The organism is Roseobacter sinensis (genome assembly GCF_025755255.1).
In the GTDB taxonomy this organism is placed as follows: Bacteria; Pseudomonadota; Alphaproteobacteria; order Rhodobacterales; family Rhodobacteraceae; genus Roseobacter; species Roseobacter sinensis.
This window is the reverse complement of record NZ_JALIEB010000002.1, coordinates 427,917-475,217: the sequence shown is the minus strand read 5'-3', so window position 1 is coordinate 475,217 and position 47,301 is coordinate 427,917. Positions and strand designations below refer to the sequence as shown.

The 47,301-nt window shown below is 63.6% G+C and carries 45 protein-coding genes and 1 tRNA gene (1 of these 46 cut by a window edge); 22 read left to right on the top strand and 24 right to left on the bottom strand.

The features are described from left to right. Positions 1 to 593: 593 nt before the first annotated feature. Positions 594 to 2,393, top strand: coding sequence for a translation elongation factor 4 (gene lepA, locus MUB52_RS05220; protein WP_263843137.1), 1,800 nt, complete (start codon positions 594 to 596; stop codon positions 2,391 to 2,393). Positions 2,394 to 2,642: 249 nt separating this feature from the next. Here lepA and MUB52_RS05215 read toward each other — a convergent pair whose 3' ends face one another. From MUB52_RS05215 to MUB52_RS05205, 3 genes are all read right to left on the bottom strand, one after another. Further along, the gene (locus tag MUB52_RS05215) at positions 2,643 to 3,557 is read right to left on the bottom strand and encodes a hypothetical protein (protein WP_263843136.1); all 915 of its coding nucleotides are present in this window, start codon (positions 3,555 to 3,557) and stop codon (positions 2,643 to 2,645) included. Positions 3,558 to 3,642: 85 nt separating this feature from the next. Continuing rightward, positions 3,643 to 4,098 (bottom strand): hypothetical protein, encoded by a 456-nt coding sequence (locus MUB52_RS05210; RefSeq protein ID WP_263843135.1) that lies wholly within the window; start codon positions 4,096 to 4,098, stop codon positions 3,643 to 3,645. 114 nt (positions 4,099 to 4,212) lie between these two features. Next, positions 4,213 to 4,288, bottom strand: a tRNA-Thr gene (locus tag MUB52_RS05205). 779 nt (positions 4,289 to 5,067) lie between these two features. On the opposite strand from MUB52_RS05205, the gene MUB52_RS05200 reads away from it, so the two are divergent. Both MUB52_RS05200 and MUB52_RS05195 read left to right on the top strand, forming a co-directional pair. Further along, positions 5,068 to 5,391, top strand: a complete 324-nt coding sequence (locus tag MUB52_RS05200) for a TraR/DksA family transcriptional regulator (protein WP_263843134.1) — start codon at positions 5,068 to 5,070, stop codon at positions 5,389 to 5,391. Positions 5,392 to 5,404: 13 nt separating this feature from the next. Further along, positions 5,405 to 5,584: a hypothetical protein gene (locus tag MUB52_RS05195; RefSeq protein ID WP_263843133.1), complete on the top strand. Its 180-nt coding sequence runs from the start codon at positions 5,405 to 5,407 to the stop codon at positions 5,582 to 5,584. Between the two features lie 6 nt (positions 5,585 to 5,590). On the opposite strand, the gene MUB52_RS05190 is transcribed toward MUB52_RS05195, so the two are convergent. From MUB52_RS05190 to MUB52_RS05150, 9 genes are all read right to left on the bottom strand, one after another. Continuing rightward, a complete protein-coding gene (locus MUB52_RS05190; RefSeq protein WP_263843132.1) occupies positions 5,591 to 5,707 on the bottom strand; it encodes an entericidin A/B family lipoprotein in 117 nt (38 codons plus the stop codon). 118 nt (positions 5,708 to 5,825) lie between these two features. Further along, positions 5,826 to 5,945, bottom strand: a complete 120-nt coding sequence (locus MUB52_RS05185) for an entericidin A/B family lipoprotein (RefSeq protein WP_263843131.1) — start codon at positions 5,943 to 5,945, stop codon at positions 5,826 to 5,828. 62 nt (positions 5,946 to 6,007) lie between these two features. Next, positions 6,008 to 6,487 (bottom strand): class I SAM-dependent methyltransferase, encoded by a 480-nt coding sequence (locus MUB52_RS05180; RefSeq protein WP_263843130.1) that lies wholly within the window; start codon positions 6,485 to 6,487, stop codon positions 6,008 to 6,010. Next, positions 6,484 to 7,245, bottom strand: a complete 762-nt coding sequence (locus tag MUB52_RS05175; protein ID WP_263843129.1) for a polysaccharide deacetylase family protein — start codon at positions 7,243 to 7,245, stop codon at positions 6,484 to 6,486. Before MUB52_RS05175 ends, MUB52_RS05180 begins: the two co-directional genes overlap by 4 nt. Then, positions 7,235 to 8,380 carry a glycosyltransferase family protein gene (locus tag MUB52_RS05170; protein WP_263843128.1) on the bottom strand — a complete coding sequence of 382 codons (1,146 nt, stop codon included), beginning with the start codon at positions 8,378 to 8,380 and terminating at the stop codon, positions 7,235 to 7,237. Before MUB52_RS05170 ends, MUB52_RS05175 begins: the two co-directional genes overlap by 11 nt. Further along, entirely contained in the window at positions 8,377 to 8,961 is a 585-nt protein-coding gene (locus MUB52_RS05165; protein ID WP_263843127.1) for a histidine phosphatase family protein, read from the bottom strand. Before MUB52_RS05165 ends, MUB52_RS05170 begins: the two co-directional genes overlap by 4 nt. Then, a complete protein-coding gene (locus MUB52_RS05160; protein WP_263843126.1) occupies positions 8,958 to 10,031 on the bottom strand; it encodes a glycosyltransferase family 4 protein in 1,074 nt (357 codons plus the stop codon). Before MUB52_RS05160 ends, MUB52_RS05165 begins: the two co-directional genes overlap by 4 nt. Next, the gene (locus MUB52_RS05155) at positions 10,028 to 11,302 is read right to left on the bottom strand and encodes a glycosyltransferase family 4 protein (protein ID WP_263843125.1); all 1,275 of its coding nucleotides are present in this window, start codon (positions 11,300 to 11,302) and stop codon (positions 10,028 to 10,030) included. Before MUB52_RS05155 ends, MUB52_RS05160 begins: the two co-directional genes overlap by 4 nt. Next, positions 11,299 to 12,513 (bottom strand): glycosyltransferase family protein, encoded by a 1,215-nt coding sequence (locus MUB52_RS05150; protein ID WP_263843152.1) that lies wholly within the window; start codon positions 12,511 to 12,513, stop codon positions 11,299 to 11,301. The genes MUB52_RS05155 and MUB52_RS05150 overlap by 4 nt, the downstream gene beginning before the upstream one ends. Before the next feature lie 298 nt (positions 12,514 to 12,811). Between MUB52_RS05150 and MUB52_RS05145 the strand changes: the two genes are divergently transcribed. After that, the gene (locus MUB52_RS05145) at positions 12,812 to 15,169 is read left to right on the top strand and encodes a mechanosensitive ion channel family protein (protein WP_263843124.1); all 2,358 of its coding nucleotides are present in this window, start codon (positions 12,812 to 12,814) and stop codon (positions 15,167 to 15,169) included. A gap of 49 nt (positions 15,170 to 15,218) precedes the next feature. Here the strand turns inward: MUB52_RS05145 and MUB52_RS05140 are convergent, their stop codons facing one another. Both MUB52_RS05140 and MUB52_RS05135 read right to left on the bottom strand, forming a co-directional pair. Next, positions 15,219 to 15,821, bottom strand: a complete 603-nt coding sequence (locus MUB52_RS05140; RefSeq protein WP_263843123.1) for a hypothetical protein — start codon at positions 15,819 to 15,821, stop codon at positions 15,219 to 15,221. Between the two features lie 98 nt (positions 15,822 to 15,919). Beyond that, on the bottom strand, positions 15,920 to 16,750 hold the full coding sequence (locus tag MUB52_RS05135; RefSeq protein ID WP_263843122.1) for a LysR family transcriptional regulator: 831 nt from the start codon (positions 16,748 to 16,750) through the stop codon (positions 15,920 to 15,922). Positions 16,751 to 17,181: 431 nt separating this feature from the next. On the opposite strand from MUB52_RS05135, the gene MUB52_RS05130 reads away from it, so the two are divergent. Beyond that, a complete protein-coding gene (locus MUB52_RS05130; RefSeq protein WP_263843121.1) occupies positions 17,182 to 17,655 on the top strand; it encodes a GNAT family N-acetyltransferase in 474 nt (157 codons plus the stop codon). A gap of 23 nt (positions 17,656 to 17,678) precedes the next feature. On the opposite strand, the gene MUB52_RS05125 is transcribed toward MUB52_RS05130, so the two are convergent. From MUB52_RS05125 to MUB52_RS05110, 4 genes are read right to left on the bottom strand one after another with little or no spacing between them, the layout of a single operon-like run. Next, the gene (locus MUB52_RS05125) at positions 17,679 to 18,833 is read right to left on the bottom strand and encodes an ABC transporter permease (RefSeq protein WP_263843120.1); all 1,155 of its coding nucleotides are present in this window, start codon (positions 18,831 to 18,833) and stop codon (positions 17,679 to 17,681) included. Further along, positions 18,830 to 19,858 carry an ABC transporter permease gene (locus MUB52_RS05120; RefSeq protein WP_263843119.1) on the bottom strand — a complete coding sequence of 343 codons (1,029 nt, stop codon included), beginning with the start codon at positions 19,856 to 19,858 and terminating at the stop codon, positions 18,830 to 18,832. The genes MUB52_RS05125 and MUB52_RS05120 overlap by 4 nt, the downstream gene beginning before the upstream one ends. Next, positions 19,855 to 21,774, bottom strand: a complete 1,920-nt coding sequence (locus MUB52_RS05115; RefSeq protein WP_263843118.1) for an ABC transporter substrate-binding protein — start codon at positions 21,772 to 21,774, stop codon at positions 19,855 to 19,857. Before MUB52_RS05115 ends, MUB52_RS05120 begins: the two co-directional genes overlap by 4 nt. After that, positions 21,767 to 23,539: an ABC transporter ATP-binding protein gene (locus tag MUB52_RS05110; RefSeq protein WP_263843117.1), complete on the bottom strand. Its 1,773-nt coding sequence runs from the start codon at positions 23,537 to 23,539 to the stop codon at positions 21,767 to 21,769. The genes MUB52_RS05115 and MUB52_RS05110 overlap by 8 nt, the downstream gene beginning before the upstream one ends. A gap of 171 nt (positions 23,540 to 23,710) precedes the next feature. On the opposite strand from MUB52_RS05110, the gene MUB52_RS05105 reads away from it, so the two are divergent. Further along, positions 23,711 to 24,196: a class I SAM-dependent methyltransferase gene (locus tag MUB52_RS05105; RefSeq protein WP_263843116.1), complete on the top strand. Its 486-nt coding sequence runs from the start codon at positions 23,711 to 23,713 to the stop codon at positions 24,194 to 24,196. Between the two features lie 68 nt (positions 24,197 to 24,264). Continuing rightward, the gene (locus MUB52_RS05100; RefSeq protein ID WP_263843115.1) at positions 24,265 to 26,355 is read left to right on the top strand and encodes a 3-hydroxyacyl-CoA dehydrogenase NAD-binding domain-containing protein; all 2,091 of its coding nucleotides are present in this window, start codon (positions 24,265 to 24,267) and stop codon (positions 26,353 to 26,355) included. On the opposite strand, the gene rpe is transcribed toward MUB52_RS05100, so the two are convergent. After that, entirely contained in the window at positions 26,346 to 27,035 is a 690-nt protein-coding gene (rpe, locus tag MUB52_RS05095; RefSeq protein ID WP_263843114.1) for a ribulose-phosphate 3-epimerase, read from the bottom strand. The genes MUB52_RS05100 and rpe overlap by 10 nt on opposite strands. A gap of 140 nt (positions 27,036 to 27,175) precedes the next feature. Here rpe and MUB52_RS05090 point away from each other — a divergent pair, with 140 nt between their 5' ends. From MUB52_RS05090 to MUB52_RS05075, 4 genes are all read left to right on the top strand, one after another. Then, positions 27,176 to 28,195 carry an ABC transporter substrate-binding protein gene (locus MUB52_RS05090; RefSeq protein ID WP_263843113.1) on the top strand — a complete coding sequence of 340 codons (1,020 nt, stop codon included), beginning with the start codon at positions 27,176 to 27,178 and terminating at the stop codon, positions 28,193 to 28,195. Positions 28,196 to 28,200: 5 nt separating this feature from the next. Next, positions 28,201 to 28,968, top strand: a complete 768-nt coding sequence (locus MUB52_RS05085) for an ABC transporter ATP-binding protein (RefSeq protein WP_263843112.1) — start codon at positions 28,201 to 28,203, stop codon at positions 28,966 to 28,968. Further along, a complete protein-coding gene (locus tag MUB52_RS05080) occupies positions 28,946 to 29,755 on the top strand; it encodes an ABC transporter permease (RefSeq protein WP_263843111.1) in 810 nt (269 codons plus the stop codon). The genes MUB52_RS05085 and MUB52_RS05080 overlap by 23 nt, the downstream gene beginning before the upstream one ends. Positions 29,756 to 29,855: 100 nt before the next feature. Next, positions 29,856 to 30,392 (top strand): peroxiredoxin-like family protein, encoded by a 537-nt coding sequence (locus MUB52_RS05075; RefSeq protein ID WP_263843110.1) that lies wholly within the window; start codon positions 29,856 to 29,858, stop codon positions 30,390 to 30,392. Between the two features lie 121 nt (positions 30,393 to 30,513). On the opposite strand, the gene MUB52_RS05070 is transcribed toward MUB52_RS05075, so the two are convergent. Then, positions 30,514 to 31,386 carry a MurR/RpiR family transcriptional regulator gene (locus MUB52_RS05070; RefSeq protein ID WP_263843109.1) on the bottom strand — a complete coding sequence of 291 codons (873 nt, stop codon included), beginning with the start codon at positions 31,384 to 31,386 and terminating at the stop codon, positions 30,514 to 30,516. Between the two features lie 120 nt (positions 31,387 to 31,506). Here MUB52_RS05070 and MUB52_RS05065 point away from each other — a divergent pair, with 120 nt between their 5' ends. The 7 genes from MUB52_RS05065 to MUB52_RS05035 are packed head-to-tail and all read left to right on the top strand — an operon-like array spanning position 31,507 to position 39,184. After that, on the top strand, positions 31,507 to 32,271 hold the full coding sequence (locus tag MUB52_RS05065; RefSeq protein WP_263843108.1) for an N-formylglutamate amidohydrolase: 765 nt from the start codon (positions 31,507 to 31,509) through the stop codon (positions 32,269 to 32,271). Next, entirely contained in the window at positions 32,268 to 32,846 is a 579-nt protein-coding gene (locus MUB52_RS05060; protein WP_263843107.1) for a TRAP transporter small permease subunit, read from the top strand. Before MUB52_RS05065 ends, MUB52_RS05060 begins: the two co-directional genes overlap by 4 nt. Then, complete coding sequence (locus MUB52_RS05055) at positions 32,836 to 34,158, top strand: TRAP transporter large permease (protein WP_263843106.1); 1,323 nt, start codon at positions 32,836 to 32,838, stop codon at positions 34,156 to 34,158. Before MUB52_RS05060 ends, MUB52_RS05055 begins: the two co-directional genes overlap by 11 nt. A 46-nt stretch (positions 34,159 to 34,204) precedes the next feature. Next, entirely contained in the window at positions 34,205 to 35,239 is a 1,035-nt protein-coding gene (locus MUB52_RS05050; RefSeq protein ID WP_263843105.1) for a TRAP transporter substrate-binding protein, read from the top strand. Between the two features lie 53 nt (positions 35,240 to 35,292). Beyond that, positions 35,293 to 36,657, top strand: a complete 1,365-nt coding sequence (locus MUB52_RS05045; RefSeq protein WP_263843104.1) for a glutamine synthetase family protein — start codon at positions 35,293 to 35,295, stop codon at positions 36,655 to 36,657. A 3-nt stretch (positions 36,658 to 36,660) separates the two neighbouring features. After that, the gene (locus MUB52_RS05040) at positions 36,661 to 38,034 is read left to right on the top strand and encodes an aldehyde dehydrogenase family protein (RefSeq protein ID WP_263843103.1); all 1,374 of its coding nucleotides are present in this window, start codon (positions 36,661 to 36,663) and stop codon (positions 38,032 to 38,034) included. Between the two features lie 4 nt (positions 38,035 to 38,038). Continuing rightward, positions 38,039 to 39,184, top strand: a complete 1,146-nt coding sequence (locus tag MUB52_RS05035; RefSeq protein ID WP_263843102.1) for an iron-containing alcohol dehydrogenase — start codon at positions 38,039 to 38,041, stop codon at positions 39,182 to 39,184. 3 nt (positions 39,185 to 39,187) lie between these two features. Here the strand turns inward: MUB52_RS05035 and MUB52_RS05030 are convergent, their stop codons facing one another. After that, positions 39,188 to 39,937: a sulfite exporter TauE/SafE family protein gene (locus MUB52_RS05030; protein ID WP_263843101.1), complete on the bottom strand. Its 750-nt coding sequence runs from the start codon at positions 39,935 to 39,937 to the stop codon at positions 39,188 to 39,190. Between the two features lie 561 nt (positions 39,938 to 40,498). Here MUB52_RS05030 and MUB52_RS05025 point away from each other — a divergent pair. The 3 genes from MUB52_RS05025 (at position 40,499) to MUB52_RS05015 (ending at position 44,005) form a co-directional block, all read left to right on the top strand. After that, on the top strand, positions 40,499 to 41,884 hold the full coding sequence (locus tag MUB52_RS05025; RefSeq protein ID WP_263843100.1) for a cytochrome ubiquinol oxidase subunit I: 1,386 nt from the start codon (positions 40,499 to 40,501) through the stop codon (positions 41,882 to 41,884). Positions 41,885 to 41,886: 2 nt separating this feature from the next. Further along, on the top strand, positions 41,887 to 42,897 hold the full coding sequence (locus MUB52_RS05020) for a cytochrome d ubiquinol oxidase subunit II (RefSeq protein WP_263843099.1): 1,011 nt from the start codon (positions 41,887 to 41,889) through the stop codon (positions 42,895 to 42,897). 82 nt (positions 42,898 to 42,979) lie between these two features. Beyond that, complete coding sequence (locus MUB52_RS05015) at positions 42,980 to 44,005, top strand: aldose epimerase family protein (protein ID WP_263843098.1); 1,026 nt, start codon at positions 42,980 to 42,982, stop codon at positions 44,003 to 44,005. Positions 44,006 to 44,011: 6 nt separating this feature from the next. Here the strand turns inward: MUB52_RS05015 and gph are convergent, their stop codons facing one another. The 3 genes from gph to MUB52_RS05000 all read right to left on the bottom strand — a co-directional run bounded on the left by gph (position 44,012) and on the right by MUB52_RS05000 (position 46,819). After that, complete coding sequence (gph, locus tag MUB52_RS05010) at positions 44,012 to 44,668, bottom strand: phosphoglycolate phosphatase (RefSeq protein ID WP_263843097.1); 657 nt, start codon at positions 44,666 to 44,668, stop codon at positions 44,012 to 44,014. Between the two features lie 88 nt (positions 44,669 to 44,756). Further along, positions 44,757 to 45,458: a GntR family transcriptional regulator gene (locus MUB52_RS05005; RefSeq protein ID WP_263843096.1), complete on the bottom strand. Its 702-nt coding sequence runs from the start codon at positions 45,456 to 45,458 to the stop codon at positions 44,757 to 44,759. Then, a complete protein-coding gene (locus MUB52_RS05000) occupies positions 45,455 to 46,819 on the bottom strand; it encodes a formimidoylglutamate deiminase (RefSeq protein ID WP_263843095.1) in 1,365 nt (454 codons plus the stop codon). The genes MUB52_RS05005 and MUB52_RS05000 overlap by 4 nt, the downstream gene beginning before the upstream one ends. Positions 46,820 to 46,896: 77 nt before the next feature. Between MUB52_RS05000 and hutI the strand changes: the two genes are divergently transcribed. Further along, positions 46,897 to 47,301 carry the 5' end (the start) of an imidazolonepropionase gene (hutI, locus tag MUB52_RS04995; protein WP_263843094.1) on the top strand. The gene runs 789 nt beyond the window's last position, so 405 of the gene's 1,194 nt are visible here — the first part of the coding sequence; the start codon lies at positions 46,897 to 46,899; the stop codon falls past the right edge of the window.

Below are 47,301 nucleotides of genomic sequence, written 5' to 3'. Positions count from 1 at the left end.
ACCGATGTCCGAAGGTCTTCCTCTCCGCAATCGCTCTCGCAGCAACAGTCATCTATTGGTTATGAGTCCTGACCCTAGAACATGGCGCGTAAGCACTGTTTTCCCTGATTTTGTAGGGCCGGTCACGCATATTACTTTGAAGCCTTCAGCAATCTCCGTTTTCAGATTTCGCTCAAGGCTACGAGCTGCCCTGTCAACGTAAGTGACGGAAGGCATACCACCAGCGACAAAAACATCTTTAACTTTTGGCAAATCAGTCAATCCCTCACATAGAATGGTAGGTTTTATGGCAAAGGATGCCCCAACCGTGTCACTGTCCGCGTTCCTTGCGTGCCAAGCTTGGTACATTGCTTAAGTCATTGGACAATGTGTGATTCCGTTCTACAACTCAAGCGACAGTGCCGGAGCCGCCTTCGTAGCATCGAAGTGGCAATTGATCCTCAGAACGTCGGCTTACATTTGCTTGGAGGTGTCTAGCGGCGTCGAGGAGAGGGAACGGTGGCTGACGTGGAAGCTTCCAGTCTGTGTCGCTTCGGATGGAGCGCTGGATCGGCGATCTTGACCGCCCCGCAAAACCCCTACATATCCGCAGGATGACACCGCTATCACATATCCGCAATTTCTCCATCGTCGCGCATATCGACCACGGGAAATCGACGCTCGCTGACCGGCTCATTCAGTCCACCAACACGGTGGCGGAGCGGGATATGAAAGAGCAGATGCTCGACAGCATGGACATCGAGCGCGAGCGGGGCATCACCATCAAGGCGCAGACCGTGCGGATCAACTACACCGCGCGCAACGGCGAGGACTATGTGCTCAACCTCATCGACACGCCGGGGCATGTGGATTTCGCCTATGAGGTGAGCCGGTCGATGCGCGCGGTGGAGGGCTCGCTGCTGGTGGTGGACAGCACGCAAGGGGTCGAGGCGCAGACGCTGGCGAATGTGTATCACGCCATCGAGGCGGATCATGAGATCGTGCCGGTTCTGAACAAGATCGACCTGCCGGCGAGTGATTGCGACCGGGTGGCGGAGCAGATCGAGGATGTGATCGGGATCGACGCGACTGAGGCCATTCAGGTCTCGGCCAAGACCGGGCAGGGGATCACCGAGACGCTGGAGGCGATTGTCAACACGCTGCCGGCGCCCAAGGGGGAGGTGGACGCGCCTCTGAAGGCGATGCTGGTTGACTCTTGGTATGACAGCTATCTCGGCGTGATCGTGCTGGTGCGGATCATGGACGGGGTGCTGAAGAAGGGCGAGCGCATCCGGATGATGCAGACGGGTGCCAGCTATCACGTGGACCGGATCGGGGTGTTCCGGCCCGAGATGACGGTGATTGACGAGTTGGGGCCGGGGGAGATCGGGTTCCTGACCGCCTCGATCAAGCAGGTGCGGGACACGCGGGTGGGCGACACGATCACCCATGAGAAGAAGGGCACGGAGGTGGCGCTGCCGGGGTTCAAACCCTCGCAGCCGGTGGTTTTCTGCGGGCTCTTCCCGGTGGACAGTGCGGAGTTCGAGGACCTGCGCGATGCGATCGAGAAGCTGGCGCTGAATGATGCGTCGTTTTCCTACGAGATGGAGACGTCGGCCGCGCTGGGCTTTGGGTTCCGTTGCGGGTTCCTGGGCCTCCTGCATCTGGAGGTGATCCGCGACCGGATCGAGCGGGAATATGACATCGAGCTGATCACCACGGCGCCGTCGGTCATCTACCACATCCACCTCAAGGACGGGGAGATGATGGAGCTGCACAACCCCGCGGACATGCCGGACCTGACGCTGGTGAGCCATTTGGAGGAGCCGCGGATCAAGGCGACGATCCTAGTGCCGGACGACTATCTGGGCGATGTGCTGAAGCTGTGCCAGGACCGGCGGGGGATCCAGCTCGACCTGACCTATGCGGGGTCACGCGCTATGGTGGTCTACGATCTGCCGCTCAACGAGGTGGTGTTTGACTTCTACGACCGGCTGAAGTCGGTCACCAAGGGCTATGCGTCGTTCGATTACCAGATGATCGGCTACCGCGAGGACAAGCTGGTGAAAATGTCGATCCTTGTGAACGACGAACCGGTGGATGCCTTGAGCACGATGGTCCACCGCGACCGGGCGGAGACGCGGGGCCGCGCGATGGTGGAGAAGCTGAAAGACCTGATCCCGCGGCATATGTTCAAGATCCCGATCCAGGCGGCCATCGGCGGCAAGGTGATCGCCCGCGAGACGCTGTCCGCGATGCGTAAGGACGTGACGGCGAAGTGTTATGGCGGGGACGCAACCCGCAAACGCAAGCTGCTGGACAAGCAGAAGGCGGGGAAAAAGAAGATGCGCCAGTTCGGGAAGGTGGATATACCTCAGGAGGCGTTTATCTCCGCCCTGAAGATGGATGGGTGAGCTCCGGTCCGGGCTTGCCCGGCAATCGCTCCGGTGGAGCGATTGAGGCGCGAACGGGCGGAGCCCCGGCTAGACGTCCATCAGGGCTGAAATGAAAGACGGTGGGCGGAAGCGGTTCGCGCAGCGAATTGCGTGCCCACTCCCTCTGCACTCTGGGCATCACTTAGGCCAGTGCGGGAAAGCGGTTTTGCGCAGCAAAATTGCGGCCGCACCCCGGTGCAGTTTGAGTGATGATGGACTGTTGGTCCATCACTCAAACGCTTCGAGCAGTTCTTCGTCTATTGTGTAGGGCAGGTAGCCGTTGGAGAGATATCCTTGCACGATAAGTTCAGAATACCACTCCTTCGATTGATCTAATGGAGTCACGTCACCTTGTTCGTTTACCTGCATTAGATTACTTCCACTCATTTCGTCCTCTGCCATAGCAATGAACTTTTCGGGTAAGCCTGATGCCATCGCCCAACTGGAACTGTATTGCCTCCAAAGTGAACTGTCTTGGAGCATCGCGTTCTCGGCGACTGGACCCCAGTCGTAGTAGCCGACGTAGTCACCACTTCGAGTGCTGTAGATATCGACTACTTCGCCTTGGATCACTGGCGTTCCTTTGATTGGCTCAAAGCCATGATCAACTCTTGCCATGACCGAGAACGGGTCGTTGGTTTCCGCTAACAAGCTGGAGAACCGTAGTAGCTCTTCTTGCTCGTCGTCCGTAAGGAAGGTGTTGCCTACCAAAATATTTTCGAAGACAGCTGTCATTGCTTCGAAGCTCGGAGCACTGCTTTTGTTACTTGAAAGAAAGGTCTGTTGGAAGACGGTGATTGTTGCGCCATCAAATTGCAGCCTTGCCGTACGCTCTGTATCCATGAGCAGCGAGACTCTCCACCCAAGTCCCCACTTTATTGAGTTGCAGAATTCAGTCGGTGTTATGCTGCCCTGCCTTCCAGAAGAATGCATGTAGGTGCAGTCTCCATTGTCCGCCGGGTACGACAGCCTTATTAGTGGTTCGTTGTCTGCAGCTCGCCAAGCATATGTCGAGTCCAGCATTCTTTGAACTTCTGAAACGAGTGATTCTTTCCCGTCGAAGCTCTCGTCTTCGAGCTGCTTTTGAATGGTGTCAAGAGTACCTGCGGACAACCAGACATTGTGCGAGCCATCTTCTACCACCGTACTCCAGCACGAGATTGGCGAAGAAATTATGAAGCCTTCACACGCCGTAGATTGCAGCGCGCTCCCCAAGAAGCAAAGTAGACTAACTGATGCTAAGTGGGATTGGGGCCATTTTTTCAATAGTTGCTGGCAAATCACCGCGCGGGAAAGTAGCTTCCAAGACAAGATTGACGACCCTGTAATCTGAACATTTTTCTGTGCTTAACGCTTGGCATATAAGTGGTCGAACGTCTTGCAACAAAATAATTTTATGCTGGTCAGTCGAGCCGCTATCAATTTGAGTGAGACGGACTTTGAATGGAATAGGTAAAGACGTCGGGTCAACCGAATTCACTACTGATCCCCTAGCGTAAACTACGCTGGGTTGCTGACTATAATCAGCGGGTATTAGAAGCCGTGGCTCTGCTCGATCATTTATCTCGGCTGTAAGGTCTAAGCCTCGCCATTCGTAGTCACCGTCTGTCCAGAGGAAGTACATCAGCAGCGGTACCGCTGCGGCGATCAGGTGAGTAAGGATCGGATGCTTCAGAAGTTGCATGACTGTAACCGCCGCATTGAGCTTTGCTGCTAATAAGACGTTTTTGAGTTTCGATATAGTTAATTTAGCAAAAGAATCCTCGCAGTGCACTAAGTTAACGAATAGTTGACGTTTTGGTGCCGCTGAAGGGACTCGAACCCCCGACCCCATCATTACGAATGACGTGCTCTACCAGCTGAGCTACAGCGGCCCCTGGAACGCCTCCTTTGCCGTGAGTCGCGCCTCAAGGCAAGACATGACAGGCATTTCGGGGTGCAAAAGCACGCTGCAGCCTGCTCAAAAATGCGGCGGAATGAAAAGACCGCTTCCCTCTGGAAGTCCGCCGAAACAAAGAAAAATCCGGGATTATCCCCAAGTTACCCACAGTTGAAACGGCAATAAATTCAATATCTTATCCACAAGAAATTTGCCGAATCCGCCATTTTTCTGTTGCGCGACTCACCTCTCAAGACGCAATCTGTACTTACCGCAGCAGAGTTCTCTGAACGAAGCTGGGGACGCAAAGGCCCCTCGAGGTGGTGGCGAGACGGGATAGACCTTCGGGTCAGGTTCGGACCGCAAACCCTCAAGAGGACGCAGGTCGGATCGCGTGGTCCCGAAAGGGGCGTGGCGAAAGGGCGGCAGAGGCCGGGCGTCAAGAGGTCGGGATGGCTCGCAAGGGCTGGAAAGGCAAGGCGGCGTCAGGTGGGGGCGATGCGAGGGACAGCCGGTCTTCGGGCAGGCGGTCTCGGCGGAGAGGGGCAACGCTCTCACGCAAGCTGGGCCTGCTGTCGCCCTCTGGGGGGATACAAGGGTTCAAGAAGGCGTCAGGATGTGCTCACGCACGGAACGGACCTCGGTTCGATCCCCTGGCGCCTTTCGCTTGTCTGCGGCCCGAATTCCGCGACGTGATCTCCGACAATTGACCCACATCAAGGTGTTTTGTGCATGGCTGTGCCATTTCTTTCCACGAGCGGAAGGAGAGACGCAATGGATCATGCGCAGGCCAAGGACCGGCTGCTGACGCGGCGCGCCGAACTGGTGGGGCACCTGGCAGAGGTGGAGCACCAGTTGGACGAGACGCCGCCAAAGGATTGGGAGGATTTCTCCTCCGAGCGTCAGGGTGACGAGGTGCTCGAAGCGCTGGGGCATGCGGAGCTCAATGAGCTGCGCCGGATTGATGCAGCCTTGGCACGGGTCGCCGCCGGATCCTACGGCGTCTGCCTGGAGTGCGGCGAGGATATCTCCGAGGCGCGGCTCGCCATTCTGCCCGATACACCGCTGTGCAAGACCTGTGCAGCCCAAGCCGCCTGAGGAGGGCGATCCGATGCTTCGTCTGGCCGCAATTCTTTACTGTTTCGTGGCCGCCACCCTGGCCGGGGCTGGCGTGATCGCGGTGCTGAGCGCAGGCTACACCGCTGCGATCCCCATTCTGATCGCGGCGGGCGCAGGGGCGCTTCTGGCACTGCCGGTGTCTTGGATGGTGGCAGCTCGGATCTCCCGCTGAGGCGCGTCAGATCGCGTTGTCGAGGGCCTGACCTGCGTTCTGGATATCGCGGCCCACGCCTTTGGTGGTCTCGCAGGCGGCCAGGGCAAGCAGGGCAGCGAGGGCGACGGCAAGTCTGATCATCTCGAGAGGTCCTTTGTCGATCGGTCTTGCCCGCAGGTTATACCGATTTCATCGGCCAGTTCACGCAAAAAAGAAGAGGTGGCGCCGGGCCACCTCTTTGCGATGCGTGACAGTCAGATCAGCTTGCGGCGTCCTGAATGGCCTCGCCGGCGTCCTCGACATCCCGGCCGACGCCTTTGGTCGTTTCGCAGGCAGTCAGCGCGGTCAGAACGGTCAATGCGGCGACAAATCTCAACATGGGAGCTCCTTTTCGTTGTCCGGAACAGGAACGTCCCCGAGCTGCAAATGTTCCATCGCCTGTCACGGCGCGCGGTAGAAGTGGTAGCGGTCGGCCGCGACCGTGGCTGGGCCGCAAATCTGGTCGAATCCCGTGAGCGGCTGCTGGCTGACGATCAGCCCGCCAGGGACCATCAGGGGAGCGATCAGCGGCGAGAGGCGGGCGCCTTCGGCCACGTCCTTGTCTTTGACGCCGAAGCCGAAATCGTAATGCGCAAGCGCGATCCGCACGCCCTTTTTGGCGAGCCGCAGAAGCATGGCATCGGCCTCGCCCTCCAGGAAACACTCGGCAGGCGGAATGCAGGAAGGGTGCGGTTGCAGCACCCGGTCGATCACCCAGATCCGCCGGTGGGGTAGGCGCTCGCGCAGATGATCATAGGTGCGGCCGTTGCCAAGGCCGAGCTCCAGCACATCCCCCTCCAGCCCTGTGACCGCCTCTGCGGCCCAGTTGATCCCGTCGATCTGGGCCGTGATGCGGCGGCGCATGGAATCGAGGCGGCTCATGGGGGGTCCTTCAAGATATCGGTCAGCGGTCGGCTGACCGCGCCGCCCTCCAGCAGCTCGGTCAGGAGTTCACGGGAAAAGGACCAGATGTCCGCATCATGCACAAGATGGTGGGTGAGATATCCCAAGGGTTCCGTGGGGTCCGCGCGACCCTGCCGCCGATCCTGCAGCGTTGCGACCGTCCGGGCGACGATCCGGTCCGGTGCGACAAGGCTGCGGGTGCCGTGCCAGTCGATGGGGTCGATATGAGCGTTGACCTGCACCAGCCCTGGAAGCGGCTCGACGGTCGGGCGAGGCGCGAAGGTCGAGACCGCGCGGTAGCCTGCCATGGCGAGGTGCGGCGGCACGTCGCCATGCAGGCGGTTCCAGGGGGCGACAAAGGCGGGCGCGATCGCGTGGCCGAAGAGATCGCGCAGGGTGTCCAGGCCGCGCCCGAGCAGTTCCGCGGTGTCGGCGTGAACAGCGCCGAATTCTGCTTTCTTCTCGCCGCGCGGCGCCCGGTTTTCATGCGCCCAACCATGCACGGTGGGTCGCAGCAGCGGCGTATCGGCGACGGCGCGCGCCAGACTCCGATCTGCGAAGGCCGGGATCACCGCAAGATGCACGGGCAGGGCCAGTTCCTCCGCAAGAGCGCTGAGGCGCTCCAGCGCCGGGGTTGCGGAGACCGCATCGTCGTCACGCCACCAGAGAGGCAACGGTAGCGCCGCCCGGCGCCAGAGTGCGAGCTCCGCGCGCAGTGGATCCCAGTCAATGCCCATATCTCTGCTCCAAAAGCGCCTGTACGATCCGGACGGTTTCAGCAGCCCCGTCGAGCCCTTGGGCGCGTGGTGCGCGCCGGGGCGCTGCCGTGACCTTGCCGACCTGCTCCAGCAGCGCGACGCCCGAGAGCGCGGCACTTGGCAACAGGCTGATGCCCGGCAGCCGGGCAAGACCGTGGGCGCGCAAGCCTTGCTCGACCTCGCCGCCTGCGTCGAAGGGCACCAGGACTGCAGGTGCGCCGGTTTGCAGAAGGTCCAACGCAGTGTTGTAACCCGCCATCGAGACAGAGGCGGTGGCATGGTGCAGCATCTGCCGAAAGTCGCGCCGCGCGGCTTCGACATGCGCGTTGGGTGGCGCTTGGGCTTCAAGCTGTGCAATGTGCGCGGCCGCGTGGCTGCCTCCCACCAGCAGACGCCAGCGCAGGTGCGGATCGGCTCTGGCCGCCTCGAGCGCTGCTGCGAAGACATCTGCCCCCACATCACCGCCGCCCGCGCTGACCAAGACGTCCCCGGCACCCAGCTGTTCGGGGTGGGGCGGCGCGGCGGGCGGCGCCACGAAACCGGTGTAGCGCAGCTTCACGGCCAGATCGGGTGCGACGGGCCAGCTTGCTTGCAGCGGCGTGATCTCGTCATCCGAGTGCACGAGGACCGCGTCGTAGTGTTGATGCACGATCGCCTCGGTCGCCTGCGCCTTTTCCGGTTTCGACGGCGGCGCGAGGATGTCGCGGATCGAGGCGCAGATCAGCGGGCGGTTTGGCAGCCCCTTGGCCGTCTCGATGGCGGCGAGAAACTCTGCCCGCAGGACGCGGCGGCCGAAGGGGAAGAGCTCGGTGATCAGCACCGTTGGTGCGCTCTCGGTCAGAACCTGCGCGATCTGGGTTTGACGTGTTTTCAGATACGCGACACTGGCTTCTTCTCCCGCGGCATCGAGCAGGCGGGTGAAGTTCACGCCGTCCGAGCGGAGTGGCGGCAGTTGCACCAGTTCAACACCGCTTGCGTCAAGATGCGGCGCTGGCTCCCCGCCCGAGACCACCAGCGCGCGATTGCCTGCGGCGACAAAGGCGCGGGCGAGGGTCAACGCGCGGGCGAGGTGACCGGTGCCGAGCAGATGCGTGACGAGGATCAGCACGGTCATGTGCCACGCGCCTCCAACCGGATGGGTGGGCCATCGACCTGCCATCCTTCTGGTGTGATCGCGATGATGTAAAGCCGGTTTCGCTTGATCTGGAATGGCACGGGGCCGCGGAAGTCCCAACCGGTGGCCACCGCCAGCAGCACCCGCATGACCCCGATATGGCAGACCGCAACCGCGTCCGAGGTCAGGCCTTCGGCCCAGGGCACAAGCCGGGCGCGCAGGTCGGATGGGCTTTCGCCTCCGGGTGGGCCGAACGCCCATCCCCAATGCTCGATATCGCGGAACCCGCTCGTCGGATCGGCGCGGAGGGTGGCGCCGTGCTGACCTTCCCAGTCGCCCCAGTTCATCTCCAGGAGCGCCGGGTCGGTCCGCGGCCGTCGGTTGGCGACCCGTTCGGCGGTGCACCGGGCACGGGCAAGAGGGCTTGACCAAAGGGCGGCGCGGTCCCACGGGGCGGGCAGATGCATTGCCGCAAGCTGAGCCTCGGCTTCCGCATCAAGCGGGACATCGGTGCGGCCCTGGATGCGGCCCGCACGGTTCCACGCGGTGTGACCGTGGCGCAGGAGGGCGAGGCGGATCATGCGATCAGCTCCGCAATCGTCCCGCAGAGCGAGGCGCTGGCCGTAGGCAAAAGGTGAGACTGCGCCACATGCGCGCGCGCGGCCTCGCCCTTGGCCAGACGCGCGGTCGGCTCGGCCAGCAGCGCGTCAATGGCCGTGGAGAGCGCCGTCGGACCATCCTCCGGGGCCGGGTAGGTGCCTGGCGCCAGCACGTCGCGAACGCCGGGCCGGTCCTGCGCCACAACCGGCAGCCCGGCGGCCTGTGCTTCGAGATAGCTCATACCGAAGGCCTCGTTGACGCCAGGCCAGAAGAGCAGGCTGGCATCCTGATAGGCCGCAGCCATCTGCGGCGCGCTGAGGGAGCCGCGCAGGTGAACGCGGTCTCCGAAATCCTGCATCATGGAAGCAACGGCGGCCAGCGCCGGGCCATCGCCTGCGATCACGATCTGCCAGACGGGCGTCTGCAGCAGGCGCAGCGTGTCCGCAATAAGCTGGTAGGAGGCGAATTTGTCGCCATAGCGCAACATGCCCACCGACAGCATCGGCCCCATGCGTGGGCCGAGCGGCGGCAGTTCCGTGCGGTCTAGGAAAGGCCGCAGGTGCAGGATGCGCTGACGCGGCGGTGCATAGGCCCGCAGCGCTTCGGCATCGCGCGCGGTCAGATGGAATATGGCAGCCGCGGCATCGCTGGCCTGCTCGGCAGCGTCGGCGAAGGCGGCCCAGGGACCGTCGAGGCGCTTGCGCGCCCGCGTCCCCTCGATCTGAAGATACGGAATATGCAGGGCGGCGCTGACCTTTGGCCCCAGAAGATCCGGCGCCTTGTAGTAGCTGTGATAGGTGATCCAGGCGCGCCACCCCGCCGTTCGCCCTTCCGCAATGAGCCGGCTGGCCTCGGCCTCTGCACTGGCGAAGAGCCGGGCCTGCACGCCCGCGTCGCCCGCTTTGTCGCGGGTCTGCAAGGTCGAGACCAGCGTCGCGCGCAGCCCGCCGTGGGCCAGCGCCTTCAGCACCGCACGCCCCATCGTACGATCGCCGGAGGGCACCGGGTGGGTCGGCGCCTTCATCGGGGCGTAGAAGGCGACCTCGGTCATCGTGCGGCCTGCACCATCGCCCGCGGCTGTGTGTCCTGCATCATTGTGCGCAGTCGTGTCACCAGGGTCGCGATACCGGGCTGCATCTGGAATTCGGTGTGCAGCCGTTGGTACGCCGCTTCGGCCATGCCAGCGGTCCGCGCAGGATCGCGGGCCAGATCGGTGATCGCCTGCGCCAGCGTTTCGGGCGCATCGTCGCTCAGCAGCCCATGTGTGCCGCTCTCGATGAACTCCGGGATGGCGGAGACCGGTGTTGAGAGGATGGCAAGCTTCTGGCTCGCCGCCTCCATAAGCACATTGGGCAGCCCGTCGCGATCGCCATTGGCAGCGACGCGGCTTGGCAGCACAAATAGATCGGCCGCGCGCATCGCGGCGATGACCTCCGGCTGGTCGCAGGCGCCACGCCAGGTAATCCGCTCTGCGACGCCCCGCGTCTGCGCCTGGCGTCGCAGCTTGTCCTTCAGCGCGCCGCCGCCGATATGCGTCCAATGCCAGTCGAGATCCGGGGGTAGCAGCGCAAAGGCCTCGATAAGCCGATCAAAACCCTTTTTCTCCACCAGCCGACCGACAGAGACGAGCCCCACCGGATCGCCGGGCTGGCGGAGCGGACGGTCCGGCGGAGCGGGGAAGCGTCTCAGATCGAGACCGTGATACACCAGATTGATCCGCGACGGCGTATCCGCGAGCGCTTGCAGATGCGCCGCCCCAAAGCCGGTGCATGTCGCCCCAAAGGCCGCGCCGAAGCTTTTGGGGTCGAGCTTTTCCTGCAGCTCCCATGCGGGCGAGGTCCAGATGTCCTTGGCGTGGGCCGAGAAGGCCCAAGGCAGGCCACGCAGGATCGCCGTGTAACGCGCAACTGACGACGGCGTATGTAAAAAATGCGCGTAGAGCCCCGGCGCATCGACAGGCATTTCGCATGCCAGAACACAGGCTTGGCCGAAGCGGCGCAGGCGGTTCGGGGTGCGGTCACGGGCATAGTCGCGGCGCAGCGCGCGCCAGGCGGCGGCAAAGCCGGGCAACCGTCGCGCCGCCTGCCAACTGCGGAGCACGCGCCCTGGCTCGTCCTTGAGATACTCGGGCAAGTAGCGAACGGGCGCTGTCAGCCGGTCATGCAGCGGGTGGGTCTTGGTGTCGGTCGGGTGGCGCAGCGACCAGATCTCCAACCCGAGCCCTGCGTCTTCGAGGGCCACGAGTTCCTGCGCGATGAAGGTTTCGGACAGGCGCGGCCAGCCCTTGACCACCACTGCCAGCCGTCCGGCGTGTTCGGTCATTTCTCGGCCAGAAGCGCCGCCGCGCGGGCCACGACCACATCGAGCCCGTCGAGCAGCCCGTCGGCGCCGGCCTGCGAGGGTTTCGACTGACCGGGCAGGGCGCGGATAAAGTCGACCATTGTCTGCGCGCTCATCCCGTCCCGCTCTTCATCCAGCATGCGCACCAAACCGAGGTCTTCGGCACGCGAGGCGCGGATCCACTGCTCGAGCCGCGGCACGGTGCGCGGCACAATCACGGCGCGCTTGTCGAAGGACAGCACCTCGCAGAACGTGTTGTAGCCGCCCATGCAGACGACGCCTTCGGCCCCGGCAAAGAGCGACTCGATGCGGCTTTCGAACCCCACAGCGGTGACACGCCCGCCGAGGCGGGCAACGCGCGCCTCGAAGCCGTCGCGCACCTCGCCGGACAGGAACGGCCCATAGACCAGCACCGCATTGGGTCGCAGAGTGGGATCGGATTCATAGGCCGTGATCACCAGATCGACCATGGCACGCCCATCTCCGCCGCCGCCCGGCGTAATCAGCACGTAGGGTGTATTCGGCGTGTCGACCGCGTCGATGATCTCGCGGCGCAGGTAGCCTGTCCAATGGATGCGGGCGCGGGTTTCGGGCGAGAGCGGCAAGCCCTGCGTCGGGTCATAGACAGAGCGCGGACCGTAGACCCAGATCTCGTCGTAGAAGCGCTCGGTGGCGGTCACTGCCCCCTTGCGCGCCCATTCGGCGGCAAGCGCCTTTGGCTCGTCCAGCACGTCGCGCAGGCCCAGCACGCAGCGGGTCTTGCCTGTCTCGGCGATCCATTCCAGCGTCGGCAGAAGCTCCCCGCGAAAGCCCGTCGGCTCCTTGTCGACAATCAGCAGGTCGGGCTCGTATTGCTCGACCGCGGTCTGGATGAGGCCCGAGCGCAGGCTGGTGGTGTCGTCGATATCGAGACCAAGCGTCTGGCTGACGTAGCTGCCGTCGGTCAGCTTGGTTACACCCGGAAGGCGGACGTGGTCGACCTTTTCGGGGAAGGTGAAGCGTCCGGCGACAGGAGAGCCGGTCAGGATGATCGCGGAGGCGTTGGGGTTGTAGGCCGTGAGCGCCGAGGCCAGCGCGCGTGAGCGGCGCAGATGCCCCAGCCCGAAGGTATCGTGACTGTAGAGCATGACGCGGTGCTGGCGCCGTGGCTCTGCGCAGGTCTCATCCGTGGCCGAGGGCGCCCGGGCATGCATCTGCTTTTGCACATTCATGAGGCGGTGCCACGTCTGGCGCGGCGGGCAGGGCGTGCCCGGGACCGCGACAGATTGTCAGGACCGCCGGTATCGGCAGTTTGCACATAGATCAGCCGCATGGGGCAGTCCTTGGGTCGTGTTCGAGAGCCCACCACTCCCGTCTCGATCCCGTGTTTGGCACAAAAGTCATAGAGGTGCAAAACACGACTGATCATTGCAGCTTGAGTGATGTTCAATTGCAATGGGCAGGCGCCTCCCCTACCGTTCCAGGCAATTGATCACCTTTCGGACGGTATTCATGCGTCTTGCCCACGTTCTCTTTGCGCTGCTCGTTTCCATCCTCCTGTCATCGACACTGCTGATCGCGCCGCTTCAGGCCCAGAGCGTGGGCTCGCTCTTCAGTGGCAGGAGTGAGCCCGCCCAGAGCGACGACCGTATTTCGGAGATCATGAAGCAGGCTGCGGAGAACGGGGTCGGCGTGATCGTGATCGACAGCGAGGGCCGGATGATCGGCAGCGCCCCGAGCGAAGCGGAGGTGCACCCGACCGAGGCGGCCGAAGGATCGAACCTGATGGAGGCCCAGGATGCTGCGGTGCGGTTCCGCGCCGCTCTGGTCGAGCGCATTCTGGATTTACCCAATGCTTTCAATGAGGTGCTTTATATCCTCAGGGCCACAAGCCCCGATGGAACGATCTGGGCCTTCGGCAAGGTTTTGATCTATTCACTGGGGCTCTTTTTCATCGGATGGCTGGTCGAGCGGTTCGTCTATGGCAGGCGCATTGCGGTGCATTGGGTGGTGGCCCGCACCCGCGAGAACCCGCAAGGCTATGCCGAAAAGATGCCCTGGCTGGTTTTTCGCTTCTTCCTCGGTGTCGTCGGGATCCTGATTTCCATGGTCGTGGCCTATGTGCTGGGGTTCCTGCTCTGGGGGCCGATTGAGGACCCGGCGGTGCAGTTCACCGCGAGCATCGTGAATGCGGGCTATTTTCTCTGCCGTTTTGCGGCCGGGCTCTGGCGGATGATCCTGTCGCCGTATATGGCGCAATACCGCATTCCGCGAATGGAAACGCGGGATGCCCGGAGGCTGCATCTCTGGCTGGTGACGGTGGCGATCGTCGATGTCTGTGCGATCCTCTTTGGCGTGTGGATCGGCGAGCTGGGGCTGAACTACGACGTCTATGCCTTCCTGTCGTCGATCATGTCGGGCTTTGTGGTGCTGCTGAACATTGTCATGGTGCTGGCCAATCGCGCGGCCATTTCCAGCGCGATCCGCAACGGAAAAACGCCGCAGCAGACAAGCTGGATCGTCAAGGCGCTTGCAAACGGCTGGGCGCCGCTGGTCATCCTCTATGTACTCTTTGCCTGGGTCGAGCTGACCTACGACCTTGTGCTGGGCAACCCGTCTTCCATTCCTCTGATCGGCGGCGCCTACGGCATCCTGATGACGATCATCGTGGTCTACGGCGTGATCAACTACATGATCGAGCGCAGCTTTCAGCGCGCGCGGGCCCTGCGCGAGTTGAACGAGGCGCGCACCGACGAGGATCTGACACCCGAGCAGGAGGCCGAGATCGACGAGGAGGTGCGCCAGCTGCAGCCGCGCCACGCACTAAACTCCTTCGAGGCGCTGGCCCGGCGGGTGGCGGGCATTCTGGCCTTCGTCGCCGGCGTCTATGCCTTCTTCTACATCTGGGACAACGAATCCGCCGAGATGGCCGAGAGTTTCGCCACCCGGCTGCTCGACATCATGGTGATCGTCTTCATCGGCTATATCGTCTATCACATCTTCCGCATCTGGATCGACAACAAGATCCTCGAGGAGCAGGGCGATGTGGAAGAGGGTGAGCTGGGCGATGAAGGCGGCGGCTCCAGCGCGAGCCGTCTGGCCACGCTGCTGCCGCTCTTCCGCAACTTCATTCTGGTGATCCTCGTGGTCACCATTTCGCTGATCGTACTGATGGAGATGGGCGTCAACGTCGGCCCGCTCTTTGCCGGGGCCGGTGTCGTCGGTGTGGCGGTAGGCTTCGGCTCTCAGGCGCTGGTGCGCGATATCTTCTCGGGCGGGTTCTTCCTCTTCGATGATGCCTTCCGCAAGGGTGAATATCTCGACGTAGGAGGCGTGAAAGGCACGGTCGAGAAGATCTCTGTCCGCTCCTTCCAGCTGCGCCACCACCTTGGCGCGCTGCACACCATCCCCTTTGGCGAAATTCAGGTGATGACCAACTATTCGCGTGACTGGGTGATCATGAAATTGCCGTTGCGGGTGACCTATGACACGGATGTGGAGAAGGTGCGCAAGCTGATCAAGAAGCTGGGGGTGGAGTTGCTGGATGACCCGGTAATCGGTGAGAATTTCATCCAACCACTGAAGTCTCAGGGTGTGATCGAGATGCAGGATTCTGCGATGATCATCCGCGTGAAGTTCATGACCAAGCCGGGCGATCAGTGGCTGGTGCGCAAGAAGGTTTATGAGGAAATCCGCGCGCTTTTCGAACGCGAGGGCATCAAGTTCGCCCATAAGGAGGTCACCGTGCGGCTCGCCGATGGCAAGGTCGATGAGCTTTCGGAAGAGGACAAGAAGGCCGTCACGGCCGCTGCACAGGCGCAGATCGAGGAAGAGCTGCTGGACGGTGAGGATATCGGCGACGACCGCTGATGGCCGTTTGCCGGATGCGGCCCCTGTCGTGATCGCGCGAGACTGCGGCTCAGATCAATGAGAGTGCCGCGATGATGATCCCCGCCGTCGCCAGAAAGCCCTTGGGCGGGAGCGATATCAGATAACCGATGCCGAAAAGCGCCCCAAAGACGGCGACAAAGCCCAGCGCATACAACAGCGAGATCAGAAGATACGGCAGCCAGATCGGCACCAGGAGGATGCAGACGAGTTTGTTCACCACCGAGAAGGTGCGAAAGTCCTTCAACATCGCGATGAGGATCAGCGCAACCGCGGTCACGGTGGAGAACACGAACAGCATGATCACAGCCCAGACCGCTGCAACTAGGAGATCGTGCAAAAAGGTTTGTGCTGCGTCCATCAGGGCTGCGACCGTCGGTTTCGCCTGTAGCCCGTCGATCAGCCGGACGCAGGCAATGACGGCGCCGACGCAGAATGTGGTGGCCGGAATCGCGAGGTAAATCTTGGCCGTCCTGTCGCGCGGATCGTGCGCGGGCGAAAACCACCCCAGCGTGGCAAGATCCAGGGCTTCTTCAAAGACCCGTCGGCAGACCTGCGTGCAGCGTTGGTTGAACCTGCGGCCGACGTTGAAATAGTCAAGCACTGCAAGAAGAAGGCCAAGAATGCCCAGCACGTCAAAGCAACCTGATCAAACAGCCTCAAGCTTTTGATCGAGGCTATGCATCCATCTAACCGATGTAAAGTTGCGAGACTGGCTGGGCGCGTCGGGGGTCAGGGGCGGCGTCTGAGATAGCCGGAGATGGCATCCAGAGCGGCACGGATGGGTGGCTGATTGCGCCCTTCGTGATGCGAAACAAGCCACTGCTCGCTGCGCAGCTCGGCGATGGGCTCGGAAAGGCGGGTGAGACCGTCCATCCGGTCCCCGACAAAGACGGGCAAAACCACCCGGCCAACGCCGGCTCGGGCCAGCGCACAGGCCAGATGCGGGCTGTTCACCTTGGTCACGATCCCATCCCCGTGGTTCTGTTGGATCCAGCGCAGAGAGGGTGTGATCGCCGCATCCCAGGACGGACCGATCCACCCGGTTACGGTCTTATCAGCGGAATAGATCGCATAGTCGACCCAACCGATTTGCTGCCGGGCGACCCAAGGCTGGTCCGGGCGCCGGTTGCGGATGCCGATGTCGACCTCGCGGCGCGCGATATCGAGATCGAGGTCGCAATACATGAACTCCGGCACCCAGGCGTCATTGGCCTGCCAGTAGTCCGACAACCGCTCGGCCAGATCGAAGGCGGTCCAGGTGCCGGCGGAGATGCGCACGCAGACGGGGCCTGTCGCCTGCCCCTGCCAGATGTCGATCTGGCGCGCGGCGTCTTCCATGCTGCGCGTCTGCCGAGCGAGCGCCTGACCGTCGGAGGTGAGCTTGTAGCCGTCCGCGCCGTGCAGAAAGAGCCGCCGCCCCAATGCGGCCTCGAACGCCTTCATCCGGCGGCTGAGGGTTGCGGCGCTCACGCCCAGCTCTTCCGCCGCGCGCATCAGGCCGCCGGTGCGGGCAATAGCAGAGAAATAGGCGAGGTCGTTCCAATCGGGGCCGGTTTTCATTTGTGAAAGTCCACCTGCGGTTACGGGGGCTGATGGGCAGCGGAGCGGCGCTTTATCTCTGAGGCATCCCAGAAAGGAGACGGCCCATGATGCCCCTGATCCAACCCCTGCCTAACGCATACTCAAAGCCCACGGAATATCAAAAGGAGCGTGATCATGTTGCAGAAATGCAAGCTGAGTTGCGTCGGCGCAAGCGGTTTGCCAGCGCGCCCCTGTTGCGGCTCCCCTCCCTGCGCACCGCCCTGTCCCGTCTTGTCGGTGCGGCGATGCCGCGTGGAACACCCCCGCCGACCGGCACAGCGATGACGGGCCCGGCCCCCCGGCGGGCATCCAAATTTAGATGAAATCGACGTTGCGGGTGCCATCTGCCGTTGTTTGGACATCAGGCTTCGCCTATCGGAGGCGTCAAACAGCCCCAGATAGCCATCCACATGAAACCCGAGATCACATTCACCAGACTGCCCGAGATCGATCCGGCCGAGATTGTCGCGCATATGTCTGACCCTCGTGTCGCAGAGCACATGCCTCTTCTGACATTTGAATGGGATGACGCCGCTGTGGCGAGCTTCATCGCCGCCAAGGAGGAGCGCTGGCGCCGCGATGGGCTTGGCCACTGGGCGATCTTATCAGGTAACACATATGTCGGCTGGGGTGGCTTTCAGAAGGAGGGAGACGAGTGGGACTACGGTTTGGTTCTCACGCCAGCCTCATTTGGGCTGGGCGCGCGCATCTCCAAAAAAGCGCTGGATTTCGCCGTCGCGGACGACCGTATCCCGTTCGTGACGTTCCTGCTGCCTCCGTCACGCAAGAACCTCGGCGCGCTCGACAGGCTGGGGGCGACGTTTGTGGATGAGATAGACTATGACGGGTCGACCTTTCTCAAATACCGGTTGAACACCGAATGACCGCTCAGTCCAAGATCGCTGGATCAGCTTTTGTAGGGGTCGAGCGAGGCGCGCAGCCCGTCACCGAGGAAGTTGAAGGCCAGCACCACGAAGATGATGGGCAGCATGGGGATCGCCGTCCAAGGATAGATCTCGATGCTGGCGAGGTTCTGCGCGTCGTTCAGCATCACCCCCCAGCTCACCGCGGGCGCACGGAGCCCAAGGCCGAGGAAGCTGAGCGCGGTTTCCCCCAGGATCATCGCCGGGATCGAAAGCGTCGCCGAGGCGATGAGGTGGCTCATGAAATTCGGCAGAAGGTGCCGCCGGATCACCCGACCGGGCTTCGCCCCCATCATCTCTGCTGCGCGGACGTATTCCTCCTCTCTCAGCGAGAGGAATTTACTTCGGACTGCCCGCGCCAGCCCCGGCCAGTCGAGGATGCCGAGGATGATCGAGATGATGAAGAAGACCGCCACCGGCCCCCAGTTCGACGGCACTGCGGCCGAGAGCGCCAGCCAGAGGGGCAGTTCCGGCAAAGAGCGCAGGATTTCGATCACGCGGTTGATCAGCCAGTCGGTTCTGCCGCCGAAATAGCCTGCGATGGATCCGAAGAAGATGCCGAGTGCAAAGGAGACGGTGATGCCGATGAGCCCCACGGTCAGCGAAAGCTGCGCGCCGTAGAGAATGCGGCTGAACACATCCCGTCCCAGCCGGTCAGACCCCCAGAGGAAGACCGTTGCGCCTTCGGGCGCGCAGAAAAGGTGCGTGTTTGATGGGATGAGTCCGAAGAGCTTGTAGGTGTCGCCTTCGCAAAAGAATTGCAGCGGCATGGGGCGCGTCGTGTCAGTCTCGTAGGTCCAGCGATAGTTCACCAGATCGGCGGTGGCCTGGGTCGGGTAGACGAAGGGGCCGATGAACTCCCCCTCGTGCCAGAGGTTGATGGATTGCGGCGGCGCGTAGAGATAGTCCGAGCTGCGCTCATTCGGCGTATAGGGTGCGATGAAGCCTGCGAAAGGCAGCATGACGTAGCTCAAGAGCAGGAAGATGCCCGAGATCAGGCCCAGCTTATGCCGCTTGAACTTGCGCCAGACCAGCACCCAGTTGGGCGCGTCCATGTCCGAGCGTTCGAGCGCGGAGAGGTCCTGATCGTCAGACCAGGGAGCCTCGTCCACGTAACGACCGTCGGGCAACTGTCTCATCCGCCGCGGGCTCCGTAGCGGATGCGCGGGTCGAGCAGCACCAGCAGCAGATCGGAGATCATCGTGCCGATGAGGGTGAGCAGGGCGACGAACATCAGCACGAAGCCGGCGAGGAACTGATCTTGGGACTTCAGCGCGGTCAGCAGCGACGGTCCAATGGTCTGCAGCCCCAGCACAACGGACACGAGCACGGAGCCCGAGACCATGGCAGGCAGCAGGTTGCCGATGTCGGCCACGAAAGGGTTGAAGGCCATGCGCAGCGGGTATTTGGCGAGCAGCTTGGCGGGGCCGAGCCCCTTGGCCTTGGCGGTCTCGACGTAGGGTTTGCTGAGCTCGTCGAGCATATTGGCGCGCAGGCGCTGCATCATCGCCGCCGCCCCGGAGGTCCCGATGACGAAGGTCGGCACGATCAGGTGCACAAGGATCGATTTGACCTTTTCCCAGGACATCGGCTGTCCCTCGAACTCGGGCGCCATCAGCCCGCCGATAGGCAGGTCGAAATATTTGTTGCCGTAGTAGAACAGCATGAGTGCCAGCAGGAAATTGGGTGTCGCAAGGCCGAGATAGCCCACGAAGGCGGCGGTGTAGTCGACCCAGGTTTCGGATTTCGCCGCCGCGATCACCCCAAGCGGCAACGCAACCATGTAGACGAACAGCACGGCCGCGAGGTTCACCAGTACCGTGAGCCACAGCGCGTCGCCCACGACCTCGCTCACGGGGCGGTCGAACTCGAAGGACCAGCCGAAGTTACCCTGGATCAGCCCGTACCAGCCCTGCGGCCCGGGTGCCATGCCCACCCAGATGAGGTATTGCTCCCAGATCGGGCGGTCGAGCGCATATTCGGTGCGCAGGAACTCCGCCTTGGCCACCCCTTCGGCCTGACCGGTGGCGCGCAGCTCGGCGATCTGGTTGGAAAGGTAGTCGCCGGGCGGCAGGTTGATGATCACGAAGATCAGGATCGACACCACCCACAGGGTGATCAGCATCGTGATGAACCGATAGATGGCGTAGCGCAGAAACATCATTGGGTGAGCTGCTGGAACGGGTCGTCGTAGTAGAACTCATCGATGCGGTGAATGCCGAAATGCGCCCCGGGGTCCCAGGCCCACTTCGCTTCGTCGGGCACGTTGCGTAGCCGTTCGGAGACCACCACAGGTTGCGGGGCCTCCGCGAGGATACCGATGCCAAACTGCTGCTCGGCATGGATCTCCAGCATCTCGCGCCAGATCGCGCTCCGCGCCTCGCTGTCTTCGGTGTGATCCCAGTCCCAGCTGAGCTGCATGAGGCGTTCGGCGGCGGGCATGTCGGGCGGCTCGCCGACCTCGCCGCCGGTCTGGTAGTACTGCCCCCATTTCGGCCAGGCGAAAAACTCCTGATGCGTCGGCGCGAGGTATTCGGGCGGGGTGTAGGGCTGCGGCAGCCCGTTGTCCCAGCCGTACCAGACAGCCGACATGCTGAGACCCGAATAGACCCGGTTGCGCAGGATGTCCCGGTCGAGCGGTCGCATGATCAGCTTGATGCCGATCTCGCGCCAGGTGTCGGTGACGATGGCCAGCGCATTCTCGACCTCCTGCCGCTCGCCAGCGGTCTCGATCACGAATTCCATGGGTCGGCCGTCGGGCAGCTTTCGGATTCCGGCAGGCGTGCGGTCTGTCAGGCCCATCTCATCCAGCAATGCGTTGGCCTTCGCGGGGTAGTAGATCGACCAGCGAAAGAGGTTGGCCGGGTCAAAGAACGGGCTTTGCGCCAGCGCGGTCATGCCGCCTTCCTTGGCGAGCCCGAAGTAGAGCGCGCGGTTGATCATGCGCCGATCGATGCCCAGTGACAGGGCGCGGCGGAAGCGGACATCGCGGATCACGTCGCGCCAGACCGGATCGGCGAAGTTGAGGTTGGGGTAGATGGTGATCTGGCTCGCCGCGCCATTGGCCCAGAGCAGCGTCCGATAGCCCGCGCCATCGCTCTCGCCCTTCTTCAGGATCGAGATATCCGGGAAGTCCAGCCCGCGCGCCTGCAGATCCACCTCGCCGGCGTTGGCCTTGGCCGCAATCAGACCGCCGCCCACGACCGTCATCTCAACCACGTCGATGTATGGAAGCTGCACGCCCTGCTTGTCGATCCGGTGATAATAGGGATTGCGCACGAAGACATGACGGCTCGACTTCGTGCCGGAGGCGTTCATCCAGGGCTGTAGGGTCGGCAGCTCCGGGTTGTCGAACTTGTACATATTGTCACGGTCGTTGTGCAGCGCAGCCCAGGTGCGCACCCGGGCCTTCTTGATCGCGCGGCGCAGCGTTGTCTTGTCCGTGAAGTCGGCGTGGAATTGTTTCAGATAATGCGCGGGGCGATAGATGAAAAAGGGGCTGGCCTGTGCCAGCAGTTGCAAGAACTGCGGATTTGCGGTGGGCCATTCGATCACCACGGTTGTCTCGTCCGGGAAGCTGACGTCCGCCAGCACGCCATCGACGATCATGCTCTGCGGCGGCCCGGCCGGGCTGAGCTCGCGGTTGAGTGCTACATGTTCCCAGTAGTAGCGAAAATCCTCGGAGGTGAAGGGGTGGCCGTCCGACCAGCGGTGTCCGTCGCGCAAGTGCAGGGTGAACTTGCGCCCCTCTTCCACCTCGATGTCACGCAGAATGTCCGGGTAAAGCTCGTAGTTGTGGTCATAGCCGACCAGCCGCGCGTAGCCATAGACCACCATCTGGCGCACGTCCTTCGAGCGAGAGACCAGTGTGCGCAAGGTCCCACCCTGTTCGCCGTAGCTGCGGCCCTTGGCTTCAAGATCGACCACCAGCGGTTCGGATGGCAGGCGCTCGGCCACCGGCGGCAGGATGCCGTTCTGGACCTCGGTCTTCCAGAAGCTGCTTTCCGATGGCGGCGGCCCCTCGGCGCGCGCAGCGAGCGCGAGGCAAAGGGTACAGAGAAAGAGGACAAATCTAGACATGGCAACGCACCTTGTGGCCAGGTTCCAGTTCAGTCAGGGCCGGGACAGCGATGCCTTCGAAACGGAAGGGTTCGGGCCAGCTGCCCGGCGCGCCTGCGCCTTTGGCGACGAGCTTCAGGTCGATGGGTCGATTGACATCCGGCTCGGGCTGGGCGGCGATCAGCGCGCGGGTATAGGGGTGCCGCGGGTTGTAGAACAGCGTATCGGGCGGCGCCTGTTCAACGATCACACCCTGCCGCATCACCGCGACTTCATCGGCAATACGCGCGACCACGGCCAGATCATGGCTGATGAAAAGATAGCTGAGACCCATACGGTCTCGTATGTTTTCCAGCAGGCACAGGATCTGGTCCTGCACCGAGACGTCGAGCGCCGAGGTGGGTTCGTCACAGACCAGCAGCACCGGATCCAGCGTGAGCGCCCGCGCAATCGACAGACGCTGCCGTTGGCCGCCTGAGAAGGCGTGCGGATAGCGGGTGAGCATGGATGGATCGAGCCCGACCCAGCGCAGCATCTCGGCGGCTTTCTCGCGGCGTTCGGATTTGCTGCCGAGCCCGTGAATCTCCATCGGTTCGGTCAGTGTCTGGCCGATGCGCATGCGCGGGGAGAGCGAGGAGTAGGGGTCCTGAAAGACCATCTGCGCCTGACGCTGAAAACACACCCGCTCCTCGCTGTTCATGTCGTGGATCTTCACCACATCGGCATTGGAACTGGGGCGGAAGAGCACCTGCCCGCCGGCGTCAGGCAGCTCTGCCCCCAGGGCGATGCGCGCGCAGGTGGTCTTGCCCGAACCGCTCTCGCCCACCACCGCCAGCGTCTTGCCGCGCTCCAGTGAAAGGTTGACCTCGTGACAGGCGGTGATGCCGACCGGCCGGCTCCATCCGCCTGCCCGCATCGTGTAGGTCTTTGACACATCACGCAATTCAAGGATGATATCGTTGCCCGGCTGGGCGCGGGCCGGTGCGGCAACCTCGGGGATCGCAGGAGCAGCGGCGAAGAGCTTCCTGGTATAGCCATGGGCCGGTGCGCCGAGCACAACGGGCGCTGGCCCGCGCTCCATCACGCGGCCCTTGTTCATCACCACCACCTGCTCGGCCATATTGGCGACGACGCCCAGATCATGGGTGACGAGGATCACCGCCATACCGGTCTCTTTCTGAAGATCCTTGATCAGCCCCAGAACCTGAGCCTGGGTCGTCACGTCGAGGGCGGTCGTGGGCTCGTCCGCGATCAGCAGCTCGGGCTTGGCGACCATGGCCATAGCGATCATGGCGCGTTGACGCATGCCGCCCGACATCTCGAAAGGGTAGGACTTCCAAACCCGCGCAGGCTCCGGAAAGCCCACGCGCACAAAGGTCTCCAGCACGCGGGCCTTGGCTTTGGCCTTCGACATGTCGCGGTGCAGCCGCAGGACTTCGGCCACCTGGTCGCCCAGGCGATGCAGCGGAGAGAGCGAGCGCATCGGCTCCTGAAAGATCATCGAGATGCGGTTGCCGCGGATCTGGCGCATCATGCGTCGCGTCTCCGTCAGCAGGTTGCAGCTTTGTCCGCCCGCGGTGAAGGTGATCGCGCCGCTGTCGATCCGGGCCGTGGGTGGCAGGATGCGCAGCACCGAACGGCAGGTGATCGTCTTGCCCGAGCCGCTTTCGCCCACAAGCGCCACGGTCTCGCCAGGCATGACCTGAAAGCTGACGTCGCGCACGATCGCGGGGGCCGACCCGAAGCCGATGCTCAGATCGCGCACATCAAGCAGCGGCGTTACCACGTCGGTGTCTCTTCCCAGTTGCGCATGCGTCCCAAAAATGCCGTCCCTTGCAAATCAGTCAACGCGATTTCGCTGCGCGCGTCCAGCGTGCAGATGTGCGAGCGGCTTTGCTCTGTTCATTTTGATCGAAAAGAGGCATCTGAAGGTGAAGAATTTGTAAAGGACCCGCCGATGAGCCGCCTCGACCTTTTCATTGACCGCATGGTGTCGCAGCGGGCCTGTCTGGACCATGCGGCAGCGCTGGTCGGCGAGATGTCGGGCCCGGTCTTCGAGCTGGGCCTTGGCAACGGGCGGACCTATCATCACCTGTGCAGTCTTCTGCCGCCCCGCGATATCTACGTCTTCGAGCGCGCGGTGGCCTCGCACCCTGACAGCACACCACCGGACGATCGGGTGCTGTTGGGCGACGTCTTCGACACGCTGCCCGAGGCCTTGGTGCGGTTCGGTCCGACCGCGCGGCTGATCCATGCCGATCTGGGTGGCCACAACGCCGAGAAAAACGATCTCTTCGCCCGCAGGATCTCGCCCGTCCTCTCACCGCTGCTGGCGCCCGGCGGGCTGATGGTGTCGAGCGATCGGATGTATTTCGATGACCTCGAAGAGATGCCCTTGCCCGCGGGTGCTGTGCCGGGGCGCTGCTTCATCTACCGGCGCTGAGGGCTTGCGCTTGGCCCGGTTCTGCGAAACCCTGAAGGTCGCGGTCTGCACATCGAAGGGTCCCAGAGATGACTGACATGGTTGCGTATGAAACCCATGGCGCAGTGGCGGTGCTGCGTCTTCAAAACCCGCCGGTGAACGCCTTGAGCCAGGCGGTGCGGCAAGCGCTGATGCAGGGCATGGACCGTGCCGAAGCCGACCCCGGGGTGCGGGCCGTGCTGATCGTCGGTGACGGGCGGGCCTTCATCGCGGGTGCGGACATCAAGGAGTTCGGCAAGCCACCGCGGGAGCCGCATTTGCCCGATCTGTGCGACCGGATCGAGGCCTCGCCGCTTCTGGTCGTGGCCTCGATGCATGGCGTCAGCCTGGGCGGCGGTCTGGAGGTGGCGCTGTCGGCGCATTACCGGATCGCACAGCCCGAGGCGCGCATCGGGCTGCCCGAGGTGCATCTCGGACTGATCCCGGGCGCGGGCGGCACCCAGCGGCTGCCGCGGCTGACCGGGGCGAAGGCGGCGGTCGAGGTGATCACCAGCGGCCGGCATGTCCCGGCGGACGAAGCCGCGCGCCTCGGTATCATCGACCGGGTCGAGGCAGGCGATCCGCAAGCGGTTGGGCTGGCCTGTGCGCAGGCGCTTCTGGCGAGTGGCGCTGCACGCCGACCTGTCAGCGAGATGCCCGCGCCCGCGCCCATCGACTGGGATGCGACCTATGCGAAGGTGTTGAAAAAGGGTCGCGGACAGCTGTCGCCAGCGCAGGCTGTCCGCGCAGTGCAGGCCAGCGCCGAGCTGCCCTTCGCCGATGGTCTGGCGGCGGAACGGCGGATCTTCCAGGAGCTCATGGCGACCGATCAGCGGCAAGGCATGATCCACGCCTTCTTTTCTGAACGCGCGGTGAGCAACCTGTCCGAACTGGCGAGCGTGGCGCCCCGCGCCGTCGAGGCCGTGGGTGTGATTGGGGGCGGGACCATGGGGGCGGGGATCGCCACCTCGGCGCTGCTCGCCGGCCTGTCGGTCGTCTTGGTCGAGCGCGGCCAGACCGCCGCCGAGGCCGCGCGCGCGCGGATCGCGGGAAATCTCGACGGCGCGCTGAACCGGGGCAAGCTGACGCAGGAGCGGCACGACGCGCTGCTCGGGCAGGCGCTGGAGGTGGTCACGGACTACGCAGCCCTCGCGGATGTCGATCTGGTGATCGAAGCGGTTTTCGAGGATATGGCGGTGAAGACGGCGGTCTTTGCCGAGCTCGACGCGGTCTGCAAACCCGGCGCCGTTCTGGCCACCAACACCTCATATCTCGACATAGGTGAGATCGCAGCACAGACATCGCGGCCTTCGGATGTGATCGGGCTGCATTTCTTTTCGCCCGCGCATGTCATGAAGCTTCTCGAAGTTGTTGTTCCCGATCAGACCGTGCCGGACGTCGTGGCCACCGGGTTTGCGCTGGGCAAGCGCATGGGCAAGGTGGCCGTGCGCTCGGGCGTCTGCGACGGGTTCATCGGCAACCGGATCATGCGCGCCTATCGCACGGCGGCGGATCACATGGTGCTCGACGGGGCCACGCCCTTCGAGATCGACGCAGCGCTGACGGACTTCGGCTTTGCCATGGGGCCGTTTGCCGTCTCCGATCTGGCGGGTCTCGATATTGCCTGGGCGATGCGCAAGCGCCTGGCACCCACGCGCGACCCGCGCGAACGGGTCGGGCGCTATCCCGACACGCTCTGCGAGGCGGGGGAGTTCGGGCGCAAGACCGGCAAAGGGTTCTATCTCTACGACGCCGGATCGGTTGAGCCCAACCCGGAGGTCATGGAGCTGGTGATGGCCGAACGGGCGGAGCGCGGTATCACCCCGCGCGGCTTTTCACCCGAAGAGATCCAGCGTCGCTACATGGCGGCGATGGTCAACGAGGCGGCGAAGATCGTCGGCGAAGGCATCGCGCGGCGGCCCCTGGACGTGGATATGGTGCTGCTCTTCGGCTACGGCTTTCCGCGCTATCACGGCGGGCCACTGAAATGGGCGGATTTGCAGGGCGTCGACACGGTGCTTGCGGATATCGAAACCTATGCCAGGGAGGATGACTTCTTCTGGCAGCCGGCGCCGCTTTTGCGGCAGCTCGCCGCCGAGGGACGCTGTTTCGACGATCTGAACAAGGCGCCTCAGACGTAGGTGCCCGCCGCGGCCTCGCGGATCGCGCGGATGTTCTCGCCGTAAGGGGCCGGGTTGCCGACCGAGCCGCCCCGGAAGACGGCAGAGCCTGCCACCAGCACATCGGCGCCCGCTTTGGCGAGCATCGGCGCGGTTGTGGGGTCAACGCCACCGTCGATCTCGATATGCACGGGCCGGTCGCCGATCAGGGCGTGCAACTCGCGGATCTTGGCCGTCATGTCGATGAACTTCTGACCGCCGAAGCCGGGGTTCACCGTCATGACGCAGATGAGATCGACGCTGTCCATGAGTTCGGCCACCGCGCTTGCGGGCGTGCCGGGGTTCAGCGCCACACCGGCCTTCGCCCCTGCGCCCCGAATGGACTGTAATGTCCGATGGATGTGCGGACCCGCCTCCACATGTGCCGTGATCACATCCGCGCCGGCTTTGGCAAAGGCTTCGATGTAGGGATCGACCGGCGCGATCATCAGATGCACGTCCATCACGCCCTTGATGTGCGGCCGGATCGCGGCGCATGTCGCGGGGCCAAAGGTGATGTTGGGCACGAAATGCCCGTCCATCACGTCCACATGCACCCAATCGGCACCCTGCGCTTCGATGGCTTCGCATTCCGCACCGAAATTGGCGAAATCGGCGGCAAGGATCGAGGGTGCGATCTTTATGGAACGGTCGAAGGACATGGGCGATCCCCTGTTCTGGGCGGTGTCCCCCGCGCTATACCGGCCCGTGCCCGGCCGAGGCAAGGGGGCATCGCCGCTTGCAGCCGGACGCTCGTAGGGTAAGCTTCGAGCAATCGTCTTTGGGAGACAGGGAGAGAGAGATGACGGAGTTCAATCGCCGGCAGGCCTTGGGGGCCTTGGGTGCGGCAACCGCAGTCGGGTTGGCGGCCCCAGCCTGTGCCGCAGGGCGCAAGATCACCGTGGGCGCCTTGCGCTTCACCAGCCACGCAGGCAGTTTCATCGCCTTCGAGCGTGGGTATTTCGCAGAGGCCGGGTTGGAGGTCGAGCTGAAGTTCTTTCAGGCCGCGCAGCCCATGGCCGTTGCGATTGCCAGCGGCGATGTGGACTACGCCATCACCGCGATCTCGGGCGGGCTTGTGTCGCTGGCCGACAAGGGGGCGATCAAGGTGATCGGCGGCGCGCTTTCGGAAGAGCCGGGTATCGACGGGCAGAAGATCCTCGCCAGCGATGCGGCCTTCCAGGCCGGGCTGACCGCGCCCGCCGCGCTGGATGGAAAGAGCTTCGGGATGTCGACGGCCGGGTCTTCTTTTCACTACATGGGCTCTAAGGTCGCGGCCGCGGAAGGCGTGTCGCTGTCGTTCAAGCCGCTGCAGAAGGTGGGTGCGATCATCGGCGCGCTCAAGTCCGGGCAGATCGACGCCTGGTCGATCGTGCCGCATATCGCCAAGCCGCTCGCCGCATCTGGGGCGGTTCACATCATCGGCGATATCGCCGACTATCTGCCCGACTATCAGGTGACCACCGTCTTTACCTCGGCGACGAACGCCGCGGATGAACGGGACATGACAGGGGACTATCTGAGCGCCTATGCCCGTGGCGTGGCGGACTACAACGCCACGATGATCGCGCAGGAGAGCGGGCAGGCGGGCGTCGATGCGATGGTCGATCTGATCCACAAATATGTCTACACAGACCGCCCGCGCGAGACGGCAGCCGCCTCGATCATCAACGGCACGATGCGGCTGAACGGGGGGGCGGCGCTGAACGTGGCTTCGGTGCGCGATCAGCTGAAGTGGTTCCAGTCCGAAGGGCTGGTGGATGAGGGTATCACACTGGAGACATTGCTCGATACCTCCTACGTCGAGACCCTCGGCAGCTGACGCCTATGGAGCTGCGCCTGGCCGGGGTCGGCCACAGCTATGCAGGCCGGGAGGTGCTGCGCGACATCGATCTGAAGGTGCCAGAGGGCGAGATCGTCTGCATCGTGGGCCCGTCCGGGTGCGGCAAGTCCACCCTGCTGCGCATGATGGGCGGGCTCGAGCAACCGGCGCGGGGCGAGGTGCTGCAGGTGGGGCAGCCGCCTCAAGGATGTCTCAACCCGCTCACCTTCATCTTTCAGGACTTTGCGCTGCTGCCGTGGCGCAGCGTGGCGGGGAACGTGTCGCTGGTGCTGGAGGATCATCCGATCGGACGCGATGAAGCACGCGCCATGGTCGCGGATGTGCTCGGGCGCACGCGGCTCACCGAATTCGCCGATGCGCTGCCGCGGCAGCTGTCCGGCGGCATGAAACAACGCGTGGCGATTGCGCGGGCGCTGGTGGTCAGACCGGCAGTGCTGCTGATGGACGAGCCGCTGTCGGCGCTCGACAGCCAGACGCGGGAGCTGCTGATGGAGGATCTCGTGGGCCTGTGGACAAGACAGCCATTTACGGCAGTTTATGTGACGCACAATCTCGCCGAAGCGGTGCGGCTGGGGCACCGCATCGTGGTGCTGTCGCGGCGGCCCGGAGAGCTGCGCGAGGTCGTCAGCCTGGACAAACCGCTGGCCGACCGCGGCTATGGCGATGCGGATCTGGAGGTGACGCAAAAACACCTCTGGGAGCTCATGAGGGCGGAAGCTGCGGCGGCAGATGCGGAGCTGCTGCGTGGATAACCAGGGCTCAAAGGTTGTATTTAGAGGGGGTGGATTTACCCATCAGAGCCGGCGATGGGTCGGGTTTGTGGTCTTTGCAGCGCTGCTTCTGCTGGCAGAATGGGGCACACGGACAGGCGTGATCTCACCGCTGACGCTGCCGCGCCCAAGCGATGTTTTGCAAACGTTTGGAGAGCTTTACAGCTCGGGGCTCCTGTTCCAGCATCTGATCCCGTCGCTTCTGCGCCTGCTGGTGGGTGCTGCGCTGGGAGCGTCGCTGGGGATAGGTGTGGGGTTCTTGATCGGATTGTTCTCTTTTGTGCGGGCCGGTTTGGTGCCTCTGGTCGCCGCGATCTTCCCGATTCCGAAGATCGCGCTCTTGCCGCTCTTCGTGATCTGGTTCGGGATCGACGAGGGCAGCAAATACGCGCTGATCGCCTTTGGCACTTTCACGCCCACCGTGGTCGCGACCTTTGCGGCTGTGGATAACGTCGACCGGACGCTGATCCGCATGGGGCAAAGCTTTGGGCTGGACTGGTTCAGCATCGTGCGCAAGATCGTGCTGCCGGGGGCGATGCCGGGCATCCTCGCGGGGCTGCGGATCAGTCTGGCGATTGCGATCATCCTGCTGGTGGCGGCCGAGATGTTGGGGGCGGAATACGGGATTGGCGCCTACATCCTCGAGGCAGGGTCGCTTTACGATCTGGAGCGGCTCTTTGCGGGTGTCGTGATCCTCTCCGTGCTGGGTGTGCTGGTGAGTGCGGTGATCGGGGTGATCGAACGGCGGCTTTTGGACTGGCGGACCTGACAGCGCACAAGCGCGCACAAGGGATCGTGATCAGCGGCCGCTGGTCACTGTCCGGCTTTCGTGAGACCAACCCCGAAGAGTGAATGAAGGAGACCAACCGATGCTGATGCCCCGCCAGAAAACCCCTGATCTTCAAGTGCCGCTGTTGGGGGGTGGGATGTTCGATCTTGCCAATGACGGATCCGAGCGCGGCACGGTTGTCTGCTTTTATCGCGGGCTGCACTGTCCGCTCTGTGCGACTTATCTGGCCGAACTGGAGAAGCGCACGCCGGAGTTTGCCGAGCGCGGCGTGAAGACCATCGCGATCAGCAGCGACGAAGAGGAGCGGGCGCAGGCGATGGCCGACAAGATCTCGGCCACGGCGCTGCGCTTCGGCTATGATCTGCCGCTGGCCAAGGCGAAGGACTGGGGGCTCTATATCTCCACGTCGCGCGGCAAGACCTCGATCGGGATCGAGGAGCCTGCGCTCTTTTCCGAGCCGGGGCTCTTTATGGTCACGCCGCAGCAGACGCTCTATTACGGGTCGGTGCAAACGATGCCCTTCGTGCGCCCGCATTTCTCGGAACTCGTCGGCGCGCTCGACTTTGCGATTGGCAATGACTACCCGGCGCGCGGCGAATACACCGGCGCTGTTTGAAGGCGCGGCTGCGCCGCATGACATGTCCCGGGCCTCTCCTGTTCAGGAGACGCCCGGTGTTGGCGAGGGGGGCGGATGAAGCGCCTCCGATGCAAGGGTGGTGCGGTCCTGGCGGAGTGCTTCAAGTGAACTTCCTGAAGAGCTTGGTCTGATCGAACATCTCTTCCAGCGTCTGCATCCGATCGCGGGTGTCGGGCCAGGAGAGATCCTGCACCGCTGCGATCAGGGTTTCGACCAACAGCAGCGTGGTGGTCGCGGAATCCCAGGCGGACGGCACGACGATGCGGCTGGAAAAGCAGATGTCGGACAGGCTGTGGATGGGGGAGCGCCACTGGTCGGTGAAGAGAATGATGCGCGCCCCGCGGCTGCGCGCCATCTCGGCCAGTTTCAGTGTGTTGCTCTCGTAGCGGCGCACGTCGAAGATCACGAAGGTGTCGCCCTCTTTCACGTCGAGCAGATAGTGCGGCCAGGCATTCGAGGTCGACTGGATGTGCACCACATCGCCGCGCATCATCTGCATGTGCAGAAACAGGTACTCCGCCATCGTGTGGGTGATGCGCCCGCCGACGATGTGCAGCCGCGAGCTGCTGTCGGCGAGCTGGGCACAGGCCGCATCGAAATCGCCCGTGTCGATCTGGCCGAGCGACTGGCGGATGTTGCCGATCACCGCTTCGGTGAAGCGGTTGAGCATGTGGCCTTCCGGCGCGCCTTCGGCCCAGGTGTCGTGCTTGGCGATGGGGCCGCTGAGCTGGGCCTTGAGCTCCTCGCGCAGGTCCGCCTGGAACTCGGGATATCCCTTGAAACCCAGCTTCTGCACCATGCGAGCGACCGTAGGGGTCGAGACATCGGCATCTTGCGCGAGCGTTGCAATGGGGCCGAGACCGGATGCGGGGTAGTTTTCGAGGATCGCATCCGCCAGCTGCCGCTCCGCCCGGGTCAAGGTTGATAGATGAGCCTGGATGCGGTCGGCGATTGTCAGACTAGCGTCATGCACATGCTGTGCCTTCGTTTTGACGGGTTTTATTACAGGCCTGCTCAAACTGAACAGGGAATTTCAGTATTGTGTTGACAGAATCCCGATCCGGCAAGACATTTGTGCCGGACCGGGGGCGAAATGTCTGATCAGAGGCGCGGAATTCAAGACGATGAGGCGGTGCAGGTGATCCACGCCGCAGGCAGATCTGGCGTGGTTCTGATCTGTGAACACGCCAGCCACCATATCCCGGCCGCGCTCGATCATCTCGGATTGACGGAGGATATGCGCTTGGGTCATGCCGCTTGGGACCCCGGCGCGCTGGGCGTGGCACGGGGGCTGTCCGCGGCGCTCGATGCGCCATTGGTCGCCGGCGGTGTTTCGCGGCTTGTCTATGACTGCAACCGCCCGCCCAAGGCGCCATCCGCCATCCTGGAGCAGAGCGAGGGGCGCGACATCCCCGGAAACATCGGCCTGTCACACAAGGACAGGACCACGCGCGTCGCGCAGTACTATTTACCGTTCGAAGCCGCTGTACGCGAGACGATGACCGCCGCCCAAGCACGGGTGCTGGTGACGGTGCACAGCTTCACACCGGTCTTCATGGGACAGCGCCGCGTGGTCGAGATCGGTGTGCTGCACGATGAGGATCGGCGCTTGGCCGATGCGATGCTCGCATGCAGCGGCGCGCATACGACCTTCCGGGTCGAACGCAATGCGCCCTATGGTCCCGCGGACGGCGTGACCCATACCTTGCAGCTGCACGGAATTGGCCGCGGCATTCCGAATGTGATGCTGGAGGTGCGCAACGATCTGATCGCGACACCTCAAACACAGGCCGCAACGGCGCGGATGCTCGCCGGCTGGATCACCGATAGCCTCAGCGCGGTGGAGATAGCGGCATGAGGCGGATGGCATCCGTCTATGTACGATGGGTGGATGCGGTCAACTACCGCATCGGGCGGATCATGATGTACGGCATCTTCGTGATGATGGGCATCCTGCTGTGGTCGTCGATCTCCAAGACATTCTTTCTGCCGACGCTCTGGACGCTGGAGATGGCGCAATTCGCCATGGTGGCCTACTATATCACCGGCGGGCCTTACGCGATGCAACTGGGCGCCAATGTGCGCATGGATCTCTTCTATCACGATTGGTCGGTGCGCAAGAAGGCCTGGTTCGACGCCTTCACCGTGCTCTTGCTGATCTTCTACCTGGGCGTGTTGCTTTACGGCGCGCTGGGGTCTACGGCCTATTCGCTGGGCTACTGGGGGCAGGAGCCGCTGGTCTATTTTGCGGGGCTGCTGACAGGTACGGAGGAGATCGGGCGGCTGGAGCGCTCCAGCACCGCCTGGCGGCCCTATATCTGGCCGATCAAGGCGGTGATGATCCTGGGTTTCTTCCTGATGCTGCTGCAGGCGATCTCGGAGCTGATCAAGGATATCGCGACGCTGCGGAAGGTTGACCTGCATGTCGTATGAGTTGATCGCGATCTGCATGTTCGCCTCGATGATGCTGATGCTGATGACGGGTCAGCGAGTCTTCGGCGCCATCGGCGGGGTCGCAGCTCTGGCGGCGATCCTGCTTTGGGATCCCGGGGGCGTGAATATCCCGTTCTCGGCGGCGATGAAGCTGATGAACTGGTACCCGCTGCTGACGCTGCCGATGTTTATCTTCATGGGATACATCCTATCGGAAAGCCGGATCGCCGATGATCTCTACCGCATGTTTCATGTGTGGATGGGCCCCGTGTCCGGCGGTCTGGCGATTGGCACCATCGGGCTGATGGTGCTGGTCTCGGCCATGAATGGCCTCAGTGTCGCAGGTATGGCGATTGGCGCCACGATTGCGCTGCCGGAGCTGCTGCGAAGGGGCTATGACAAGCGCATGGTGACGGGGGTCATTCAGGCAGGCTCGTCGCTAGGTATTCTGGTGCCGCCTTCGGTCGTCCTTGTGCTCTACGCGATGATCGCGCGGCAGCCCGTGGGGCAACTGTGGCTTGCGGGCGTGGTGCCGGGGCTGATGATGGCGGCGGCTTTCATTCTCTACATCTATCTGCGTTGTCGCGTCACCCCGGCGCTCGGGCCTGTGCTGCCGGCGGAAGAGCGCACGGTGCCGATGGGCGAGAAGCTGCGGCTGCTGCGCGCGGGGCTGCTGCCCATCGTGATCTTCATGGCGATGATGGTGCCTTTCGTGAACGGCTGGACCAGCCTCGTGGAAAGCTCGGCCATCGGGGCGCTGACGGCCCTCGCAGCTGCGGTCCTCAAGGGCCGCATGACCCGCGAGGTCTTCGAGACCTCGGTGCGCCAGACCCTGGCGATTTCCTGCATGTTCATGTGGATCATCCTTGCCGCCTTGGGGTTTGGCGCGGTCTTCGACGGGCTGGGCGCCGTGAAGGCCATTGACCAGCTCTTTACCGAGCAACTGGGCCTGAACCCCTGGATGATCCTGATCCTGATGCAGTTGTCGTTTTTGCTGATGGGCACCTTCCTCGATGACACTGCGATGCTGGTGATCGTGGCGCCTTTGTATGTACCACTCGTGGCGGCACTTGGCTTCGATCTGATCTGGTACGGGGTGCTCTATACGATCACCACGCAGATCGCCTACATGACGCCGCCCTTCGGCTATAACCTCTTCCTCATGCGCGCGATGGCGCCGCCCGAGATCACGCTGAAGGACATCTATACCTCGATCCTGCCTTTCGTGCTCGTGATGATCGGCTGCCTTGCCCTGATCATGAGTTTCCCGCAGATCGCGCTGTGGCTGCCGGAGTATGTTTACGGAAAATAATCAAGACCCCGCGGACGGGGCGTTCAAATCAACAAGGAGTAAGACCATGACAACAAGACGCAAGTTTCTCACGACCGCCGCGGCGGGTGCCGCCGCGGCTCCGCTGGCGGCGCCGGCGATCGCGCAAGGCACCATTCAATGGCGCATGCAGACCTATGCGGGCCCGGCGCTGGCCGAGCATGTGATCAAGCCCGCCATCGACAGCTTCAACAAGATCGCGGGCGACCGGATGCAGATCGAGCTGTTCTTTGCGGACCAGCTGGTGCCCACCGGCGAGCTCTTCCGCGCGATGCAAAACGGCACCATCGACGCGGTGCAGTCCGATGACGACTCGATGGCCTCGCCCACGGAAGTCACCGTCTTCGGCGGTTACTTCCCCTTCGCCTCGCGTTACTCGCTCGACGTGCCGGTGCTCTTCAACCAATACGGTCTCAATGAAATCTGGGACGCGGAGTACTCGGCGGTGGGCGTTAAACACCTCAGCGCCGGTGCCTGGGACCCCTGCCATTTCGCCACCAAGGATCCGATCCGCAGCCTCGAAGACCTCAAGGGCAAGCGTGTATTCACCTTCCCGACCGCGGGTCGGTTCCTCACGCAATTCGGCGTGGTCCCGGTGACGCTGCCATGGGAAGACATCGAGGTGGCCGTACAAACCGGCGAGCTCGACGGTATCGCGTGGTCCGGCATCACCGAAGACTACACCGTCGGTTGGGCGGATGTGACCAACTACTTCCTGACCAATAACATCTCCGGCGCCTGGGCAGGCTCGTTCTTTGCCAATATGGAAAGCTACAACGCGCTGCCGGATGACCTGAAAGAGCTGTTGAAGGTCTGCATGGATCAGTCGCATTATTATCGCCAGTGGTGGTACTGGGGCGGCGAGGCCAACCTGCGCGTCAACGGCACCAAGCTGGAGCTGACCTCGATCCCCGATGCGGAATGGCAGCAGGTCGAGGACGCGGCGCTCAAGTTCTGGGACGAGATCGCCGCGGAGAGCGAGACCAAGGCGAAGGTTGTCGAGATCTTCAAGCAATACAATGCCGATATGGTCAAGGCTGGACGGCCCTACCGGTACGGCTAACCCTTCCCGGGGGCGGCGCAGGTCGCCCCGACTTTTTGCAAACGGACACTCCCATGGCTGGCACACTGAGCTTTGAGCAGTTGAAATCGCAGGTGGCGGAGGGCGGGGTCGACACGGTTCTGGTCTGCCTTGTGGACATGCAGGGCCGGCTGATGGGCAAGCGCTTCCACGCGGCAAACTTCGTCGAGCATTCCCATGCCGAGACGCACTGCTGCAACTACCTGCTGGCCACCGATCTGGAGATGGCCACGCCCGATGGCTATGCCAGCACCTCGTGGCAGGCGGGCTATGGCGATTATGTGATGCGCCCGGATCTGAGCACGATCCGACCCATGCCCTGGCTGGAAGGCACGGCGATGGTGCTCTGCGATATCCTCGATCACCACACCCATGCGCCGGTGCCGCATGATCCGCGTGCGGTGTTGAAACGGCAGATCGCTCGACTGGAGGCGATGGGGCTCACCGCCATGATGGCGACGGAATTGGAGTTCTTCCTCTTCGAGAAGTCCTACGATGCCATCCGCGCCTCGGGCTTCCGCGATCTGGCGCCGATCAGCGGCTACAATGAAGACTACCACATCCTGCAGACCACCAAGGAAGAGGGGATCATGCGCCCGCTGCGCAACCACCTCCATGCCGCAGGTGTACCGGTCGAGAACACCAAGGGTGAGGCCGAGACCGGGCAGGAGGAGTTGAACATCCGCTACGCGCCTGCGCTCGATTGCGCCGATCACCACAGCATTGCCAAACATGCCGTCAAGGAGATTGCCTGGCAGCAGGGCCATGCCGCAAGCTTCCTGCCGAAATGGGCGGCGGACAAGGTGGGCAGTTCGTCCCATGTGCACCAGTCGCTCTGGCAGGGCGACACGCCCGCCTTCCATGACGCCGACGACGCCTTGGGCATGTCGCAGCTGATGAAACACTATATGGCCGGGCTGATCGCCTACGCGCCGGATTACACGTTTTTCCTCGCGCCTTACGTGAACAGCTACAAGCGTTTCGCCAAGGGCACCTTTGCGCCCACGAAAACCGTCTGGTCGGTCGATAACCGCACGGCAGGCTTCCGGCTTTGTGGAGACGGGACCAAGGGGGTGCGCGTCGAATGCCGGATCGGCGGGTCCGACATCAACCCTTACCTGGCTCAAGCCGCTATGCTGGCCGCAGGCATCAAGGGGATCGAGGACAAACTGGAGCTCGCCCCACCCACCAAGGGCGACGTCTATGAAGATGCCGCGGCGGCCGATATCCCGCAGACGCTGCGCGCGGCGACCGAGACCTTGCGCAGCTCGGCCATGCTGCGCGCAGCGATGGGGGACGACGTGGTCGATCACTACACCCGCTGCGCCGAATGGGAGCAGGAAGAATTTGACCGCGCCGTGACCGATTGGGAGATCGCGCGCGGCTTTGAAAGGGCCTGAGCCATGACCATCACCTGTGTCTCACCCATCGACGGCTCCGTCTATGTCACGCGTCCGGTTCTGACCGAGTTCGAGGCCGCCGAAGCCGTGGCCAAGGGCAAGGCGGCGCAGGCGGCCTGGGCTGTACGGCCTTTGCAGGAGCGCATCGATCTGGTGTTGAAGGGCGTCGCCAACGTGGGCGCGATGAACGATGAGATCGTGCCCGAGCTCGCATGGCAGATGGGTCGGCCTGTGCGCTATGGCGGCGAGTTCGGCGGGTTCAACGAGCGCAGCCAGTATATGGCCGGCATCGCAGAGGAGGCGCTGGCGCCCATTGAGGTCGAGGACAGCGGCGCGTTCCGGCGCATGATCAAGCGCATGCCCCATGGGCTGGTTCTGGTCGTCGCACCTTGGAACTATCCCTATATGACCGCGATCAACACGGTGGCCCCGGCGCTGATCGCGGGCAATGCGGTCATGCTGAAACACGCGAGCCAGACGCCTCTGGTGGGCGAACGCATGGCGCGGGCGTTCCATGCAGCGGGGGTGCCGGAGGATGTCTTCCAGAACGTTTTTCTCGATCACAAGACCACCTCCGCGCTGATCGCGGACCGCGCCTTTGGGTTCGTCAACTTCACCGGATCGGTGAGCGGCGGGCGCGCGATGGAGGCGGCGGCGTCCGGCACATTCACCGCGCTGGGGCTGGAGTTGGGCGGGAAGGACCCCGGGTACGTTATGGACGACGCGGATGTCGAGGCGGCCGCGGACACGCTGATCGACGGGGCCATGTTCAACTCCGGTCAGTGCTGCTGCGGGATCGAGCGGATCTACGTCGCCGAGCCGCTGTTCCGGACCTTTGTGGATAAGGCGGTCTCGATCGTCGAATCCTACAAGCTCGGCAATCCGCTGGAGGCAGAGACAACCCTCGGCCCCATGGCGCAGGTGCGCTTTGCGGATGAGGTGCGGGCGCAGACGGCAGAGGCTGTAGAAGCGGGCGCCAAGGCGCTGATCGACAAGTCGCTTTTCCCCGAAGACGGGGGCGCATATCTCATGCCGCAGATCCTTGTGGATGTGGATCACACCATGCGCGTCATGCGCGAGGAAAGCTTTGGCCCGGTTGTGGGGATCATGCCGGTGAAGGACGACGCCGAAGCCATCCGGCTGATGAACGACAGCGCTTATGGGCTGACCGCCTCGCTCTGGACGCCGGACACGGGCCGCGCTGAGGCCGTTGGCGACGCGATCGAGACGGGCACCGTGTTTATGAACCGCGCGGACTACCTCGATCCGGGCTTGTGCTGGACCGGCTGCAAGGATACCGGACGGGGCGGGGGGCTGTCGGTGATCGGGTATCACAATCTGACGCGCCCAAAGTCGTACCACCTGAAGAAGGCGTGATCCGATGACACTGACTGCGAATTGGTCCTACCCCACCGCCATCCGCTTTGGCGCGGGCCGCATCTCGGAAATTGCGGAAGCCTGTGCAGTGGCGGGCATCACCAAGCCGCTGTTGGTCACCGACAAGGGGCTGGCCGATTTGCCGATCACCCAGAACACGCTGGAACTGCTGACCTCCGCAGGTCTGGGCCGCGCGATGTTCTCGGATGTGGACCCAAACCCGACCGAGAAGAACGCCGAAGAGGGTTTGCGGATGTTTCGCGAGGGCGGCCACGACGGTGTGGTGGCTTTTGGTGGCGGCTCTGGGCTCGATCTCGGCAAGGTGATCGCTTTCATGGCGGGGCAGACGCGGCCCTTGTGGGATTTCGAGGACATCGGCGACTGGTGGACCCGCGCCGATGCCGATGCCATCGCGCCCATCGTTGCGGTGCCGACCACGGCGGGGACGGGCTCGGAAGTGGGGCGTGCGAGCGTGGTCACCAATTCCGAGACCCATGAGAAGAAGATCATCTTCCACCCCAAGATCCTGCCCTCGGTCGTGATCTGCGATCCGGAGCTGACCGTCGGCATGCCGCCTGCGATCACCGCCGGAACGGGCATGGACGCCTTTGCGCATTGTCTTGAGGCCTATTGCTCGCCGCACTACCACCCGATGTCGCAGGGCATCGCGCTGGAGGGGATGAAGCTGGTCAAGGACAACCTGCTGACCGCCTTTGAGGACGGCACCAACCTCGAAGCGCGGGCGCATATGATGTCGGCGGCGGCCATGGGGGCGACCGCCTTCCAGAAGGGCCTTGGGGCCATCCACGCGCTGTCACACCCGATTGGCGCTGTGCATCACACCCATCACGGCACCACCAACGCCGTCGTCATGCAGCCGGTCTTGATGTTCAACCGTCCGAAGGTGCGCAAGCACCTCGCCCGGGCTGCGAACTACCTCAGCATCTCGGGCGGGTTCGACGGGTTCTACGCCTTTGTGGGTGAGTTGAACGCGAAGTTGAATATTCCTAAGACCCTGACGGACCTCGGTGTGAAAAACCCAAACATCGATCAGCTTGTGGCATCCGCGATGCAGGACCCGAGCGTGGGTGGCAACCCTGTCAAGATGACGGTGAAGAACACAACCGAGCTGCTGGAGGCCTGCTTCTAGCCCTCAGCCATACCAGATCGCCCGGCGGAGCAGGTTGAGCCCCATGAAGACGAAGACGATCAGGATCGCGGTGCGAAAGCCGTCTCCGGTGAGACGGTTGCGGAAGACCTCGCCGAGGCTGAAGCCGATCAGAGTGGGGATCAGCATCGCGGCGGATGCGCCGGCCAGGGGCCCGGTGAGGAATCCCAGCTGGATGTAGGCCAGGCAGAGCGGCAGGCTGCCCACGAAGATCAGGAACCCGCTGGCGCGCACGAATTCATCCTTGTCGACCCGCTTGGTGGCCAGATACATCGCGAGTGGCGCGCCCCAGCCCGCTGTCATGCCGCCAACGACACCGGCGAGAAGCGCAAACCCGACCTGTGCGGCATTGTCATGCCGCTCTGGGAGCGGCGGCACGAGGCCCCGCCACGAGACGGCCACGAAAAAGAGGATCACCAGCCCGAGAATCGCGAGCAATGCGCGGTCGCCGGTGTTCTGGGTGGCAAAAGCCGTGGCCGTCACCCCGCCAAGCAGCACGACGGCGAAGAGCCCGTACCGCCGCACGGTGCGCGCAAGCTGGCCCGCCCGCAAAAGCTGCCAGGCGTTCGAGCCGATCATCGGAAAGAGCACCAGAGCGATGGCGGTCCGTGGATCGAGAAACAGCGTCATCAGCGCAATCGCCGCTGTCGGCATGCCGATGCCGGCCAGCCCCTTGACAGCACCTGCAAAAAGGAAGGCCGCGCCCGCGACGATAAGTGTTGTGCCCTGATCCAAAGGGAGCGGTCCTGCCCTGGTTCTCTGCGCTGCGCGGCTTGGCGAAAAGTCATCCGAAACGGGCGCTCTGTCAATTCCACCCGCGGACTATGTGCGCTGCCAAGCCCCTGCAACAGTCTGTCGCAGCCCGCGGCACTGAGAGAAACAGGCGAGGTCCGTGTCTCGCATTCGGTATGTCCGTTGCGATTTTGGCCACGCGAAGCTGCACGGTTTTTCTGCGGACTGCGGTCCCCGTCCGAGCGTGATGCAGCCTCATGCAAAGGAGAGAAGTCAAATCTAAAATATTGATTTTATTCATATATACTCAGTTGTTGTAGAGGGGGCGACGCGCCGCCTTGCCATCTGGCTCCATAGGCCGCGCCAATCCGTTGCCCGCCAAAGATGCGAAACAGACGGCCACACCCCATGTTCATTCGCGCGCATGAGGGTGCGCGGGCCACCGCCGCCCTGTCCGGCAGGGCCGGCGCGTTTCGTCGCATGGCTCCTGACGTCCCGATGCCAGCCCCTATTTCTGTCGTAGCAAGCGCGCCGTGCTTGCGCCACGCGTATGAGGGTAGACCATTGGACACGTTGATTTTGTCCCGCATCCAATTCGGTGCGAACATCTCGTTTCACATCCTGTTCCCGACGATCACCATCGCCTTGGGCTGGGTGCTGCTTTTCTTCAAGTTGCGGTTCAACGCGACCGGAGAGCAGAAGTGGATGGACGCCTACATGTTCTGGGTGAAGATCTTTGCGCTGTCCTTCGCGATGGGTGTCGTCTCGGGGATCACCATGTCCTTCCAGTTCGGCACAAACTGGCCGGGCTTCATGGAGACGGTTGGGAATGTCGCAGGGCCGCTGCTGGCCTATGAGGTGCTGACGGCCTTCTTCCTCGAAGCGGTCTTCCTGGGGATCATGCTCTTTGGCGCCTCGCGGGTGAAGCCCTGGGTACACACGCTGGCGACCTTCCTCGTCGCCTTCGGAACAACCATGTCGGCCTTCTGGATTCTGGTCCTGAACTCCTGGATGCACACGCCGCAGGGGTATGAGCTGCGGGACGGCATCGTATATGCCACCGACTGGTGGGCCATCGTCTTCAACCCGTCGATGCCTTATCGGCTGGTCCATATGCTGCTGGCCTCAGGCCTCACGGTGGCCTTCCTGGTCGCCGGTATCTCGGCTCTGCGGCTGCTCTGGGGCGACCGGGCGGAGAGCGTGAAGACCACGCTGCGCTTCGGCATCATCACAGGTGCCGCGCTGATCCCGCTGCAAATCCTTGCCGGTGATTTCCACGGGCTCAACACGCTGGAGCATCAGCCGGCCAAGGTCGCCGCCATGGAGGGCAACTGGGAGACCGGCCCGAACGTGCCCCTGCTGCTCTTTGCGGTGCCCGATGAAGAGGCACGGGAGAACAGTTTCGAGATCGGGATCCCAAGCGGTGCGTCCGTCATTCTGAAGCACACGCCTGAGGGTGTAGTGCCCGGTCTGAACGACTTTGTGGCAGAGGATGGCACCGCGCTGCATCCGCCCGTGGCGCCGGTCTTCTACAGTTTCCGGATCATGGTCGGGACCGGCATGGCGATGCTGGTGCTGTCCTGGGGCGGACTCTACCTGCTGCGCCGCTACGGTGCGGGGGCGATGCCGACGCTGCCGCTGGTTGGCTTTGCCGCGATGAGTTTCAGCGGCTGGATCGCGACGCTGGCAGGCTGGTACACCACCGAGATCGGTCGGCAACCCTGGCTGGTGCAGGGCGTCCTGTCGACGAAGGACGCGGTCAGCGACGTGCCAGCGGGCATGGTGCTCGGAACGCTGCTTGGCTATCTGGCGGTCTACGCGGCACTCACGATCGCCTATATCGCCGTGATCACCTATCTGGCGCGCAAGGCATCGCGCGGTGAGCCGCTGTCGTCACGCCGCTATCCGCGCAGCGGCGAGGCCGAAGTCGCCGTGATCCCGGGAGAGTAGCGATGGAGATGTTTGGCGATCCAGCCATCTGGCTGCCTTGGACCTTTGCAGCGCTCATGGGTCTCTCGATCCTGATCTACGTGATCCTCGACGGGTTCGACCTGGGTGTGGGCCTCTTGATGCCTCTGGCGCAGGAGGACGAGAAGGATCGGCTCGTGGCCTCGATCGGTCCGTTCTGGGATGCCAATGAGACCTGGCTGGTGCTGGCCATCGGACTGCTGCTGGTGGCCTTCCCGCCCGCGCATGGCCTTATCCTGACCGCACTCTATCTGCCGGTGTTCCTCATGCTGATCGGGCTGATCCTGCGCGGCGTCTCCTTCGAGTTTCGCGCCAAGGCGCCCGCAGCGCAGAAACCCCGGTGGAATGCCGCCTTCTTCGCAGGCTCGCTGCTGGCCTCCATGAGCCAGGGCTTCATGCTGGGGATGTACATCATGGGCCTGACCTGGACGGTGGCCCATGTGGCCTTCGCGCTGCTGACGGCTGTCTTCCTGACCGTGGGCTATAGCTTCATTGGTGCCGCCTGGCTCATCGCGAAGACGGATGGAGCGCTTCAGGCGCGGGCCGTCGGGTGGGCAAGAGGCGGCATCTGGGGCCTGATCCTGGGGATCGGTGCGATCTCTCTGGCCACGCCCTTTGTGAGCCCGCGAATCTTCGACAAGTGGTTCAGCCTGCCTGAGTTTCTCTACCTGTCACCCATGCCGCTTCTGTCGCTCGGGCTGGTCGCGTACCTCTGGTGGCAGATCCGGCATTTGCCGCATGCGGATGATCGCCGCGCCTGGGGTCCTTTCGTCGCGGCCATGGCGCTTTTTGCGCTGGCCTTTGCGGGGATGGCCTACTCCTTCTACCCCTACGTCGTGCCCGAGCAGATCACGATCTACGAGGCAGCCGCAGCGCCTGAGAGCCTGTTCATCATCCTGATCGGCACGCTTTTCGTGCTGCCGGCGATCCTTGGGTACACGGCGTTGTCCTACTATATCTTCCGCGGCAAGGCGACGGAGCTGCGCTACGACTAAGGCGCACGCCGGGCCGAAAAACTCCCTTTGCCTTTGCGCGCGTCTCCGTGGCATCGTCCCCCGAAAACTCGGGGGCAAGTTCATGCAGACAGAGGTGTTCGGCACGCTCGACGGCCATGCGGTCGAAGCGGTCCGGTTGGCCAATGGCGGACTTGTCGCGGAACTGATCACCTACGGCGCCCGGCTGACCCGGCTTTGGGTGCCCGATGCCTCCGGCGCGATGACCGATGTGGTGCTGGGGTTCGACAGGCTTCAAAGTTACGTCGACGATCACGCGTATCTGGGGGCCACCTGTGGCCAATACGCCAATCGCATCGCGGAGGGGCGCTGTCGGATCGACGGGGAGCCGGTGCAGCTCGACCGCAATGAGGGGGCGCATCACCTGCACGGCGGGTCGGCCGGATTCGACCGCAAGATCTGGCGCATCGCGGCCCTCGACGACCACAGCGTGACCTTCGCCACGACAACCGAGGACGGCGAGATGGGGTTTCCCGGGCGCTCGACTGTCTCGGCTCGCTACAGCCTGATGGATGACGGCGCACTGGACATCGAGATGGAGGCCGAGACCGATCGGCCGACGCTGATGAACATCGTCAACCATGCTTACTTCAACCTCGCCGGCAGCGGGGACGTGCTCGATCATCAGTTGCGGATTGCCGCCCCCTTCTACACCCCGGTCGATGATCACTTGCTGGCCACCGGGGAGATCCGCGCCGTCGCCGGGACACCTTTCGATTTTCTCACAGCCAAGCCGATCGGGCGGGACATCGGCCCGCTTTGCCCAGACCGGGAAGGCGGAGGATATGACCACAACTGGTGCCTTGACGGATCCGAACTTGCGGCGGTGCTGTTCGATCCCCGCTCGGGGCGCCGGATGGAGCTCAGCACCACGCAGCCGGGCCTGCAGGTCTACACGGGCGGGTTCCTCAGCGACAGGATGGTGGGCAAAGGGGGCGTGCCGCTCTGCCGCTTTGCAGGGGTGGCGCTGGAGACGCAGGCCTTCCCCTGTTCCCCGAACCATGCGCATTTCCCGGACGTGATCCTGCGCCGCGGCGAGACCTACCGGCACGCGACCCGGCTGCGCTTCAGCGCCGAGGAAAGTGCCTGACCGCGCCTAGCCGGTGAAGAGGTCCGGCCGAGTCCAATCGGCGAAGACACCGGCGCAACGGTCCTGTGGCAGGTCGCCGTTCAGGTACCCGCCGGTATAGAGCCAGAAGTCGACCCCAGCCGCCTGCGCCGTACGAAAGTCGACGGTGCTGTCCCCGACATAGAGCGTGTCGTCCGGCGCCGCTCCGAGCGTCTGGATGGTGTGCATCAGCGCGGCCGGATCGGGCTTTTTCTGCTGGCCCTCTCGTGCCCCGATGATGACATCGAAATGCGGCGAAAGACCTAACCTGTCGCAGATATGGCGCGCCGGACCCTCCGGCTTGTTGGTGCAGATACCCAGCGCCTTGCCGCGATCCCGCAGCCGCTGAAGCTGCGGCAGGACGCCGTCGTAGACCGTTGTGAGCGCGACGCCATCCGCCTCATAGGCTGTCAGGAAGGCCGCCAGGGTCCGGCGGTGCAAGTCGGCGTCCAACCCGCCGGTCGCGGAAAGGCCACGTTCGATCAGTTTCTCCACGCCGTTTCCGACAAAAGAGGTGACCGTTGCCAGATCGAGCGGGCCGCGCCCCAGCGGAGCGAGTGCCGCGTTCAGCGCGGCATGCAGGTCGGGAGCGCTGTGAATGAGCGTCCCGTCGAGATCGAAGATGAGGGTGGTCTTGCCGGTCATGGCGCCCGCATATCGTGGCGGGCAGCGCATCACCAGCCTGTTCTGTGATCTGAGGCTGGCGACACCCGCCGGATCGATCCTGAGCGGCTCACAACGCCGTGCGAAGCTGGTGCCCCGGCGGAAAGATCAGCCGGACCTTGGTCACCGAGGCGGCGTTGTCCCATGTCAGACGGTCCACCACGAAGAGGGCCGCGCCGACGGCACAGGAGAGAAGTGCAGCTTCCGCCTCATCCGCCGCGGCCGCGGAAAAGGCGATGTCGCCATGGGTGTAGGGCGCGTGGGCCAACAGCCACTCATTGGCGCTGATCTGCAGGAAGGGTTCCCTTTCTGCCGCCGGAACCGTTGCCGTGTTGATCCAGCGCTGCTCCACCGCGTAGGGAAGATCATCAGCGAGGTGCAGGGCGCAGAGGTGCAGCATCTGCCGGGAGGCCGGCGTCCGCATACTTCCGCTCACCTGTGCCGGGGGAACCGCCCAGTCCCGCGCCAGCCGCTGATACCCATAGGTCTGTCCGCGCCCTTCGACCTCATGCCGGATCACCGGAATGTCGAGGGTCGCCTTGGCCACCGGCTGAAGTGCGACCCGCGTGCCCGCCTTGCGCCGCCGGTCGAGCAGCCCGGTCTCGGCCAGGGTTCGGAGCGCACGGTTCACGGTGGCGCGCGCGCAGCCGAATTCGGCGGCGAGGTCGGTCTCGTTCGGGATCAGATCGCCGGGTTTCCACTGGCGTGCATGGATGCGCCGCCGCACCTCGTCCCGCACGCTCTGCCAGTCGCGAAGGGCAGGTTTGGTCATAGCCGGTCTCTCAAGTCGCAGATGGTCCGGCGGTAGGCCGCCACGATGCCTTCACGGTCGTGATGCCGGCCCTCCTGGACCAGATGCCGCCCGGCCGACCAGACGTCGGTGACCAGACGGTCGTCCGCCGCGAAGAGCCAGGTATCGAGCAGCGCATCGCCCGTGCGGCCCGCGAGATGCACCGCGCGCCCGTCGAGCGCGCAGATGTCCGCGACCCGCCCTGCAGACAGCGCGCCGCTGTCGCGCCCGATGGCCTGGGCACCGCCTTGCACCACCACGTCGAAAATCCGCCGCCCCGTCGAGCGGGTGCGCGTTGCAAGCGCCGCGCGGCTGTGGTCGCGCAGCCTCTGGCTGTACTCCAGCGTTCTGATCTCCTCGCTCAGGGCGATGCGGATGTTGCTGTCCGAGCCGATGGCCATGCGCCCGCCCGCAGCAAGCCAGCCCACCGCGTCGAAGATGCCGTCGCCGAGGCTGCTTTCGGTGATCGGGCACAGCCCGGCCACTGCGCCCGAACGCGCGAGGGCCGCCGTTTCCTGCGTCGTCATCTGGGTGCAGTGGATCAGGCACCAGCGGGCGTCGACCGGGATGTTATCCAGCACCCATTGCGCCGGGCGGGCGCCCCACTGCGCTTCGACTTCCGCAACCTCCGCGATCTGTTCGGCCAGATGCATGTGGATCGGGCCGCTGGGGAAGTGCTCCGCATAGCGCTTCAGATCGCCCGGCCCGACGGCGCGCAGCGAATGAGGCGCGACACCCAGCGTGCTGTCTGCGGGGCGCGCGCGCAGAGAGGCCGCTGCGGCGTCGTAGAGTCTCGTGAAGCGGTCGAGGTCATTGCCGAACCGCAGCTGCCCCTCTGAGAGTGCGCGCCCATCACAGCCGCCGAATTCGTAATGCACCGGCAGAAGGCACAGGCCGATCCCGCTGCGGGCACTCGCTGCGACAATCCGGTCGCACATCTCGGCGAGGGTGTCGTAGGGTGCGCCGCCCGGCTGGTGATGAAGATAGTGGAACTCCGCATGGGCGGCATAGCCCGCTTCCAGCATCTCCATCTGCACGAAGGCCGTTATCGCCTCCACATGCTCCGGCGTCAGCTGATTCAGGAAGCGGAACATGAGCTGCCGCCAGCTCCAGAAGCTATCGTGATCGCTCGATCCACGGGCTTCGGTCAGACCGGCCATGGCGCGCTGGAAGGCGTGGGAATGCGCGTTGACCGGGGCAGGCAGGAGAATGCCCCGGCGCAGCCCCTGCGGCAATGCGCCCTCTTCGACCTTGGCAATGCGCCCGTCCGCCCCGATCGCGATATGAACATCCCGCGCCCAGCCTGTCGGGAGCAAGGCCTGTTCCGCCCAGATGTGTTGCATAGGTCACTCGCTTGACAGGGTTATTATGTACATACATAAAATCATTATGCACGTATGAATACAAGCGAGTCGGGGTGATGCTGATCCGGAACGCCAAGGTTGCCACGCTCGCGCGCTCCGACAGCTTTGGCCTGATCGAAGCGGGCGCGATTGCCATCGACGGGTCCGAGATCGTCTGGGTCGGCCCCGAGCACGCGCTGCCCGAGCGGTTTCGCGCGAGCCCGTCTCATGATGCGGGCGGCCGCCTTGTCACGCCTGCGCTGATCGACTGTCACACCCATGTGGTCTTCGGCGGCAACCGCGCGGCCGAGTTCGAACTCAGGCTGCAAGGGGCGAGCTATGCGGAGATCGCGAAGGCCGGCGGAGGCATCGTCTCGACGGTCGCGGCCACACGCGCAGCCAGTGCCGACGAGCTGCTGGAACAGGCCCTGCCGCGGGTGGACGCCTTGATCGCTGACGGGGTGACGCTGCTGGAAGTGAAG

What these genes read in the sequence shown, in the direction of transcription:
- MUB52_RS05060 (WP_263843107.1), top strand. Translation starts at nt 32,268, where the DNA reads ATGAGGCGGATGGCATCCGTCTATGTACGATGGGTGGATGCGGTCAAC.
- MUB52_RS05210 (WP_263843135.1), bottom strand. Translation starts at nt 4,098, where the DNA reads ATGCAACTTCTGAAGCATCCGATCCTTACTCACCTGATCGCCGCAGCG.
- rpe (WP_263843114.1), bottom strand. Translation starts at nt 27,035, where the DNA reads ATGTCCTTCGACCGTTCCATAAAGATCGCACCCTCGATCCTTGCCGCC.
- lepA (WP_263843137.1), top strand. Translation starts at nt 594, where the DNA reads ATGACACCGCTATCACATATCCGCAATTTCTCCATCGTCGCGCATATC.
- MUB52_RS05020 (WP_263843099.1), top strand. Translation starts at nt 41,887, where the DNA reads ATGGAGATGTTTGGCGATCCAGCCATCTGGCTGCCTTGGACCTTTGCA.
- MUB52_RS05090 (WP_263843113.1), top strand. Translation starts at nt 27,176, where the DNA reads ATGACGGAGTTCAATCGCCGGCAGGCCTTGGGGGCCTTGGGTGCGGCA.
- MUB52_RS05100 (WP_263843115.1), top strand. Translation starts at nt 24,265, where the DNA reads ATGACTGACATGGTTGCGTATGAAACCCATGGCGCAGTGGCGGTGCTG.
- MUB52_RS05200 (WP_263843134.1), top strand. Translation starts at nt 5,068, where the DNA reads ATGGATCATGCGCAGGCCAAGGACCGGCTGCTGACGCGGCGCGCCGAA.
- MUB52_RS05135 (WP_263843122.1), bottom strand. Translation starts at nt 16,750, where the DNA reads ATGAAAACCGGCCCCGATTGGAACGACCTCGCCTATTTCTCTGCTATT.
- MUB52_RS05040 (WP_263843103.1), top strand. Translation starts at nt 36,661, where the DNA reads ATGACCATCACCTGTGTCTCACCCATCGACGGCTCCGTCTATGTCACG.
- MUB52_RS05175 (WP_263843129.1), bottom strand. Translation starts at nt 7,245, where the DNA reads ATGGGCATTGACTGGGATCCACTGCGCGCGGAGCTCGCACTCTGGCGC.
- MUB52_RS05085 (WP_263843112.1), top strand. Translation starts at nt 28,201, where the DNA reads ATGGAGCTGCGCCTGGCCGGGGTCGGCCACAGCTATGCAGGCCGGGAG.
- MUB52_RS05080 (WP_263843111.1), top strand. Translation starts at nt 28,946, where the DNA reads ATGCGGAGCTGCTGCGTGGATAACCAGGGCTCAAAGGTTGTATTTAGA.
- MUB52_RS05185 (WP_263843131.1), bottom strand. Translation starts at nt 5,945, where the DNA reads ATGTTGAGATTTGTCGCCGCATTGACCGTTCTGACCGCGCTGACTGCC.
- MUB52_RS05035 (WP_263843102.1), top strand. Translation starts at nt 38,039, where the DNA reads ATGACACTGACTGCGAATTGGTCCTACCCCACCGCCATCCGCTTTGGC.
- MUB52_RS05115 (WP_263843118.1), bottom strand. Translation starts at nt 21,774, where the DNA reads ATGTCTAGATTTGTCCTCTTTCTCTGTACCCTTTGCCTCGCGCTCGCT.
- MUB52_RS05000 (WP_263843095.1), bottom strand. Translation starts at nt 46,819, where the DNA reads ATGCAACACATCTGGGCGGAACAGGCCTTGCTCCCGACAGGCTGGGCG.
- MUB52_RS05075 (WP_263843110.1), top strand. Translation starts at nt 29,856, where the DNA reads ATGCTGATGCCCCGCCAGAAAACCCCTGATCTTCAAGTGCCGCTGTTG.
- MUB52_RS05050 (WP_263843105.1), top strand. Translation starts at nt 34,205, where the DNA reads ATGACAACAAGACGCAAGTTTCTCACGACCGCCGCGGCGGGTGCCGCC.
- MUB52_RS05125 (WP_263843120.1), bottom strand. Translation starts at nt 18,833, where the DNA reads ATGAGACAGTTGCCCGACGGTCGTTACGTGGACGAGGCTCCCTGGTCT.
- MUB52_RS05005 (WP_263843096.1), bottom strand. Translation starts at nt 45,458, where the DNA reads ATGACCAAACCTGCCCTTCGCGACTGGCAGAGCGTGCGGGACGAGGTG.
- MUB52_RS05130 (WP_263843121.1), top strand. Translation starts at nt 17,182, where the DNA reads ATGAAACCCGAGATCACATTCACCAGACTGCCCGAGATCGATCCGGCC.
- MUB52_RS05055 (WP_263843106.1), top strand. Translation starts at nt 32,836, where the DNA reads ATGTCGTATGAGTTGATCGCGATCTGCATGTTCGCCTCGATGATGCTG.
- gph (WP_263843097.1), bottom strand. Translation starts at nt 44,668, where the DNA reads ATGACCGGCAAGACCACCCTCATCTTCGATCTCGACGGGACGCTCATT.
- MUB52_RS05190 (WP_263843132.1), bottom strand. Translation starts at nt 5,707, where the DNA reads ATGATCAGACTTGCCGTCGCCCTCGCTGCCCTGCTTGCCCTGGCCGCC.
- MUB52_RS05155 (WP_263843125.1), bottom strand. Translation starts at nt 11,302, where the DNA reads ATGACCGAACACGCCGGACGGCTGGCAGTGGTGGTCAAGGGCTGGCCG.
- MUB52_RS05180 (WP_263843130.1), bottom strand. Translation starts at nt 6,487, where the DNA reads ATGAGCCGCCTCGATTCCATGCGCCGCCGCATCACGGCCCAGATCGAC.
- MUB52_RS05170 (WP_263843128.1), bottom strand. Translation starts at nt 8,380, where the DNA reads ATGACCGTGCTGATCCTCGTCACGCATCTGCTCGGCACCGGTCACCTC.
- MUB52_RS05150 (WP_263843152.1), bottom strand. Translation starts at nt 12,513, where the DNA reads ATGCATGCCCGGGCGCCCTCGGCCACGGATGAGACCTGCGCAGAGCCA.
- MUB52_RS05145 (WP_263843124.1), top strand. Translation starts at nt 12,812, where the DNA reads ATGCGTCTTGCCCACGTTCTCTTTGCGCTGCTCGTTTCCATCCTCCTG.
- MUB52_RS05105 (WP_263843116.1), top strand. Translation starts at nt 23,711, where the DNA reads ATGAGCCGCCTCGACCTTTTCATTGACCGCATGGTGTCGCAGCGGGCC.
- MUB52_RS05065 (WP_263843108.1), top strand. Translation starts at nt 31,507, where the DNA reads ATGTCTGATCAGAGGCGCGGAATTCAAGACGATGAGGCGGTGCAGGTG.
- MUB52_RS05045 (WP_263843104.1), top strand. Translation starts at nt 35,293, where the DNA reads ATGGCTGGCACACTGAGCTTTGAGCAGTTGAAATCGCAGGTGGCGGAG.
- MUB52_RS05015 (WP_263843098.1), top strand. Translation starts at nt 42,980, where the DNA reads ATGCAGACAGAGGTGTTCGGCACGCTCGACGGCCATGCGGTCGAAGCG.
- MUB52_RS05120 (WP_263843119.1), bottom strand. Translation starts at nt 19,858, where the DNA reads ATGATGTTTCTGCGCTACGCCATCTATCGGTTCATCACGATGCTGATC.
- MUB52_RS05165 (WP_263843127.1), bottom strand. Translation starts at nt 8,961, where the DNA reads ATGATCCGCCTCGCCCTCCTGCGCCACGGTCACACCGCGTGGAACCGT.
- MUB52_RS05195 (WP_263843133.1), top strand. Translation starts at nt 5,405, where the DNA reads ATGCTTCGTCTGGCCGCAATTCTTTACTGTTTCGTGGCCGCCACCCTG.
- MUB52_RS05160 (WP_263843126.1), bottom strand. Translation starts at nt 10,031, where the DNA reads ATGACCGAGGTCGCCTTCTACGCCCCGATGAAGGCGCCGACCCACCCG.